Raw genomic sequence first — 46,237 nt, 5'->3', positions numbered from 1 at the left:
CCCGATGAGCCGGGTGCCGCCGGCGGCCCCGCAGCCACCCGCCGGCGGCACCCTTCCCCCGTTCCCACCGTGGATGAAGGATCGCGATGCCCGACACGACTGACCCGGAGGTGCCGCTCTCGGACGATCCCGGCGACGAGGTACGCCGCATCTTCGAGGAGCAGTACACCCAGCACATCAACGACGTCCTCGGCGAGGTGCCGCGGCCGATCAACTGGCGGAACTTGCCACCCGAGGACCTGGAGCACGAGTTGCTCGAGCTCAACGCCTGGGTCGACTGGCTCCGACACGAGTACGGACTGCCCGCCCAGATCATCCCGCCGATGTGGCACCGCCACCCCGAGCTGCTCTGGGAGCTGTCCGCGCTCCGCCAGCACTGGCTGTTCAGCTACGACCCGCAAGCCAAGGGCAACCAGGCCCTCGCCTGGCACCACGATTTCAGCCTCGCCCGCGAACGGCTCCGCGATTGGGTCACTATCTCCGGCACCCGCCTGGACCGCGACCGGCCCACCCGTATCACCCCTTGGCCCGGTGGTGAAGCCGAGAGCTGGGCGGAGCCCGACACCACCGACCGGCCCGTGACCGAGCGCACCGAGGACTTCCTCGCATTCGTGGAGGAACAGATCCGCGCCCGGCAGCAGGAGCAGGACGCGACGATCCAGGAGATCGTGAACACCGACTGGAGCGACCGACCATGAGCGAGACGATCACCGAGACGCCACTAGTGTCGCCGCTGCTCGACAGCCGGGAGGTCGCCGCCTACCTGAAGGTCTCGGAGGCGACGTTGTCGCGGTGGCGCACCGACAAGAAGGGACCGCCGTTCCTGCGGATGGGCGGGATCACCCGGTACCGCCTCGACGCTGTCGAGACGTGGCTCGCGTCGCTCTCCGCCGATGAGCACAGCTGAAAGCGCCCCAGCCGTCCCTCCCTTCGGGGTGAAGGTCACCACCGACCTCGAGTACCGCGCCTCCGGCATCCGGGCACGGGCGCGCTGGATCGACCCGCAGACCCGACGGCGCATCGTACGCGCACTCGTCGTACCCGACGAGGAAGCCGCCGAGGCGTTCTTCAGCGATCTGCTGAAGTCCTCGGAGATAGGCATCGACCGCCGCATCACCTTCGCGGACTACCTGGCGACCATCGGAGACCGGTGGACGCGAGGCCTGGACCCGACCTCGACCGCCGACGGCTACAAGGTCGGCCTGCGTCTGCGCGTGCTCCCCGCACTCGGTCACTTGCCGCTCTCGCAGATCACGGCCGGGATGATCGATCGCACCATCGACGACTGGGAGAAGGTGCACTCCGCCTCGACAATCAAAAACAGCATCGCACCACTCGTACGCGTGCTCGACGAGGCCGTACGCGACGACGTGCTCGCCAGCAACCCAGCCCGCAACAGATCCCGACGCAGCCTCGGCAAATCCGCCCTCATCATCCCCGCCGAACACACCTCACCGCGCGCCCACGCCCTGCCCGACCTCGCCACGCTGAACCGGCTCGCCGAAGCATGCGCACAGGTGCACCAGAGCTACTCGGACTTCGTCATGCTCTGCGCACTCCTCGCCTCCCGAGGTTCCGAGATCGCCGGGCTCCGCGTGGGCGACGTCAACTCGGAGACGAACATCGTGACCATCGAACGGCAGACCTACCCCGGATCCGGTGGCCTGGTCACTAAGCAGACCAAGGGACGGGCGGCGCGTCCGGTCCCGATCCTGAACGCGCTTAAGCCAGTCTTGGAGCGCCTGACGGCAGAGCGCGAGCCCGACGAGCGACTGCTGCGCGGCCCCAGAGGCGGCGTCCTCACCACAGCGAGCGTGCGCGACGCGACCAAATGGGACGACCTCGTCACCGAGCTCGGACTGCCCTCACTCACCAGACACGGACTCCGCCACACCGGCGCGACCTGGATGGCCGACGCGGGCATCCCCCTGCACGTGCTGCAACGCATCCTCGGACACAAATCCATCGAGACCACCCGCGGCTACCTGCACCCCGACACCCGCCACCTCGCCTCCGCCGCAGAGCAGGCGAACGCATTCCTCGACGCCCAAGAACAGCGGACAACGCCCTCCCGGACCTCGGCCGCGACGCGGACCTCACCGCACCGGTGATCCGCCGCACGAGCCGCAAATGGGGCGCCAGTGTCCCGGCTGTGTCCCGGCGCGTGGCAACGCACCCACTCGTGGACATCGCGACGCAACGGAACCCAGTCCACGAAGGTCCCCATAAACCCTCGAACGCGAACGACGAAGCCCAGGCGAGAAACATGCTCTCACCTGGGCTTTTGTGTCGGGATGACAGGATTTGAACCTGCGACCCCCTGACCCCCAGTCAGGTGCGCTACCAAGCTGCGCCACATCCCGTTGTTCATTTTTCAGGCTGAACCAGCCGCTACCGCACTTGACCCCCAGTCAAGTGCGCTACCAAGCTGCGCCACAGCCCGTTGTTCAGTTTTCTTGCCTCCTCGGAGGCAACTCCACCATCCTACCCGCTCGGGAGGGCAGTCGCGAACCGAGGCGGTCGCGCGTGTCGGAGGGTCGGCGTAGGGTGCAGAACATGGCGAACATCACCATCGAACCGGCGAGCGCGGAGCGATTCGCAGACGTCCAACATGCCATCACGGGAGGCGGCGACGGACCCAGTTGCCAGTGCCAGTGGTGGACGATGCCGAACGCGGAGTTCCGCTCCCTCACACGCGCTGACAAGGAGGTCCGCTTCGAAGAGGAGCTCGGCGCGCCCGTCTCCCCCGGGCTCATCGCCTACGTCGACAACGTTCCCGCAGGGTGGGTGCGCGTCGGTCCGCGGACACTGCAGGCCCGCATTGCACGGACACGCTTGGTTACCTCTGGCAGCCCAGAACCGCTCGACGATCCGACGGTGTGGGCCGTCACCTGTTTCGTGATCCGGCGCGATCACCGCGGGATCGGACTCGCGCACCTGTTACTGGACGCCGCGATCGAATATGCGCAAGACCACGGCGCCCGCGTGATCGAGGGGTATCCGGTGGACACCACGGAGGTGAAGCGCTCCGCCAGCGAACTCTTCCACGGCACGCTCGCGATGTTCGAGGAGAGCGGATTCTCCGTCGCCAGTCGGCCCTCAAACGGACGCGCAGTGATGACCCTGTCGCTCCCGGTGGCCGCCACATGACGACCCTACGATGAAGGGACATCCACCAGAGGAGGCCGCCGTTGGACAGCCGTTCCCCCGACGCTGAGCAGACTGACAAGCAGCAGGACCAGCACCGCGCCGAGAACGACTCAGCTCACAAAGGGACCGAGACTGCTGTGAACCAGGACCAGCCCGACGCCGAAGATCGCGAAGCACCAGCAGATGACGCGAGCGATGTCGCGGAAAGTCGCCCGCAAGACGGCAGCCCGATCGAAACCACGAGCGCGGCCACCGTGACTCCCGCAAAGAGCTCACGACGGGCACGCAGCCGCACAGCCGCTCGCCGTGTCCCTCGCTGGGCCTTCCTTCCCTTCATCGCGCTCTCCACGGTTCACGTCATCGCCCTCGCCTTCCACAACGACGCCCTCGCCACCCCGACGAAGCTCGGCCTCATGCCGCTCCTCGCTTTTGCGGTGCTCGTGGGTGCCCGTGGACTCCGCGCCACGGCGCCGATCGCGCTGCTGCTCGCCGCAATCCTCTTCTCGTGGCTCGGCGACGGAGCAGGCGTCTTCGTCCCGTTCCTCCCCACGCTGCCGATGATGCTGGCGTTCTTCGGCATCGCGCACCTCGCCTACATCGCTCTCTTCTGGCGCCACCTCCGCGTGCGGAAGTTCTCGCTCGCAGCAGCGCTGCTGATTGTGTGGTGGGCGGCGATGGTCATCGTGATCGCACCGGCCGCGAAGGAACTCGCCGTTGCTGTCGCGGCCTACGGCATCGTGCTGGGGCTCACCGCGGCATTCGCCACCCGGTGCTCGCCGATGGTGCTCGTCGGTGCGCTGTTCTTCCTCGCCTCCGACACGATCCTTGCGTTCATGCTGTTCCTGCCCGAACTCACTCCACCGATCACGGACGCCGCCATCATGTTCACCTACACCCTCGGACAGGGCCTCATCGCCGCCGGAGCGCTCGCCGCCCTCCGCCGCCGGCAGAACGCGGCAGCTGCATGAGCGACAGCGCACGCGTCGACAGCTGGCTCTGGGCGGTCCGCGTCTACAAGACCCGCTCTGCCGCCACCGCAGGATGCCGAGCCGGCCACGTCCGACTCAACGGCGAACGCGCGAAGGCAGCCCAACAAGTACGTATCGGCGACGAAGTTCGCATCCGCATCGAAGGGTTCGACCGTATCCTCGTGGTCCGCCAGCTCATCAGGAAACGCGTCGGCGCACCCCTCGCGGCACTCGCCATCGAAGACCGTACGCCACCGCGCCCCAGTGCCAGCGAGATTGGGGTCTTCGCGAAACGCGACCGCGGCGCGGGACGACCCACGAAACGGGAACGTCGGGATATCGACCGGCTGCGCGGGCGAGACCTCGACGAGCTCGACGACGAATAGGACGACGAGTAGGACGGCGACAGCTTCGCGACCAACTGTCGACGGAGTGTCACGGGTCCCGCGACCAAGCACAGTGCTGCCCGCGCAACGCTGTGATCATCGCGGGTGGTGACGACCGCACCCTCCGTCTTCGAACGCGCCACACGTCGAGGAACGTGGAACGACGATCGTGATGCTGCCGTCGCGGCGGATCGGTTCGGTTTGACCGAGACCCTCTGGTCTCTGCGGGACCTCGCCGTCCAGAATTCTTTGCCAGTCCGGGGTTGCCGGCTGAACGGGGACGCCGCAAGGTGGCATCGGGCTGTTCGCCGCAACTGTCGAACCTCCGCGCGACGGTCGTCTCGAAACGAGGATATTTCGTCGAGGCGAGGACGTATCCCGCCATTTCGCCATCGCTTGGCGCGATTATCCTCATCTCAGAGCACCGCGCACGGCTCGGGGGCGGCCGGGACGCCTCGTCAGGGCAGATCAGAGGACCAGACGGTCGAGCGCTACTCCCCCAGCAGCTCCGTGATCCATTGCGCACCACGCGGGGTCGCGCCCAACGCCGACACCCGATCCTGCAGCTCACGATCACTCGTCACCACTGTCACGCGCGGCGGCAGATCCTCCTCATGACCTGCGAGCGCAACGGCGGCCACAATGGCCTCATCGCCCAAGCCATCAGCGCGCATCACGGTGATGCCATCAACATCCTGCGCGGCGCGCGCCTCACCCTCGAGGACCGCGACGATCCACGGGAACCACCGCACATCAGGCTCGCCGAAGCGATCGCCCGCGATTCCCTCGGACGCGAGCCGCGCGAGCCGCTCCAGGACTCGCGCCGATGCTCCAGCACGATCCTTCCACCAGCCGTTCGGCACGGAACCGACGACGTTCGCGACATCGACGACGATCACGGGACGGAGGTCCAACAGCCGACGAAGCTCGGGCCAGGCGGCTCCGAAGCCAGGATGCAGCGGGAGATTCTCGACCTGATCGAGCGGAACCCAGCGCAGTTCCAAGCTCTCGGGATCGGCGATCTCGGGAACGAACGGCTCTTCGACCGTCGCGACGAGGGTTGTGTACTGCCAGATCTCGAGATCAAGAACACGGGTCAGCAGCGGACGGACGGCACCGGGCGGTACCGCTGCCTCCTCCTGTGATTCCCGCAACGCGCCGGTGACAGCGTCCTCACCCAGGTGCAGCGCCCCACCCGGGATTCCCCACGTGCCGCCGAAATGACTCCACTCGACGCGCTTCTGGAGCAGCACGCCGCGCACCTCATCGACGGCCAGCAGACCCGCAGCGCCGAAGGCGCCCCAGTACTTCGTGCCGTCTTCCGCGACAACCCACGCATCGCCCGGATCACGCGGCCCCTGCGGTCGACGCGGTTCACCGGGGGTTGGGGGCACGATCGTCACCCCTCCAGACTCGCACACCCGGCGCGCGGCGGGCCCGTGAAGGCGCCCCGCGTTGCGTCCGATGACGCACGGCGTGGCGGAATAGTGCTGAGCCAGCCCGCGCATCCGCCTCGTCTGGCCACGCTTGGTCTCCCCTCCGCTCGCTCAGCGGCCGGAGGCGAAGGACCACGGAGCGCTCAAGTCGCATGGCTCATCTCGCTGCCTTGCCAGACACTGGATCGAGCGGATCCCGGAAAGCTAACGAAGCTACTTCGTCTTGCTGCGCTCGCTCAGCGGCCGGAGGCGGACGGACCCCGGAGCGCTCAAGTCAGGTGACTCGTCTCGCGGCGCTCTCCAGAAACCCGGGCGAGCCGATCCAGCACAACCCACGAAGCCACTCGTCTCGCTGCGCTCGCTCAGCGGCCGGAGGTGGACAGCCACCTCGTCTCACTGCCCGCGGTCAGCACGGAGGTGCGCAGCCGCGAACCGTCCTCCCGGCAGAAACACCAAACCGCCCCGGATTCCCCGGGGCGGTTCTGCACCAACTCAGCGCTGGCGGCGTTCGCGCACGCGCATGTTGACGACGATGGGCGAACCCTCGAAGCCGTAAAGCTCGCGGAGGCGGCGCTGGATGTAGCGGCGGTAGCCGGGGTCCAGGAAGCCCGTCGTGAACAGCACGAATGTCGGCGGACGCGTCGCTACCTGCGTGCCGAACAGGATGCGCGGCTGCTTGCCGCCGCGCAGCGGGTGCGGGTGCTCGGCCACGAGCTCCGACAGGAACGCGTTGAACTTTCCGGTCGGGATGCGGGTGTCCCACGAGTCCAGAGCCAGCTCGAGAGCGGGCACCAGCTTCTCCAGGTGACGACCGGTGCGCGCGGAGATGTTCACCCGCGGAGCCCAGGCGACATGCGCCAGATCCTGCTCGATCTCGCGCTCCAGGTAGCGGCGACGCTCGTCGTCCAGGAGGTCCCACTTGTTGTACGCGAGCACCAGGGCACGGCCCGACTCCAGCACCAAATCGATGATGCGGACGTCCTGCTCGCTGATCGGCTCGGAGACGTCGAGGACGACGACCGCGACTTCGGCCTTCTCCAGCGCGGCGGACGTGCGCAGCGACGCGTAGAAATCGGCCCCCTGCGACAGGTGCACGCGACGGCGAATACCGGCGGTGTCGACGAAGCGCCACAGCTTGCCGCCGAGCTCGACGATCTCATCCACCGGGTCACGCGTGGTGCCGGCGAGGTCGTTGACGACCACGCGCTCTTCGCCGGCCGCCTTGTTCAGCAGCGACGACTTTCCCACGTTCGGACGACCCAGGATGGCGACGCGACGCGGGCCGCCGATCTCCTGCTTGGCGACCGCGGACACCTCCGGCAGCTTCTTCATGACGTTATCCAGCAGGTCGGCCACACCTCGACCGTGGATAGCCGACACCGGATACGGCTCACCGAGACCGAGGTTCCAGAGGGCGGCGGCCTCGGGCTCCTGACGGGCGTCGTCGATCTTGTTGGCGACAACGAACACCGGCTTGCCCGACTTGCGTAGCAGCTTCACGACGTGCTCGTCGGTGGACGTGGCGCCCACCATCGCGTCGACGACGAACAGCACGAGGTCCGCGAGGTCGATCGCGATCTCGGCCTGCGCCGCCACAGAAGCGTCGATGCCGCGAGCGTCGGGCTCCCACCCACCGGTGTCCACCAGCGAGAAGCGACGACCCAGCCATTCGGCCTTGTAGGTAACACGGTCACGCGTGACACCCGGGGTGTCCTCCACAACAGCCTCGCGACGACCGAGGATGCGGTTCACCAGCGCCGACTTGCCGACGTTCGGACGACCGACGATGGCGACCACCGGCAGCGCGGGCGAGTACTCCATCCCGTTCTCGTCAACGAAGACGGTCTGCAGCAGAGCCGCATCCTCCTCGTCGAGGTCGTACTCCTCGAGGCTGGAGCGCAGGGTCGCCGCGCGCGCCTCGATGAGCTCCTCGTCCATGCTCGCGAGCTTCTCCTCGAGCTGGTCAGGCCCGCCTTCATATTCTTCAGTCGACATCTGTCTCTCCGCTCCTGCGGTCCACCACGGATAGCACCGCAGCGATGGTCTGTTCGAAGTCGAGGTCGCTGGAATCGACCACCTCGACACCGGGAGCCGCCTCGAAGAAGTCCACGACGGCAGCATCCGACGCGTCCCGCTTGTGCAGGGCGGCGGCCACCGAAGCAGCATCCTCGCCCACCAGCTCCTTGCTCCGGCGCGCGGCGCGCACCTCGGGCGACGCCGTGAGGAGAATCCTCACCGGCGCATCGGGCGCGACCACCGTGGTGATGTCGCGCCCCTCGATCGTCACGGCCGTGCGGCCCGACGATGCCACGATGTCGTGGAACATCGCGTTAAGATAGGTCCGGATCTCGGGGATCCGCGCCACACCGCTGACCGCGGCGGACACGCGCGGGTCACGGATCGCCGCGGTGACGTCGGTGCCCTCCACGGACACCTGTCGCTCGTCCGGGTCGAGGCCGATCACCGGCGCGAAGCCGTCAGCCGCCGCACGCACGGCCGCGGCATCGTCCGTGTCGCCCCCGCGCTCCAGCACGAGCCACGCCAGCGCACGATACGCGGCGCCGGTGTCGAGGTAGCCGTAGCCGCGCCGACGAGCGATCTCCTTCGAGACGCTCGACTTCCCGGATCCGGCGGGTCCGTCGATCGCGATGATGAACGGTCCGCGGGTGTCTGCCATGTGCTCAGTCATTCATGCTCGCAATCCGCCAGCCCCGCTCTTCGAGCCCGGCCGTCGCCCGCAGCACGATCGACGGGTCCACGCTGATCTCCGCAAGACCGAACTGCGCCCCCGGCGAATGCTCAAGGCGCAGGTCTTCGACGTTGATGTCGAGTTCACCGAGATCACCGAACAGGCGCCCCAGCTGGCCGGCCGTGTCGTCGACCATGACCACCAGCTTCTCGAACTGGCGGAACTGCCCGTGCTTGCCGGGGAGGCGCTCGACGCCCTCGTTGCCGCGACGAATGGTCTCGGCGATCTCGCGCCGAGCACCGGGAACGTCAGGAGAACGCAGCGCGTCAGCCACCGCGGTGAGATCGCCTGCGAGCTGATCGAGAACGTCGACCACCTCACCCGCGTTCGCACTCAGAATCTGCACCCACAGTTCCGGCGCGGAGGCGGCGATGCGCGTGGTGTCGCGCACGCCCTGGCCGGCGAGCTGAAGAAGCCCCTCATCGACGCTGCGGAATCGACCGGCAAGCAGAGAGGCGACCAGCTGCGGAACGTGCGACGTCAGCGCGATGGCGCGGTCGTGTTCCTCGGGCGTCATCTCGAGCGGCGTCGCTCCGAGCTCCAGCGCCAGAGACTCGACGAGCACCAGGTCATCGCGCGAGGTCTCGCTGTCGCGGCAGACCACCCACGGACGTCCGGTGAAGATGTCGGCGCGAGCGGAGATCGCTCCCCCGCGCTCTCGTCCGGCCAACGGGTGGGAGCCGATGTAGCGCGACAGGTCGACACCGCGAGCGCGAAGCTCGAGGTACGGCTGCAGCTTGACGCTGGCGACGTCGGTGACGACCGCCTGCGGGTAGGCGGCGAGCTCTGCCTCGATCACGTCGGCCACCACATCTGGCGGCACCGCGACCACGACGAGCGCGGGCTGGTCATCCGCCGCGGCGGCTCGTCCGGCCCCGTAGTCCACCGCGAGGCGCAGCTGCGCCGGCGACGTGTCGGTCAGCGCGACATCGACGCCGGTGAGACGAAGCGCATGACCGATGCTCGCACCGAGCAGCCCCGCACCGACGATGCGGACGGTGCCCGACAGGCGCGATGCGACGCGGGTCGCGGGATCGGTCACGATAACTCCAGTTCAGGGGCGGGGACGGCGCGGGGCACACCGACGAACCAGTCTACCGGGCGCGGGCGTCGCCGCCTGGGAACTTCAGTCCCCGGAACCTGCGGTGAATCCATGAACATGGGTCGAATCCATGAGCGGATCGACGAATGCGTCATGGATCCACCGCATGCTCCTGCGTTCAGGACACCCGGATGACTGTCGTGCCTCCGAGAGTCAGCTCTTCGCCTCACGCGCGATGGTGAGCAGCGCGCCGCGCTCGGCGGCGGTGAGCTCGCGCGCCTTGCCGATGGGCAGCGGCCCGAGGTGCAGCGGACCGAACTGCCGACGCACGAGCTCGGTGACGGGGTGTTCCACGGCCGCCATCATCCGGCGCACGATGCGGTTCTTCCCGGAGTGCAGGGTCAGCTCCACCAGGCTGGAACCGCGGGACGAGTCGAGCAGTCGCGCCTTGTCGGCCTGGATGAACCCGTCCTCCAGCTCGATCCCCTTCGTCAGCTGTGCGATCGTGCGCGGGAGCACTTCACCGCGCACTTTGGCGATGTACACCTTGGTCACGCCGAACGACGGGTGCGCCAGCACGTGCGCGAGGTCGCCGTCGTTCGTGAGCACGAGGAGGCCACTGGTCTCGGCGTCCAGCCGACCAACGTTGTAGAGGCGCTCCTCCCAGTCGGTCGTGAACGCGCGCAGGTCCGTGCGGCCCTGCTCGTCTTTCATCGAGCTGACCACGCCGGTCGGCTTGTTCAGCATGACGTACCGCTTGGTGGTGTCGAGCTGGATGGCCGTACCGTCAACGTCGATGAGGTCGGTCTCGGGATTGACGCGCGAGCCGAGCTCGGTGATGACCTCACCGTTCACGCGAATGCGACCCGCGACGATCATGTCCTCCACCACGCGGCGCGACGCCACTCCGGCGTTGCCCAGCGCCTTCTGCAGTCGCACCCGGTTGTCGTCACTCGTGTCGTCGGTCGTGTTCATTCGTCAGTCATCTCATTCACGTCAGCAAGCCATCCCCGCGTGAGGATCGCATGTCCATTCTCGACCTATGCGATCACGCCGTCGAATCCGTCAGCGCCGTCGTCCAACAGCGGAGAGATCGGCGGCAGCTCATCCAGCGAGTTGATTCCGAGATAGGTGAGCAACGCGTCGGTCGTGCCGTAGTTGATCGCGCCGGTCTCGGAATCGGTGAACAACTCGGTGATCAGGCCTCGTGCGACCAACGTGCGCACCACACCATCGACGTTGACGGCACGGATCGACGCCACCTGGCTGCGCGTCACGGGCTGCTTGTAGGCGATCACGGCGAGGGTCTCCAGCGCTGCCTGCGACAGTCGCGACGGCGCCTGCGCGTTGACGTAGTCGGAGACCATGTCGTCGTGCTCGGCTCGCACGTAGAAGCGCCAGCCGCCTCCCACTTCGCGCAGTTCGAAGCCCCGGCGCGTCCCACCGCTCTCTCCGTCGTAGTCGGCCGCCAGAGCACGGATCACGCGGCGGACCGCGGCGGTGGGCGCCTGGACTGCGGCCGCGAGACTCACCATCGACTGTGGCTCCTCCACAATCAGCAGGATCGCCTCGATGCGCTGCGCGATCTCCGCATCGGTCAGCGGACGATCCTCCGGCTCTGCGACGGCAGCCGGAACATCGGTGAGGTCATCGGTCATAGTCGGCTCCCAGTGCGGCAAGGGTCTCATCGGACCAGGTCTCAGCCACCCACCGCAGGGTGAGCTCTCCGAGCGGTTCGAGCTGTTCGAAGGTGATCGCCGCGTGCCGGTACAGCTCGAGAATCGAGATGAATCGGGCGACGACGACGCCGGGGCCGTCGGCATCCGCAACCAGCTCGCGGAACGACATCTGCTCCCGACTGCGCAGCTGCATCACTACGATCGCGGCCTGCTCGCGGATCGAGATGAGCGGCGCGTGCAGGTGGTCGAGACCGATCGTGGGGATCGCTCGCGGCGCGAAGGCGATCAACGCCGTCGCGACGAAGTCGTCCAGCGTCGCGGTCCAGATCAACTCGGGGACGCGGGCGCGGTACTTCTCGTCCAGTCGGACGGCGCGCGCGTGGCGACGAGACTCACGATCCAGATGCGCAGCGAACCACTGCGACGCCTCCTTGAACGCGCGGTACTGCAGCAGCCGCGCGAACAGCAGATCCCGAGCCTCCAGCAGGGCGACCGACTCCGCATCCACCAGCTCGCCCTGCGGCAGCAGGCCCGCGACCTTCATGTCGAGCAGTGTCGCCGCGACCACGAGAAACTCGCTTGCCTGATCCAGCTCGGAGGGATCATCGAGATCGCGCAGATAGGCGATGAACTCGTCGGTGACGGTGCTCAGCGACACCTCGGTGATATCGACCTCGTGAGCCGAGATCAGGTTCAACAGCAGGTCGAACGGCCCGTCGAAGTTCGACAGGGAGACGCGGAATCCGCTCGGCGCATCTGCTTCGCTCGTTCCAACAGCCGGGTCCGCATCCGACGTGTCACCCAGCCCCGAGTCCGCAACGATCGCAGAAGCGACGACCACAGAGGAATCGCCCTCCGCATCCGTCATCTCGGACGCCTGCACAGCCCGAACGGCCGCAGCCACCTCAGCCGAGGTGGCAAGCTCACCAGGCTCAGGCGACGGCGCCACGCTCGACCAGCTCACGCGCCAGTCGGAGATAGGCCTGTGCCGCGGGGTGCTCCGGCGCGAACTCGGTGATGGGCATGCCCGCCACCGATGCGTCCGGGAACTTCACGGTGCGACCGATGACCGTCTCCAGCACGTCGTGTCCGAATGCCTCGACCACGCGCTCGAGAACCTCACGCGAGTGCAGCGTGCGCGGGTCGTACATGGTCGCCAGCACACCGTCGAGCCTGATGTCGGGGTTGAGGCGGTCGCGCACCTTGTCGATGGTCTCGATGAGCAGAGCCACACCGCGCAGCGCGAAGAACTCGCACTCCAGCGGGATCAGCACACCGTGGCTCGCGGTCAGCGCGTTCACGGTGAGCAGGCCCAGCGACGGCTGGCAGTCCACCAGGATCACGTCGTACTCGCGTGACACCTGCCGCAGCACGCGCGACAGGATGGTCTCGCGCGCCACCTCGTTGACGAGGTGCACCTCGGCTGCTGACAGGTCGATGTTCGCCGGCATGATCTCGAGGTTCTCGACCTGTGTGGCCGTGATCACATCGTGCGCGTCGCGCTTCGGGTCCAGCAGCAGGTCATAGATCGTGGGGATGTCGTGCGTCGGAACACCGAGACCGGCCGACAGCGCGCCCTGCGGGTCGAAGTCCACGACCAGCACCTTGCGGCCGTAGCCGGCGAGCGCGGCAGCCAAGCTGATGGTAGTGGTCGTCTTGCCGACGCCACCCTTCTGGTTGCACAGCGCGATGATGCGTGCCGGACCGTGCTGGTCCAGCTTCGGAGGTGTCGGGAAGCCGTGATAGGGACGCCCCGTGGGCCCCATCAGCACATCGCCGTCCTGCTGGCTTTTGCCCGTCATCGCCTTGTTCGCCACCGAATCTCCCGTGCTCGCGCATGAATCGCGCTCAGAAAAGTCTAGCGGCGCTGTGCCCGCCCTCTTCGCCCCGCGCCGAGCGGCGAGGCATCCGGGAGGACGGTGTGCGCCGGTCCGCGGGGACCGGCGCACACCGTCAGGATCCGCGCAGCGCGGCGACAGGTTCGATGCGTGCGGCGCGACCGGCAGGATATGCGCCTGCGAGCCACCCCACGACGGCACCGAGCAGCGCGCCGCCGATGGCCACCCAGGGCTGCACCACCGGAGTCCAGCCCTGCGTGAGCGAGACGATCACGATGGCGAACACGCCGACGCTCGCGCCGATCAATCCGCCGAGCAGACCGATGATCACCGACTCCACCATGAACTGCGTGGCGATCTGGCGCCTCGTCGCCCCTACGGCGCGGCGCAGGCCGATCTCCCCGACCCGCTCCATCACGTTCAGCAGTGTGACGTTCGCGATGCCGAGGGCACCGGCCAGCAGCACGATGCCACCGAGGATCAGGAAGACGAAGTTCACGTCAGCCTGCACATTGCCCGCCAGCGACGATCGCGCGGGCGGCGCGGCTGCTTCCAGCGTCTCGGGCGCGTTCGGCGCGAGCACCAGCGGAGCCTGCTTCGCCACCTGTGGTCCGGCACCCACGTCGATCTGAATCTGCAACTCGCTCGGCGCGCCCAGGCGGAAATCAGCCGATGCGGCCTGCGACGGAATGATCACCGCGTCCCGCAGGTCCGAGCGCCGCTGGAAATCGTCCACGATGCCGATCACGGCATACGGAATCCCGGAGATGAAGATAGCGGGCTGACGGTCGACGCGCAGCACACCGAGGCTCTCCGCGGCACCTGCCCCGAGCACCGCGACCCGATCCGCTCGCTGATCATGACCGGCGTCGAACATGCGCCCGCTGGTGACTTTCGCGTGCAGTGTCGCGAGGAGATCCCCCGATGCGGCAACGAGGCTCGGCGGCGCTTTCTGCGCGGCGGAGGGATCCACGATGGGCACGGCCGTGATCGTCTCGGAGCCGAGGCTCACCTCGCTGATGAGCGCGGCACCCTCGACACCGACCAGCGTCATCACACGCTCCGGAGCATCCCACGGGAGCCGGCCGGCGGGAGCGGTCTTGTCGCCACCGGTGCGTGCTTTCGCGGGCGTCACCTGAACTGTGGTCTGTGCCACCGCGTCGAACTGGCTCGCGATCTGACCGGCGGTGGTCTCGGCGAAGCCGATCGTGGCCACCAGGGCACCGATGCCGAGCACGGTTCCCAGAGTGGTCATGATCAGTCGGCCCGGGCGCGCACCGATGTCGGCCGTCGCCTCGGCGATGAGATCCTGCATCGTGAATCGGTCCGCGTGCGGGACCGGTCGAAGGAGCGCGGCAACGCCACTCGGCGCTGTCTCTTCGCTCGCGCTGCTGCCCTCAGCCGCGTCTGGTGCGGCCTTCCGACGAAACGGGTTGCGCCACCGCGGGCGTGCACGCCCCTCGCGCTTGCCGGAGCGCGCCATCACGCCACCTCGCTCAGGTGGCCGTCGGCGATGCGAACGCGACGATGGGCGCGATGCGCCACGTTGTCGTCGTGGGTGATGAGCACGAGAGTGAGACCGTCCGCATTCAGCTCTTCGAACAGGCCCATCACCTCTCCCGTGGTCTTGTGGTCCAGGTTTCCGGTGGGCTCGTCAGCCAGCAGCATCCGAGGATTTCCGGCGACCGCACGAGCGACCGCGACGCGCTGACGCTCACCACCAGACAGCGACGGGGGCAGGAAGTCGAGTCGGTGTCCCAGCCCCACCCGCTCCAGCGCATCGCGGGCGCGCTGTTCGCGTTCGGCGCGGGGAATGCCGTTGTACTGCATCGGCATCAGCACGTTATCCAGCACCGACCGCCGTGGCATCAGGTGGAACGCCTGGAACACGAACCCGATCAGGCGTGCGCGCACGGCGGCGCGCTGGTCGTCATCCAGCGTGGAGGTGCTGGTGCCCGCGAGGAGGTAGTCCCCCACCGTCGGACGATCCAGCAGACCCAGCAGGTTCAGCATCGTGGATTTGCCGGAGCCGGATGGTCCGATGATCGAGACGTACTCACCCTCGCCCACGGTGAAGTTCACACCCTTCAGGGCCTGCACTTCCGGGGGACCGGGGAATGACCGAGTGACGTCACGCAGTTGCACGAGCGGGACGGTCACGAGACCCCCGCCGACAGCGCCGGCGAGCCGGCGGGCACGGCGACGAAGGCGCATGCAGGATGCAGAGCGCTCACTCGCCGATCACCACCAGGTCGCCCTCGTCGAGCTTGCCCTCGGTCGGGGTGACTTCCACGAACCCGCCGGCGGACAGACCCAGCTTCACCTCGACCAGGTGCGTCTTGGCGGACGTCCCCTCGCGCGGATCGCCATCGACGACCTCGACACGGGACTCGCCACCGGCCCCGGCGGTGAGTGCAGCCAGCGGAACAGAGAGGACTTCGCCCTCGGTCGCCCCGACCGGAATGGTCACGCGGACGTTCGTGCCCTGCACACTGGCCAGCTGCTCGGGGGTCAATCCCTCCGGCTCCAGCTGGATGGTCCAGCGCTGCGCATCCGCCTTGCCCTGATCGATGGCGCTGATCTTGGCGTTGACCTGCGTGCCATCCGGCAGCGCGAACGTGCCCGCCGTTCCGACGGCGAGCAGCTTGGCATCCGCCACGGCGGCGGAGCCGTTGAGACGAACCGTGGCACCCGAGACGCTGAGGGCTGCCCCCTCGAGCTTGCTGCCGCGCTTCACCTTCACGTCGTCGACGCGTCGCGGCAGGTCGGTGAGGAACAGCACCTCACTCGACGGCAGCGACGCCTGAACGCCCTGACGGGCGGTCTCCAGATCCGCGTAGGCGCGGGTGAGCTGTTCCTGCGCCGCGTCCACGGCGCCCTGCTCGCCTTCGGTGCTCACGCCAGCCCACAGCGCATCACGCTGCGCGATGGCCAAGTCCAAGGCGTCTTTCAGTGCCGGGATGTCCGGCTTCGGCTCGGAGTTCTGGCCGTTACGACCGGCCTCCAGCGCGCGCTCCGCCGCCGCGACCGCCTGGTTCGCCTGCAGGACGTCCACGTTCGACGGCCCCTGGCCCGCCTTGTCCAGCGATGCCTGAGCCTGCGCAAGCCCCTGCTCCGCGGCGGTCACGCTCTCCTGAGCGGACTTGTACGCCGAGTTCGCCGCATCGTCGCCGGTCGGCGCGGTGTATCCCGCCGCGGTGTAGAGCGCAGCGACACCGTCGGCGGTCTGCTGAGTGAAGGTGCCATCGGCGGGGTCGCCGCCATCGATGCCCACAGCCTGCAGAGCCTGCTTGAGCTGAACCACATCCGGACCGTTCACGCCGATGCGCAGGGTGCGGTAGGAGGGAAGGTCACCCGGCAGCACGATGACGGGCCGACCGGCAACCTCCATCGCCACGGACAGCTTGTCCAGGGTGTCACCCACCGCGGGAACGCGGCCGGTGACGATGGCGGCACCGCTGACGTCGGAGGCGTCGATGCTCACATCGACGGCATCCGCATACGCCACGTCGGCACGGATCGTGACGTCGTTGCTCAGCTCGCCGAACTCCACGGGAGCCGTCACGAGGCCGGGAGCATCGGGCTCCTTGTCGGCAGCGGCCTCCGCCGGAGAGATGATGAAGCGCTGCACGGCGAGGCCCGCCACGAGCGCCAGGATCGCGATCACGACCGTAATCCAGAGCATGCGGTTGCCGCGGAAGACGCGCTTCCAGCCCTTCACCCGCGAGGTGTCGGGCTTGTCCTCGGCCTCGGCCAATGGCGCGCCGAGAATGGTCTCGAATCCGTCCGAGGGTGCCGTGTCGCCCGAATCGGCGTCCGGTACCGCCGTGCGCGCGGCGACATCGGGATCAGCCGTAGACCCAGCGACGTAGCCGAAGGTCTCGGTCTCTGCGGCCTCCGACGAACCGGTCGGCTCATCGACAGCCGAGGTCACCGTGTCATCGGGCGCGACGCTGTGATCGGGCGTCGTCTCCGGCTGCTCCGCGCTCCCCTCGGATCCCTCGTTCTTGTTTCGTCCGCGTCGTCCGATCACTTGGCCTTCTCCGCGGCCTGCTCCATGGCGGCCTTGTAGGCCTCGAGCTCCGCCTTGTGCTCGTCGACGAACTTCTGCTCTGCCGCGAACATCGAGTCCTGCTGCTTCTTGGTGTAGTCGGTCTTCTGGCGGCATTCGAGGTCTGCCAGCGCGGTCTCGATCTCCTCTTCCGCGGCCTGCTTCCACTCCGGGGTGGTCGAAGGATCGACGAACTCTTCCTCGCTCATCTCCTCACCCTCCGCTGCCGGGGTGGCATAGGCCGAGGGATTGGCGTCCTCATAGAACTTGTTGCTGCGGTCGTAGAAGCTCTGAATAGCCTCGCCCTGGCGCTCGAACCCGCTGTATCCGGCCTCCGCGAAGCAGTCGGCCCAGGCCTTGTCGGCCTCGGAGACCTTGGCACCCTCACCGTAGAACTGCTCGTAGAACTTGTTCACCGCGTCCATCAGCGGCTTGAACTCGTCCGCCTGGGCGACGTTCATCTCACCCCAGACCTCCTGCTGGGCGGCACCCTGACAACCCATGTTCTCGGGCTTCCACTCGAATTCAGGATCGTTCATCTCCTCTTCGGTGGGCTGGGGGCCGCTGAGGGTCTCGTAATACACCGTGCGCTCGCTTTCGGTCAGCGACTCGACGTACTCCTGGTTCGGATCCACCCACGTGTTCTCTTCGGTGGGCGGCTCCTCCGACTGCATGCTCTGGTACGGGTTGTTGAAGACGCCGTAGCCGTACTGCGCGACCCACTCCTTCTTGTCCGGTTCCCACTCCACGTCCTCGCCGGCCATCACCATGCCGCCTTGCGTGGAGTAGTCGACGGGCTTGTACTCGAAGCCCTCCTTCGACATGCACTCGGCGACGAGCTCTTCTACCTGCATCTGCTTCTTGTTCGACTCGGCCTGCTGCTCCTCCGGGCTGGCGTCGAAGTCATACCCGGCGTTCATGTACTGAGCCAGGGGCGAGTTCTTCCAGGCGTCCTCCGGAGAGAGCGCCTCGCCAGAGCCTCCGCTGGTGCAACCGGTGATTCCGGCGAGCAGTGCGCCCGCCGCCGTCACAACCAACAGCGTCTTCGCTACGTTCATGTTCTTCTCCCCTTTTCGGGCCCAAGGCCGCCTGGTCCGCACAGGCTATCCAAAGCTGTGTGGGCGCGGCATCCATCGCGGGATGGATATGCAGATGCTGTACAGGTATGTCCGCTCGGAGGGATAAAGTCTCAAACTCGCGCTGAAGACATCCGTCCGGGTGTTTCCAGCCTAGGAAGAACACGAAAGAGGGCGAGTCAGGGACTCCCCTGACTCGCCCCTGATTCTGAGTGAGATGGCGTGTGTCAGCGTGCGCGCGCCCGCGCCGCGGCGACCAGAGCCGCGAACAGCTCACGGTCGGCTCCCTCTTCGGGATGCCACTGCACACCCACGACGAACCGGTCGCCGGGGCGCTCCATCGCGTGCGCAATGCCATCCGCGCCGCGTGCCGTGACGACGTATCCCGGGTGCTCGCCGACGCCCTGATGGTGATGGCATTCCACCTCGGCGCGCTCGCCGAGAATCTGTGCGATCCGCGTGCCGTGCGCGACGTTCACCGCGACGTGACCGTAGACACCATCGCCGCCGGAGTGCACCTCGTCTCCACCCGCGTCGGGAAGATGCTGGATGAGCGTCCCGCCTGCCGCCACCGCCATCAGCTGCATGCCACGGCAGATGCCGAGCACGGGGAGTTCATCGGCGTCCGCCGCGGCAAGGTAGGCGAGCTCGGATGCATCGCGATCGTCGTACCAGACCGTGACGGCGGGATCCGGCTCCTGCCCATAGCGGGAGGGCGACACATCCGCACCGCCGGCGACGATGATCCCGTCCAGCCGGTCCGCCACCGCCGCCGCCATCGCGGCGTCGGCCACGGGCGGCAGCAGCACGGGAGCGCCGCCGGCCTCCTCCACGGCGCGCGCGTACGCGGCCGGGAGGAGATCGGCGTCCACTCCGGGCCAGGTTCCCCACGTCGCGCTCTGGCGGTACGTGGTGATCCCGATCACCGGAATGCGCTCACTCAAAGTCGCTCTCCAGCGGGGTCACGTAGGCGTGCGACAAGCCACCGTCCACGAGGAACTCGGTCGCGGTGATGAAGCTGGACTCGTCGCTGCCGAGGAAGGCCACCGCGTTGGCGATCTCCTCCGGCTCCGCGAAACGCCCCATCGGAATGTGGATGAGACGGCGCGCTGCGCGTTCGGGATCCTTCGCGAAGAGCTCCTGAAGCAGCGGCGTGTTCACCGGGCCCGGGCACAGCGCGTTCACGCGGATTCCCTTCCCCGCGAACTGCACACCGAGCTCACGCGTCATCGCGAGCACACCGCCCTTGGATGCCGTGTAGGAGATCTGCGACGTGGCTGCCCCCATCAGCGCGACGAACGACGCCGTGTTGATGATCGATCCGCCACCCTGCTCCAGCATGTACGGGATCACCGCCTTGCAGCAGAGGTAGACACTGGTGAGGTTGACATTCTGCACGAGGTCCCAGGCCTCGATCCCGGTCTTCAGAATCGAGTCATCCGAGGCCGGCGAGATGCCGGCGTTGTTGAACGCCACATCGATGCGACCGTACTTCTCCTTGGCGAGGGCGAACATCGCCTCAACCTGTTCGGCGTTCGTCACATCGACCGCGGCAAACGCGCCGCCGAGCTCCTCCGCCACCGCGACGCCATTGCTAGTGGGCAGGTCTCCGATGACGACGGTCGCCCCTTCGGCGGCGAACTTCCGCGCCGTCGCAAGGCCGATTCCGCTGGCGCCGCCGGTGATCACGGCAACCTTTCCGTCGAGCTGTCCCATGTGATGCCTTTCGTGTTGCGGGAGTGTGAGATCTGTTTGTCGAGACGTCAGGAGTCCGTGGAGATGAACACGTTCTTCACCTCGCTGAATGAGTTCGGCGCGTCGGGTCCGAGTTCGCGCCCGAGTCCCGACTGCTTGAACCCGCCGAACGGCGTCCAGTACCGCACCGACGAGTGCGAGTTGATCGAGAGGTTTCCGGAGTCCACCGCGCGGGCCATCCGCAGCCCCCGACCGAGGTCACGGGTGAAGATCGAGCCGCTGAGTCCGTACTCGGTGTCGTTCGCCTTGGCGATCGCGTCGGCCTCATCGCGAAACGGCATGACCGCCACCACGGGACCGAAGATCTCCTGCGTCCACACCGGATCGCTCAGCGTCCGCGGCAGCACCACGCTCGGCGCCACCCAGAAGCCGTCACCGCTGGTGCCTGCTTGGCCGGAGAACGCGATATCGGCGTCGGCCAGGTACGCCTCGACGCTCGCCTTCTGGTGCGCCGAGATGAGGGGCCCCATCTGCGCGGCGTCGTCGTTCGGATCCGTGACCCGGAAGTCGGCGACGGCCGGACGCAGCAGCTCCAGGAAGCGTTCGTACACGCTCTCCTGCACGAGGATCCGCGAGCGGGCGCAGCAGTCCTGGCCGGCATTGTCGAATGCGCTGCCGGGAGCGGTGGCGGCCGCCAGCTCCAGATCGGCGTCCTCGAAGACGATGTTCGCGCTCTTTCCGCCGAGCTCCAGCGTCACCCGCTTCACCTGGTCGGCGCAGCCGCGCATGATGCCCTTGCCCACGTCCGTCGACCCGGTGAAACAGACCTTGCGCACCAGCGGGTTGGTCACGAACCGCTCGCCCACTACGCGCCCCTTTCCGGGGATCACCGTGAACACGCCGTCGGGAAGGCCCGCATCGCGCGCCAGTTCACCGATGCGCATCGCCGTCAACGGAGTGAGCTCCGCTGGCTTCAGCACCACCGTATTGCCGGCCGCGAGCGCAGGAGCGAAACCCCAGCCGGCGATCGGCATCGGGAAGTTCCATGGAACGATCACGCCGACCACGCCGAGCGGTTCGTGGAAGGTCACGTCGACGCCTCCCGGCACCGGGATCTGCAGCCCGAAGTGACGCTCGGGCGCTGCGGAGTAGTAGGTCAGCACGTTGCGGACGTTCTCGGCCTCCCACACCGCGTTGCCGATGGTGTGGCCGGAGTTGGCGACTTCGAGAGCCGCGAGTTCGTCCACATGAGCATCGATGGCTGCGGCGAACTCGCGCAGCAGGCGTGCTCTCTCGCCCGGCGCGACCGCCCGCCACGCGGTGGATGCGGCATGCGCGCGTTCGATGGCGGCATCGGTCTCGGCGAGATCTGCCAGGCCGACCGAGCCGATCGACTGTCCGGTCGCGGGATTGATCACGACGGACTCGCCGCCGCCATGGAAGGGGGATGCGGGGATGCGCATGTTCAGAGCCTTTCGAAACCGCGACGGAGTTCCCAGTCGGTGACCGCCGCATCGAAGGCGGCGATCTCCACGTCAGCGTAATTCGTGTAATGGCGAACGACCTCCTCGCCGAACGCCTCCGCGGCCAGTGGCGATCCGGTCCACTCCTGCCGGGCCTCGGCGAGCGTCTTCGGCACCACCGGCGCATCGGAGGAGTACGCGTTGCCCACGAGCTCCGGCTCCAGCTCCAGCTCGTGCTCGATGCCGTGCAGACCGCCGGCGAGCATCGCGGCGAGGGCGAGGTAGGGGTTCACGTCGCCGCCTGGCAGGCGGTTCTCCATGCGAGCGCTCACGCCCTCACCGACAAGCCGAACCGCGCACGTGCGGTTGTCCATGCCCCAGGCGATGGCCGTCGGTGCGAAGGAGCCGAGAGCGAAGCGCTTGTAGGAGTTGATGTTGGGTGCGTACAGCAGAGTGAACTCCCGCATGGTCGCCAGAACACCGGCGATGAAGTGGTCGTACAGCTTCGTGCGCCTGTGATTCTCGGCATCCCAGAACACCAGAGCGCCGTCATCCGCGCCCCTCAGCGACATGTGGATGTGGCACGAGTTTCCCTCGCGCTGGTTGGGCTTGGCCATGAAGGTGATCGACCCGCCCGCGGAACGCACGACATCCTTCGCGATGGTCTTGTACACCGAGTGATTGTCGGCGGTGGTCATGACCTCGGCGTACTTGAAGGCGATCTCGTGTTGACCGAGGTTGCACTCCCCCTTAGCCGACTCCACCGTCATCCCCGCGGCGTAGCTGACCCGACGGATCTCACGCAGCAGCGGCTCGACGAGCAGCGAGCCCAGCACCGAGTAGTCCACGTTGTACTGGTTCATCGGCACCAGATCGCGATAGCCGTTGTTCCAGCCCTCCTCAAAGGAGGTCCGGAACATCACGAACTCCAGCTCCGTGCCGGCGAATGCCGTGAAGCCCAGCTTCGCGGCGCGTTCGATCTGACGACGCAGGATCTGACGCGGCGACACCTCGACGGGGCTGCCGTCGGCCAGCGTGAGGTCGCACTGGATCATCGCGGTGCCCTCGCGGTTGGGCAGCAGCCGGATGGTGTCCAGGTCCAGCACGAACATCATGTCGCCGTACCCCTTCTCCCAGCTGGTGAGCTCGTAGCCGTCGACCGTGTTCATCTCCACGTCCACCGTGAGCAGGTAGTTGCAGCCCTCCGTCCCGTGCCCGAGCACACTCTCGACGAAGAAATCGCCATGGATGAACTTGCCCTGCAGGCGGCCCTGCATGTCAGTAAAGGCGAGCAGGACCGTATCGATCGCGCCGTCGGCGATGGCGGAGCGGAGCTGCTCGGCGGTGAGCATTCGGTCGTTGCGGGTTGCGCTTGTCATGAAGAGAACCTCGGATCTAGCGTGATGTGAGGGATGTTCTGGGGACGAGGGATCAGGTGACGAGACCGCGCAGCAGCGCGGCGGTGGCATCGCAGTGTTCGCGCATCACGGCACTCGCCGTGTCGGGATCGCGGTCCAGAATCGCGTGAACCACGGCGCGATGCTGCTCGTCGGAGTGGTGGATGTTCGGCTGCAGGAACGGGATCCGCGCGAGCAGCCGATGCACCCGGATCAGGGTCTCGCCGCAGGAGGCGGCGAGGGTGGGAGAGCCGGAGGCCGCGGCGATCGCGAGGTGCAGCCGGGCGTCCGCCTGCCGGTAGCCGGCGGGTTCGTGGGTCTGCTCGACGTCGGCCAGGCTGCGCAGCAGCAACTCGCGTTCCGGAGCCGACAGATCCCGCGAGGCCCCCGCGGCAGCAGCGCCCGGCTCCACGACGCAGCGCAGCACGATCACGTCGGTGAGCTCGGCCTCCAGTTCCGCTCGGCTGAGCGCATCCGGCGCCGCGGGCTTGGGGCGACTCTCCACCACGGTGCCGCCGCCGCGTCCCCGGCTCGTGGAGACGAGTCCGGCGGCCCGCAGGGCGCTGATCGCCTCGCGCAGGGTGGCGCGAGACACATCGAGCCGCGCTGCCAGGTCGCGTTCGGACGGCAGGCGATCACCGGGACGGAGGATCCCCAACTGGATCGCGGATCCGAGCTGTTCGACGCACGACTCGAAGGTCATCTGCGAGCGCACCGGGCGCAGCACGAGATCGATGAGGGGCGAGGAATCCTCCGTCCTGGTGTTCACGTTCTCACTCCTCCAGCAGGAGGTCGGACTTCTTCGTGAGGTGCTCGGCCTCCTCATGCGACATGAAGGTGCGCTTGCCGTAGGCGATCCACAGGACGACCGCGAGAATCGCGACCACCGCGACGGCGATCGGCGCGTAGTTGAACGTGTCGATCGTGATCTCGGCCACCGGCGGGAGGACGAACAGGATGACGATGAAGACCACCCACACCACCGCGATCCAGCCGATCACGGCGCTCCACCGGCCCAGGTTCCACGGCCCCGGCTTCCACGACGTGTCGAGGCGACGCAGCAGCACGGGCGTGACGTACGCGATGTACAGACCGATGACCGCCACCGAGGTGACCGCCGCGTATGCCGTGTAGCTGAACAGTGCCGGGATCGTGAGGATCACGGACAGCACGACGCACAGCCAGATCGAGTTCGTCGGGGTTCCGGTGCGCTTGTTGACCTGCGCCCAGATCCGTGAGCCCGGGATCGCGTTGTCGCGTGAGAACGCGTAGCTCATGCGGGAGTTGGCCGTGACGGATGCCATACCGCAGAAGAACTGGGCACCGCACACGATGAACAGCAGGAACTTCGCGACGTCCGGGTTGTTGAGCGCGTCGATGAAGATCTGCGCGGGCCCGGAGCCCAGCGACGTGCCCACGATCGCCGCGAGGCCCTCTTCGCTGCCGTCCGGGATCGCCGCGACGATCGTGTAGAGCAGGATCCAGCCGCCGATGATCGAGATCAGCACGCTCATCACGATGCCGCGGGGAGCGGCGATGGAAGCGTTCTTGGTCTCCTCGGCCACGTGCGCCGAGGCGTCGTATCCGGTGTAGGTGTACTGCGCCATCAGCAGACCCATGAGGAAGACATACGGTCCGAAGGTCCAGCCTGTCTCGTTGTGCCAGGTGGTGAACGTCCACGCCACATCCTGATGCTGCGCGGGCATGATCCACAGCACCGCGACGATGATCACGACCCCCACGATGTGCCACCAGGCCGAAACCGTGGACAGCAGGCTGACCAGATTGACCCCGAAGGTGTTCAGCAGACCGTGGATAACGATGAGCACCACGAAGAGGCCGAACGTGTTGAACGTGGTCACCTCGACACCCCACATGAGGTTGGCGAACGCCATCATCGTGGCTGCCGCGCCGTAGTCGATGGCTGCGGTGACGGCGACTTCGCCGAGGAAATTGAACCAGCCGACGAACCAGGCCCACTGGCGCTTGTTCTTCTTCGCGAGGCGGCCGGCCCAGAAGTAGAGGCCGCCGGCGGTCGGGTACTTCGAACAGACCTCTGCCATCGCGAGGGCGACACACAGCACGAAGATGCCGACGAGCGGCCATCCGATCGTGATGGCCGTCGGTCCGCCGGACTTCAACGCGATGTTGAACGAGGTGATGCACCCCGCGAGGATCGAGATGATCGAGAACGACACGGCAAAGTTGGAGAAGCCGGACATTCCTCGGTGGAGCTCTTGTTTGTAGCCGAGTTCGGCGAGGGCCGCCGCATCATCGTCCACGTGATTCACGGGCGTCTTTGACGATTTTTCACTCATCGCACTTCCCATCGGATTCACAGAAAGAAACAGTTGAGCGATTGTGGTGCCCGCGGGCGCTGAAAGTCAATGGCCTGACTTCAGACCGATAGAACTTTTCACACGCCCGAAACGTCGGGGCAGATGGTGATCGCACCGCTGACGCGCATCAACGGTGCGATTCTCATCCGCCACCAGCTCAGCGGGCGCGCGGGTGGGCCAGCGTGTAGACGTCTAGAAGCGCGTCCACCGACACGTGCGTGTAGATCTGCGTCGTCGTGACCGATGCGTGACCCAGCAGCTCCTGAACGACGCGGACATCGGCTCCGCCCTGCAGCAGGTGCGTGGCGAAGGAGTGGCGCAGGGTGTGCGGGGAGACATGGGCGCTGAGCTGCGCGCGTTCGGCCGCGGACTGGATCACCAACCACGCGCTCTGCCTCGACAGCGGCGCGCCCCGGGAGCCGAGGAACAGCTTGGGCGTCGCGCTCCCCCGCATCGCGAGTGCGGGACGCACGCGGGTGAGGTAGGCATCCACCGCGGCACGCGCGTACGATCCCATCGGCACAATGCGCTCCTTGGAACCCTTGCCGCGGAGGCGGATGACGTCGCCGTACGCGAGATCGTCGACATCCAGCCCGATCGCCTCGGACACGCGAGCGCCGGTGGCGTACATCAGCTCGAGCAATGCACGGTCCCGAAGCCCGATCGGATCATCCGACGGCGGGGCGTTCAGCAGGGCCTCGACCTGGGTGATCGTCAAGGCTTTCGGGAGCCGTCGCGGCGGTTTCGGCGGTCGGAGACGCCCGGTGGGATCGTCCGTGTCGATTCCCTCACGCACGAGGAAGCGATGCAGCCCCCGCACGGAGGACTGCAGGCGGGCGAGGCTCGTGGCGGCGGGCGGCGGATCAAGGCTGGCCCGCTGCGCGGCGAACTCCGCCACGATCACGGGTGTGATGGCCGAAGTGTCCGCCACCCCCGCACTGGTGAGCCACTGCGCGTATGCGCTGAGATCACGGCGATACGCGGCCACCGTATGTTCGGCGAGACCGCGTTCGATCGTGACGTGGCGGAGGTACTGGTCCACCGCGCGCTCGATGCGCATGGGCTCAGGCGCCGCCGCGTCGCAGAACCTCGGCGGCCGCGAGCGCGCCGAACGCGAGGATCCCGTTCTGGAAGCGTCCGGCCAGCACCCCGTCCACCACGTCGCTCAACGCCACCCACTCACGACGCATGTCTGCCTCCTCACCCTCGCGAACGAAGTCGGTCCGCACGCTGGAGAGCCCGCGAGCGAGGTAGATGTGGATGATCTCGTCGTTGCCACCCGGAGTCGTGTGGATGGATCCGAGCAGCTGCCAGCGGTCGGCCTGCAGGTCGGCCTCTTCGGCGAGTTCACGCGCGGCGGCCGCTTGCGTGTCCTCACCCGGCACGTCGAGCAGCCCCGCCGGGATCTCCCAGTCGCGCGAGCGGATCGGGTGACGGTACTGCTGGATGAGGACCATCCGATCCGCGTCGTCGAGCGCTACGACAGCGGCCGCTCCCGGGTGGTGCACGAAGTCACGCGTCAGCGTCTCATCGCCGTAGGCGAACCTCTCCGTGACCACGTCCCAGACGCGCCCGTGGAAAGCGGTGTGTCGTTCGATTCCATCGCCGCGAGCCACGGGCTCATCGCGCAACAGGTCGGTGGCGGGTCCGGGGGTCGAAGCGTCGATGTGAGTCATATGTTCCCTTTCCGCGGGTGACGAATTGCGGCCGGGCCGATCGGCCCGGCCGCAATCACGCGGTGATCGCCGTCACTCGCCATTCTCGACGGCGAACAGCTCCGAGCTGTGGTGGCGCTCCAGCGCCGCGCCGATCAGGCCGCGAAACAGCGGGTGGGCGTCGGTGGGACGCGAGCGCAGTTCCGGGTGTGCCTGGGTGGCGATGTAGTACGGATGCACCTCGCGGGGCAGCTCGACGAACTCGACCAGGTCAAGCTCCGGGTTGAGTCCGGAGAACACCAGGCCCGCCTCGGACAGCTGGTCGCGGTAGGAGTTGTTGACCTCGTAGCGGTGACGGTGGCGCTCCTGCGCCGTCGTGCTGCCGTAGACCTCCGCGGCGATGGACCCCTCGGTCAGAGCCGCGGGGTACAGGCCCAGTCGCATCGTGCCGCCGAGGTCGCCGGCGGCGATGATATCGATCTGCTCCTCCATCGTCGCGATCACCGGTGCCGTGGTGTCGGGGTCGAACTCGGTGGACGATGCGCCTTCGATTCCCGCCTGGTTGCGGGCGTATTCGATGACCATGCACTGCAGGCCCAGGCAGATGCCGAGCGTGGGAATCCCCTGCTCGCGCGTGAAGCGCAGCGCGCCGAGCTTGCCCTCGATGCCGCGGATGCCGAATCCACCCGGCACGATCACGCCGTCCAGGTGTGCGAGCGCTTTTGCTGCCCCCTCGGGAGTGGTGCAGGTGTCCGAGGCGATCCACTCGATCTTCACGTGGGTCTCCTGCGCGAAACCGCCGGCGCGGAGCGCTTCGGTGACGGACAGGTACGCGTCGGGCAGGTCGATGTACTTGCCGACCAGACCGATCGTCACCTCGTGCTTCGGGTTGTGCACCGCACCGAGAACCTTGTTCCAGCGAGTCCAGTCCACGTCGGTGGCGCGATCGTCGAGCCCGAAGGCGTCCACGATGTACTGATCCAGTCCCTGCTCGTTGAGCATGCTGGGGATGTCGTAGATGCTCGGCACGTCGGTGGCGTTGACGACAGCATCCTCGTCGACGTCACACATCAGCGCGATCTTGCGCTTGTTCGACTCGGTGACGGGGCGGTCCGAACGCAGCACCAGGGCGTCCGGCTGGATGCCGATGGAGCGCAGGGCTGCGACGGAGTGCTGCGTGGGCTTGGTCTTCTGCTCGCCCGAGGCCCCCATGAACGGCACCAGCGACACGTGCACGAAGAAGACGTTCTTGCGGCCCAGCTCGTGACGGATCTGGCGGGCCGACTCGATGAACGGCTGCGACTCGATATCGCCCACCGTGCCGCCGATCTCCGTGATGATGACGTCGGGCTGCGGGTCGTTCGAGGCCTGCAGACGCATACGGCGCTTGATCTCATCGGTGATGTGCGGGATCACCTGCACGGTGTCGCCGAGGTACTCGCCGCGCCGCTCCTTGGCGATCACCTGCGAGTAGATCTGACCGGTGGTGACGTTGGCAGCCTGGCTCAGCTCGATGTCCAGGAAGCGCTCGTAGTGGCCGATGTCCAGGTCGGTCTCGGCACCGTCATCCGTCACGAACACCTCGCCGTGCTGGAACGGGTTCATCGTTCCCGGGTCGACGTTCAGGTAGGGATCGAGCTTCTGCATCACGACGTGCAGTCCGCGCGCCGTGAGGAGGTTGCCGAGGCTGGCGGCTGTGAGGCCCTTGCCGAGACTGGAGACGACGCCCCCGGTCACGAAGATGTGTTTGGTGACCTTCTCAGAAGAGGTCGCCGGGGAGGAAGAGTTCGCCGCGTTGTTATCCGTCACGGACTTCCACCCTATCAGCGGTTTGGACCTTTCGGCTGAGAATCCGATTCGCGGCTCAGTTGCGCGCGTCGAGCGCGGCGGTGAGTTCTGCCGCGCTCGGCGGGTTCGCCCCGGTACGCGACACCGTGATCGCCGCCGAGGCGAGGGCGCAATCCAGCGCTGCGGCCACCGCGTCCGCCGTGATCGGCGCGCCGGTGACGAGGGCGCGATCGGTGCGATCACGCAACAGCCCGAACAGCAGTCCCGACATGAACGCATCACCGGCACCGATCGTGTCGGCCACGGTCGTCGCCCGCGCGGCACGATGATGCACCACGTCATCGACGCGCGCGATGCAGCCCCGCGCGCCGCGGGTGATCACGGCGAAGCGCACGCCCGCAGCGGCGAATTCGGCGAGCACGTCCTCCAGCGGCGCGTCGGGACGCAGCCACTGCGCGTCCTCGTCGCTGAGCTTCACCACCTGGCAGGAGGCGGCGAGGGCGAAGGTGCGCTCACGCGCCTGCTCCCCCATGACCGCCGCGCGGATGTTCGGATCGAAACTCAGCATCGTCTCGCCGTCGGCCCCGGCGAAAGCTGTGCGCACCCGGTCTGCCTCCCCGTCGCGCAGCGCTCCGATCGAGCCCGTGTGCACGAGCCGCAGTCCCTGCAGCTCGGGCACCGGGATGTGCCCGTCGAGGTCGAAGTCGTAGGTGGCGCTTCCCGCGTCGTCCAAGGTGGCCCACGCCGACCACGTGCGTGACCCACCCACCGATTCAGCCCCGAGCGCGACGCCCGCCGCCGTGAGGTGCGCGCGAATCAGCTCGCCGTGCTCGTCGGCACCGATCAGCGTATGCAGGATCGTAGGCTCCCCGAGCCGTGCAAGCCCGACGGCCACGTTCATCGGTGAGCCGCCGGGATGTGCGACGCCCGCCACGATGTCGACCAGTGCCTCGCCGATCACGGCGATCGTCGGCTGCGCATCGTGGCCGCCGGTGGCGGGGGTGTCCGCAGTCATGGGTGCTCCTCATCGGTGGGCAAAGTGTGAATCGGTGGGCACAGTGTGGATCGGTAGGCACAGTGTCGATCGGTAGGCACAGTGCGGATCGGTAGGGCGTGGAAGCGCACGGTGTCCGTGAGCGGGAGTCCGGCCGTCACGCGCCCCTCATCGACGCTACCCCCGCATCATGCCATGCGGTGTAGCGCGTGTCGTCGACCCGCACCGCATCGACGCTCAGCCGTCGGATGAGGACTTCGTCGCCCCTGGCCGAGACGACGAGCGTCCGTCCACGTTCGGCGAGCAGATCCGTGATCACGCGGGTTCCGTCGTCCGCGAAGATCTCCGCGGAATCGTGATCGAGCCAGATCTCCAGACGGACGATCCCGGTCGTCGTGATCCCGACGGACTCCACACTCGCGAACCCGTCGGGCATCGCACCCGCTCTCGGGCGTCGGTCCAGCCGCAGTTCACCGGCCGCGGCGTCCACCTCGACCAGGGCGGAACCCCCCAGGTCCAGACGAAGGTGGCCATCGGGCGGGAGCTCTGCCAGCACCTCCACGCGGCAGCGCGCGGGCAGCTCCGTCTGCAACGGTGCGTCCGACGTGAGGGAGGTGTCCGAGAGCGCCGAACCAGGGTCGGTCGCGGGCGCGACCGGCTGCTGCCGAACGAGGACGCGCCCCTGACGACGCACCAGGGACAGACGGCGCGCGAGCGTCATCGCACCGCGGCGCGGTGCTTCGTCGTCGACGGCGAGCCCGCCCGCATACTCCCAGTTGCTCATCCAGGCGATGAGGGTGCGCTCGTCGTCGGGCAGCCCGGAGAAGGTGACGCCCGCGTAGCAGTCCCTGCCGTGATCCAGCCAGTCCAGTTCGGCGAGCTCAGCGCGGGTGGCCACCGCTCCGGCTGGGCGCCGCGGAGGCGCATCGTCGGGAACGAAGCGCACGCCATCGAAGTGACCGATGACGTACTGGGTCCCCGATCCGCCCGCGATCCCTCCGGGGTTGATGCTGATCAGCAGCACCCAGCGCACGTCATCAGGATCACCGTCGACAGCGAGCGGGAACAGGTCGGGACACTCCCAGACGCCCTCGGTGGCGCCGCGCGGACCGTAATCTGACAGGTAGTCCCACGTGATCAGATCGTCCGACCGGTACAGCACCACGCGGCGCTCCACGGCCTCAACGGCGACCATCACCCAGTACGCGTCATCGGCGCCCTGATAGCGGAACACCTTCGGGTCTCGGAAGTGCGCAGACCCCCGATCCAGCACCGGGTTACCGGGGTAGGGCGCCCAGGTGTGGCCGCCGTCCGTGCTGGAGGCGATGCCCTGGGTCTGCCGCTCCCCCGTCCGCGCGGCGAGCGTGTACACGGCCACCAACGGCGCCGCACCCGCGACTCCCAGGCCGCTCGTGTTCTGCGCGTCGAGCACCGCTGACCCGGAGAAGATCTCGTCCGTCGGCGTGTACTCGATCGCGACCGGGTGCTCCGTCCAGCTCACCAGATCGACGCTGGACGCATGCCCCCAGCTCAGATAGCCATGCGTGGGACCGTGCGGGTTGTACTGGTAGAACAGGTGATATCGGTCGTCGTGTCGGATCAGCCCGTTGGGGTCGTTCATCCAGTTGCGGGCCGGGCGGAAATGCATCGAGCAGGTTTCGGGAGTCATCATCTCTCGTCTGGGGAGGTCGGGTGGTGCGGCAAGCTGGTCGCTTCCGGCGTCGGCGGGGTCACTTTCCGGCGCCGGCGGTGAGACCCTCGCGCAGTGGCTTCTGGCCGAACACGAACACGATCAGCGCGGGGATCATCGAGATCACGACGCCGGCGAGGACCGTGGACACGCTTCCGGTGCCGAGGTTGCCCTGCAGCGTCACCAAGCCGAGCGGGAGGGTGAAGTTCTGTTCGCTGATCGTCATGATCAGTGGTCGGAAGAACTCGTTCCAGTGGTAGTTGAAGGCGAGGATGCCGACGATCGCCAGCCCCGGTGTGGACAGCGGCAGATAGATCCGGAAGAACGTGCGCCAGGGGCCGGCGCCATCCAGTTCGGCGGCCTCTCCCAGCTCATCCGGCAGCCCGAGGAAGTACTGCCGCATCAGGAAGGTGCCGAAGGCGGTGGGAAGGGCCGGGATGACGAGCGCCAGCAGTGTGTCGGCCAGGCCCATGCCGCGTACCAGCATGAAGACCGGGACGATGATCACCTGGAGGGGCACCATCATGGTCGCGAGGATCATGCCGAACAGCACCTTCTTGCCGCGGAACTCGTAGCGGGCGAAGACGTAGCCGGCCATCGCGGCGCTGATCATCTGCCCTGCGGCGATCAATCCGGTGACCAGCGCACTGTTCCAGACATAGAGCCAGACGGGGATCTTCGTGAAGACGTCGCCGAAGGCGGCAAATCCGACGGAGGTGGTGTGCATGACGGCGTCGGTCGGGGTGAGCGCTGTGATCAGCGTCCACACGACGGGGGCGAGGGTGAGCGCCGCCGCCACGATCAGCACGACGAAGGTGCCGACGCGACCGAGCGCGGGGATGCTCACCCGGGAGCGGAGTGCGGGAGTGGACATGGTCGACCTCATCCGTAGAAGACGAAACGCTTGCTGAGCTGGAACTGGATGCCCGTGACGAGCATGATCAGCAGCGTCAGAGCGATGCCGATCGCGGAGGCACCACCGAAGTCGAGCTGCCGGAACGCCGATTCGTAGATCACCATGACTGCGGTCCTGGTCTCGTCGCCGGGGCCGCCGCGCACGAGCACGTAGGGCTGATCGAAGATCTGCAGGGCGTTGATGATCGCCATCACGGTGGCCACGAGCATCGTCGGGCTGATCAGCGGAAGCGTGATGTGGCGGAACTGGGACCAGCCGCGCGCGCCGTCGATCGAGGATGCCTCGTACACTTCGCGGGGCACCGCGGCGAGGCCGCCGAGGAAGAGCAGGAAGGTGAACCCGAAGTTCTGCCACACGTACACGAGCAGCACCACCGTCTTGGCGCCGATGCCGGTGGTGAGCCACCCGACCTTGCCGACGCCGAGCAGCCCGAGGACCTGGTTGACGAGGCCGAACTCCTGGTTGAACAGGTACGACATCACCAGCGAGACGGACGCGGCAGAGAGGATCAGCGGGAAGAACAGGGTGGACCGGAAGAACGTGCTCAGCCATCGCGGCATCCGTGCCTGTACGAGCACGGCGAGCAGCAGGGCCACACCGAGCTGCAGGACGACGGCCACGATCACGAATCCGATCGTGTTGAGGAAGGACACCCGGATGGTCGGGTTCGTCGCAGCGTTGACGAAGTTGTCGATGCCGACGAACTCCGGTGCCGTGATGATGTCCCAGCGGAAGAAGGCGAGCACCACGGAGGCGAGGATCGGCAGGAAGCTGAACAGCCCCAGCCCGATCACGGTCGGAGCCAGGAACAGAGCGATCAGCGACCGCGTGCCACGCCGATGCGTGCCCGCGGGGCGCACGGCACCGGCGGCGATGGCGGAGGTGGCGGTGGAGACTGTGGTGGACATCAGCGTCCCTTCAGGGCGAGTTCGAGGTCACGCTGCATGGTCGACAGCCCGCGGCGGACACCGGAGGTGCCGTTGGTGATGGTGGCCACGACGTTCTTGATGAGCGCCTGCTCGACGGCGGCCTGCTGTGGCGGCGCCGGGATCGGTCCTGTCGTCGGGAAGCGGTCGAGAGTGTCGTAGAAGACCTTCCAGTGCGCGGGACCGGTGCCCGCACCGTAGAGCGCATCGTTCAGCGAACGGCGCGTCAGGGACGAGTCGGGTTGGGGGTGCGCGATGGTCATCCCCTCCACGGAGACGCAGTACTTGAGCCATTCCCAGGCCTCGTCCTTGCGACGGGAGGTCTCCATGATCGCGTAGCCTGCGGCGCCGAACTGATGGCGCTGGCCGCGCATGCGAGGGAAGAACGACACGTCGTAGTCGTCGTTGGCGAACCCGGCCTCCTTGAGGCCCTTCACCCAGAACCCGCCCGCGGGAGTCATGCCCACGGCACCGGTGGAGAACAGCGAGACGAGCTCATTGCCGCCGCCCTGGGCCGGGTTGGCCGCGATCCCCTCCGACACCATGCGCTGCAGCACCTCGAAGCTCTCCACAGTGCGCTCGTTCAGGGCATCGGCGTTCTCCCAGAGGTAGCCGCCGCCGCGCGGAGTCTCCTTCGGGTAGAACTGCTTCCAGAACCACTCGCCGCCGGGGGCCTTCTCCTCGCTGACGATGCTCGTCTCGTTGATGTAGAGCCACGGCACCACGCCTCCCCAGAGGCGGTTGTTCCAGAAGTACGGCAGGAAGGATCCCTGTCCCGATTGGCGCATCGCGCGCGCCACGGTGAAGAAGTCGTCCACGCTCCAGTTGTCCGCCGGGCGCTCGAGTCCCGCGCGCTGGAGTGCCTTGGTGCTGTAGTACACGTTGGCGGCGTTGAAGTTGTCGGGCAGCTGGAAGAGGCTGCCGCGGTACAGGAACGCCTCGATCAACGACGGATGAACGTCATCGAAGTACTCCTGCATCTCGCTCGCATCGCGACGCACGTAGTCGTCGAGCGGGTGCGCCATGCGCGAGGCGAACAGCTGCGCGCCTTCGGTGGCCACCGTAACGACGTCCGGCGACGTGCCCGCCGCGACCATCGTGAGGATCTTCGCGAAGTAGTCGCCCCAATCCGTTCCCTGGATCGCGACGATGCGCACCGGGATGTCGGGGTGCTTGCGCTGGAAGCCCTCGACCAGACTCTGCCGTGCGGCCGCGTCCTGGGCGGTGCCCAGCAGCGCCACGGTCAGTGCATCATCGCCTCGGCCCGGGATGTCCAGACCCGTCAGGCGCGGCCAGGAGATCGCCGTGCCCACCAGCCCCAGTCCCAGAACGCCGAGCATCGCCCTGCGTGAGATGTCAACCACGTCGTCGTGTCTCCTCGTGCTGAAGTGAGAATGACCGCCGGAATCGGCGGTGCTGAATTGATTCAGCACGTGATGCTAACAACATCGACGTCCGTAGCGCAACCGGATCGCTGAATTAATTCAGCACCGTGTCGCCCGTGCTGCCCGACGAGGGTCGCTATCGTGGGACAAGACCGCGCCTGACGAACCGAGGGGAACGCCGTGACCGCACTTCCGCCCGCGCGTCGTCCCACGCTCGCTGATGTGGCAGCGCGCTCCGGGATGTCGAAGGCCGCCGTGAGCATGATCCTCAACGATCGGCCTGGCACGCGGCTCTCCGCGGAGACCGCCGAGAAGGTGCGCGCCGCCGCGGCGGAACTCGGCTACCGACCCAACCCCGCAGCGCAGAGCCTGCGACTGGGCAAGACCCGCACGCTCGGGTTCATCTCAGACCAGGTGACCATCACCCGATACGCGTCGGGGATGATCCGCGGCGTCCTGGCCGCCGCGAAGGAACGGGACCAGACCGTCCTCATCGCCGAGACGGGAGGCACGGAGGAGCTCGCGCAGGTCATCCAGGAGATGACCGATCGGCGGGTCGACGGCCTCCTCATCGGACTGATGGCAGCGCGGCAGATCGATGTCCCGAAGGTGCCGCACGAGGTTCCCGTCGTGGTGGTCAACGGCCGCTCCAGCACCGATCATCCGAACATCCTGCCCGATGAGCGCGCCGCCGGTGTGCAGGTCGCCGAACACGTGATCGCTCGCGGTCATCGAAGAATCGGCGTCATCGGCCCGCTCCCCCATATCGCCGGCGACCTTCGGCTCTCCGCCACCATCGGCGAACGTTTCGAGGGGTTGGACAGCGTTCTGGACGCGTCGTCGGCGCAGATCATCCGCCTCGACGTGGACGGGTGGCGACCCGACGTCGGCTACGACAAGACCCACGAGCTCCTCGATGCCCACCCAGACGTCACGGCGATCATCGCGGGAAACGACAACGTCACGTTCGGCGTCTATCAGGCGATGAGCGAGCGCAGGCTCCTCGTCGGCTCGGACATCTCGGTGATCTCCTTCGATGACGAGGAGCTGGCCGAGTTCCAGCGCCCGGGGCTCACGACAGCGCGCCTGCCGTACGAGGAGATGGCTCGGCGCGGTGTGGAGATGCTGCTGGGCGAGCGCGAGCTCTCGCACGAGCGCATCGCGATGCCGCTGATCGTGCGTGATTCGGTGCGTGCCCCGCGGGAGTGATCCCCCGGGGCACGCCCGTGTCAGCGGCGGACGATTCGCCCGGCCAGCCAGTTGCCGAACAGCTGTCCGACCTGCACGATCACGACGATGATCGCCACGGTGACCCAGGTGGCTGCCGGGTCGAACTGCTGGTAGCCGTAGATGATGGCGAAGTTGCCGAGGCCGCCGCCACCGATGTACCCCGCCATCGCCGACATGTCGACGACCGCGACGAACATGAACACGTAGCCGAGCACCAGCTGCGCGAGTGCCTCCGGGATGACGACGCCGAAGAGCACCGCGAGCCGTCGTGCACCGGACGCCCGTGCCGCCTCGACGATGCCGGGGTCGACGCTCACGAGGTTCTGCTCCACCACCCGCGCGATCACCACCGTGGCCATGATCGTCATCGGCACGATCGCCGCGGTGGTGCCGAGCGTGGTGCCCGCGACGACCTTCGTGAGCGGGCCGACGGCGGTGAGGAAGATGATGAACGGGATCGGTCGGATGATGTTCACGAGCACGTTCAGCACGCCGAACACGATCGCGTTCTCGAACAGGTTGCCCCGGCGGGTCGCGTACAGCGCCGCGCCCAGCACCAGGCCGGCCACACCACCGATGAGCAGGGTGACGGCCGTCATCCAGACGGTCTCGACGACCGACTGTCCGAGCACGGGACCGATGACGTCCCAGTCCGCGGCGGGAGCGATCATGATGCGGCCTCCTCTGCGGTATCGGCGCCCGTCCAGGCGTCGCGCTGCCGATCAGGACGCGCCACGCGCGTCTGCGCGGCAAGGTCCGCCACGACGGCCGTCACGGCGTCCTCGGCTGCGATCACACGGTAGGTGAGAGTTCCGAGCTGCCGGCCGCGGACATCGGTCACGCCGCCGAACACGACGACACCACGCACGCCGTGCCGCGCGAACACCGTCTCCACGTCCTCGCTGGTGAACTCGTTGACGTCCACGCTGAGCAGCGCGCCACCGCCACGGCTGAGCGCCTCGAGCACATCTCCGCGCGGAACGCCCTGGGTGGCGTCGGACACGAATCGAGAGGTGAGAGACGCCGTCGGGTGCGCGAACACACGATACGTGTCCCCTTCGTCGACGATGCGCCCCTGCTCCATCACGATGACCTCGTCGCAGAGTTCGTGCACCACGCTGATCTGGTGGGTGATCACGACGATCGTGATCCCCAGCTCACGGTTGGCGCGGGCCAGAAGGTCGAGGATGTCGCGCGTGGTCTGCGGATCCAGCGCGCTGGTGGCCTCGTCGGCCAGCAGGATGTCGGGGTTCGTCGCGAGCGCCCGGGCGATGCCCACGCGCTGCTTCTGCCCGCCCGACAGCCGGCGGGGGAACTGGTCCGCCTTGTCGGCGAGGCCGACGAAGTCGAGAAGCTCGTCGACCCGCGCGGCGACCCGATCCTTCGACCACCCAGCCACCTTCAGCGGGTACGCGATGTTGCCGCGCACCGTGCGGGAGGAGAACAGGTTGAACTGCTGGAACACCATGCCGATCCGGCCGCGCAGCGCCCGCAGCGCCGCCTCATCGGCCGCGCCCACGTTGACGCCGAGCGTCGACACCGTTCCGGACGTGGGCTTCTCCAGTCCGTTGATCATGCGAACGAGCGTGGACTTCCCCGCACCCGAGTAGCCGATCACGCCCACGATGCGCCCGGTGGGCACCCGCAGGGACACACCGTCCACGGCACTGATCGCGCCACGGCTGCGTCGCGCGGGGAACTCTTTGCCGACACTGTCGAAAACGACCGCGAAGTCCGCGGTGGAGGAATCCTCCACCGCGGACGCGGTCTTGCTGCGAGCCACCGGCCGCCCTACTTCGCCGCGGAGATGTCCGACTCAAGTCCGGTCAGCACCTCCGTGAGCTTCGCCTGGGTCCAGTCAGCCTTGAAGACGAGGTTGCCGTCGTTGAGCTTGGATACGGCCTCCTCCACCTCGGGGCTGTGGTACGCCTCGATCAGCTTGGCCCAGCGCGGGTCGTCAGCCAGCTCGGCGCGGGTGACGAATGCGTTGATGTAGGGCGCGAGCTGCGGGTCGTTGATATCTTCCTTGAAGATGATGTCGCCGTCGGTCAGGCCACCGCGTTGCGCCTGCACGTTGTTGACGACGGCGGCGACGGCGCTGCCGTCCTTGAGAGCCGTCACCGTCTGGTTGGCGTCCACCGGGGTGACCTTCACCTTGGAATCGATGATGTCCGCCGGCGTGGACAGCGCGTTGCCGCCGTCCTTGAGCGTGAGCAGCCCGGCCTTCTGCAGATTGAGGAGGGCGCGCGCGAGATTGGTCGGGTTGTTCGGAACAGCGACGACCGCATCCGCTGGCAGCTTGTCAACGGCGTCGAACTCGGTCGAGTAGAGGCCGAGTGGGTAGACCGCCGTGGCACCGACGGGTACCAGGTCGGCGTCGTTGTCGACGTTGAACTGGGCGAGGAAGATGAGGTGCTGGAACAGGTTGATGTCGAGCGAGCCGTCCTTGACGCCCTGGTTGAGCTGCACGCCGTCGGTGATCGTCTTCACCTCGAGGTCGATGCCCTCATCGGCCAGCCTGTCCTTCAGGATCTGCCAGTGCGGCTCGTTGCCGTCGTCAGCGCCCAGCACGATGGTGTCCTGCTTGGCCGCGGTGGTGGAGCCATCGGTCGTGGCACCGGCATCGCTCGAGCAGCCGACGAGCCCGCTCACCATGAGAGCGGCCGTCGCGAGTCCGAGGATGGAGGTGACTCGTTTGGCGAGGGAGATCTTGGTCATGGGTCCATGAAACAGCCCCGGCTTTGCCACGTCATCTGCGCCCGCAACACCTCGCCACGGAAGTTCTCATGACGTCACGCAACTACACGAAACGTCACGAGATTTTGACAGCGCCGGTTCCGGGAGGGGTCGCGAGCACCTCGGACGTTCCGTTGTCAGCCGCGCGGCTCTGCGAGCGACAGCAGCTCGCGCGCGTGTGTCAGTGCGGCGTCCGAGTCGGCGAGGCCGGACAGCAGTCGCGCCATCTCCGCCTCGCGATCCTCACCGCTGAGCTGGCGCACGCTCGACGCTGTCACGGACCCATCGTTGCTCTTGACCACGCTGAGGTGGTTGTTGGCGAACGCGGCGACCTGCGCAAGGTGGGTGACGGCAATCACCTGACTGGTGCGTGCCAGGGTCGCCAGCCGCCGCCCGACTTCGATGGCCGCGGCACCGCCGATGCCGGCGTCGACCTCGTCGAACACGAACGTCGGCACCGGATCGGTTCCGGCGATGACCACCTCGATCGCGAGCATCACGCGGCTGAGCTCACCTCCGGACGCGCTCTTCGCCACCGATCGCGGCGATGCGCCCGGGTGTGGGGCGAGCAGAAGCGCCACATCATCTCGACCGAAGTGTGACGCGTTGCCGACGCCCACGCTGACGGTGAGCGTGGCATCGGGCATCGCGAGAGCGTGAAGCTCCTCGGTGACCGCCGCGCCCAGCCGTCCCGCGGCTTGCGTACGACGCGCGGTGAGCTCTGCCGCGGCCGCGTCCAGCTGAGCACGCAGCTCCTCGATACGCGCGCCCAGTCGTTCCACGCGGTCGCCGTCGTCGTCCAGCTCCATCAGCCGCGCGGAGCCGGTTTCCAGCAGTGTCACCGCGGCGGCCAACGATCCATGCTGGCGCACGAGGCCGGCGAGCAACGCACGGCGCTCTTCCACCGCTTCGAGTTCGTGCGGGCCGGTCTCGTCGAGGTCGGCCAGGTAACCGGAGAGCTGGGCGGCGATGTCGACGGCTCGGTAGCCGATATCCGACAGTTGTTCGGTCAGCGCGGTCAGCACCGGATCGGTGACCCGCTCCAGAGCACGCCGCGCGTCGGCGATGAGTCCGGACACGTCCGCCGTGTCTTCCTCGCTGGAGAGAGACTCGCGAGCCGAACTCGCCGCAACGCGCAGCTCCTCGGCGTTACTCAGCCGCTCCGACTTCGCCGCCAGCTCGGCGTCTTCGCCCGGCTCGGGGGCGATGCTCTCAACCGCAGCGATCGCCTCCCGCAGTTGGGCGGCTTCGGCCTGACGCTCGTCACGCCGCGTTGTCAGCTCGGTGAGCTCAGCGTCGGCCGCGAGGAACTCGTCGTACACCCGCCGATACTCGGCAAGTGCTGTCGCCACGGGTTCCCCTGCGAACCGATCCAGCGCGTCTCGCTGCGCAGCCGCGGAGCGCAGCCGAAGCTGCTCGGACTGACCGTGCACCACCACCAGCTCGTCGGCAAGGTCCGCGAGCACGCCCGCCGGGGCGCTGCGCCCTCCGACGCTCGCTCGACTTCGTCCTTCGGCCGTCAGCGTGCGAGAGACATAGAGCTCAGCGGTTCCGTCGCCGATCGGTTCGACCTCTCCTCCGGCGTCAGCCACGCGATCCGCGACCGCACCCGATTCGGGCACCACCCAGACCCCGGCGACGACCGCCGAGTCTGCACCCGCGCGTACGGCACCGGAATCGGCACGGGCGCCGAGCAGCAGCCCGAGGCCGGTGACCACCATCGTCTTGCCGGCACCGGTCTCGCCGGTGATCGCCGTGAAACCCGGGCCGATCGGCAGGGTCGCCTCGGAGATGACTCCGAGGTCTCGCATGCGCATCTCCTCGATCATGCGGATCCTCCCTGGATCGGCAGCACGTCGGTCGTCGGGTCCGGCCCGCGCCAGCCGTCAACCGGCAGGCGGAACTTGCGCACCAGCCGGTCCGTGAACTTGGCCTCGTGCAGGCGGGCGAGACGAACGGGAACCGCCGAGCGTCGGACGACGACGCGAGCACCGGGCGGCAGCTCGTGAGAGCGACGTCCGTCGGCCCAGAGCACGCCGCTGCCGTTGGTGCGACTCATCACCTCGATGGCCACGGACGACGACGGATCCACCACGATCGGACGGGCGAAGAGAGCGTGAGCCGACAGCGGCACCACGCTGATCGCCTGGACTGTCGGCCAGATCACCGGCCCTCCGGCCGAGAAGTTGTAGGCGGTCGAGCCGGTGGGGGTCGATACCACCATGCCGTCGCACCCGAAGCTGGTGAGCGGACGCCCGTCGACCTCCAGCACCACCTCGAGCATGCGCTCTCGACTGCCCTTCTCGATGGAGGCGTCGTTGAGAGCGAAGGTGGAGTACACGACGTCGCCCTGGGCGTTCTTGACGCGGATATCCACCGCCATGCGCTCTTCGACGGTGTAGTCCCGAGCGATCACCCGTCGGACGGCCTCGTCCATATCGTCTCGCTCGCTCTCCGCGAGGAAGCCGACGTGGCCCATGTTGATACCCAGTACCGGTGCCGCACTGCCACGGACCAGCTCCGCGGCCCGGAGGATCGTGCCGTCACCGCCGAGGACGATGGCGAGTTCCAGGTCCGCGGTGCTCAGCTCTTCGCCGAGCATGCGTACTCGATCGAGCACGCTCGGATCGGGCATGGCGTCGGCGAGGTCGTTGCGGTCGTCCGGAGACATCACCGGAATCGCCCCGGCCGCCGTGAGCGAATCGATCACTCGCATCGCTGCGGCAACCGTGTCGTCACGTCGTGCGTGGGCAACGACGAGGATGAAGCGTTCGTCGGTCATGCGCCGGTCACCTCCAGGACTCGATCACGGAAATCTGTAGGGTTGGCACCCTCACGCCGCAGATGTATCAGGAACTCCGCGTTACCGTGGGTGCCGAGGATGGGGCTGGGGAGAATGCCGAGGGTGCCGAGCCCGGCATCCCAGGCGCTCCATAGCACTGATGAGATGGCCTCAGCCCGCAATCCCGGGCTCGTCACCAGACCACCCTTCACCGCGGTGCGTCCGACCTCGAACTGCGGCTTGACCAGCAGCACGACATCGGCGTCCGACGCCGCAACAGCGGCGGCCGCCGGAATCACATGCTCGAGAGAGATGAACGAAAGGTCTCCCGTGACCACCTGGGGAGGAACGGTGACGCCCGTGGCACCGGCCAAGTTCTCCGCTGTCATGTGGCGGACGTTGAATCCCTCGACGCTGCGGACCCCGGCGTCGGCGGCGATCTCGGCAGCCAGCTGGTCGTGGCCGACGTCAACGGCGAGCACCGGCTCCGCACCGCGTTCGCGCAGCACCTGCGTGAAGCCTCCGGTGGAGGCTCCCATGTCCAGCGCAACACGACCGCGGGGATCGATCCCGAAGCCGTCCAGCGCTGCGATCAGCTTGTGCGCGGCCCGACTGACGTAGTGGTCGGCTCCCGCCACCGCGAGCACCGCGTCATCGGCGACAGCGGCAGCGGACTTCACGATCGTGATGCCGTCGACGGTGACCAGACCGTCGGCGATGAGGCGCGCCGCGTGGGACCGCGAACGGGCAAGCCCACGGGTGGTGAGTGCGGCATCGAGACGCGCCATCAGGCGGACTCTGCCCGCGGAACGCCGGAGTCCAAGCGCCGTGTCAGCTCGTCGTGCACCCCGACATACGCCTCCGCCCGTGCGGCCAAGGGCTGCGCTTCGATGACGCGCAGGCGGCTCACGAGTCCCGGATCAGAGGTGAAGTCGGTCACGACTCCACAATACGCGCCACCCCCGATACGGGCACGAAGATCCCCCTCGTGTCAGCTCCTCGCCCGGCCCCAGGCGAGTGTTCGCGAGATCGCGGAGGCCCGCGCCTCGGGCCCTGGGCAACCGCCTCCGAGAAGACGCAGAGTCCAGCCCCGCCGCTGAACAACGACCGTCGCGACGACCTGAGTGCAATCCCCCGGGTCGCTGAGCGGGCCCGCGCCCCAACCGGAGGATGCTGTCAGAAGGCCCGCTCGCCGCGAGTCAGGACCGACGGCTCACGAACGGGTCGGCGTACATCCGCTCCGGGACGCGGAATCCGAAGATCGCACGCCCGCTGCGCCAGATCGCCTGCGCGCCCGCGCGCAGCAGGTTGAGCTGCTCGCCCGCACGCTCGATGACGATATCCGGGCCGTCGATACGGACGGTCGCGTCTCCGACGCTCACGCGCTCGCCGTCCACGACGGTCTCGGGGTACGGCTCGAAGAGTCCACGCAGGTCGGCCACGATGAAGTCCGGGCGCGAATCCGGCGGCGCGGCCAGCACGTGCTTGGGGCGGTCGATGCCGGTCAGCACATGCAGCGACGCGATCCCGGCTCGGTTCGCCCCCAGGATGTCTGTATCAAGGCGATCTCCGAGAAACAGCGCCTTCTTCGCCGAGAATCGCGCGAGCGCCTCCTCGAAGATCGGCGTCTCCGGCTTCCCCGCGACCGTGGACAGACGTCCGACGGCGGTATGCACCGCGGAAACGAGCGTGCCGTTGCCGGGCGCGATCCCTCGCTCCTTGGGGATGGTCCAGTCGGTATTGGTCGCGATCCACGGAATCCCGCCCTCGTCTTCGGGCGTCTGCAGAGCATAGGCGGCTTCCGCGAGCTGGTTCCAGTCGACCTCGGGTGCGAATCCCTGCACCACGGCGGCAGGATTGTCATCCGCGCTACGAGTCACTGTGAACCCGGCCTTGTGCAGCTCATCCACCAGCCCGTCACCACCCACCACGAGGATCGTCGACCCCGGCGCGACACGCGCTGCCAGCAGGCGCATCGCCGCCTGGGGACTCGTGACAATCTCGTCCGGCCGCGTGGGCAGGCCGAGATCGCTCAGGTGCTCCGCAACGGCTCGGTCCGTGCGCGACGCGTTGTTGGTGATGTAGCCGACGCGCGCGGATTCACGAGCGCGATTGATGCTCTCGACCGCATGGGGAATCGCTCCCGCGCCGGCGTAGACGACACCATCGAGGTCGGCCAAGATCGTGTCGACGCCGTCAAGCGGTGTCGGAGACGAAGCTACTGACGGACGGGAACCACGCGAGAACAGACCCACGATCACTCCCCGGCGTCGGTGGATTCGTCCGTCGGCTTCGCCGTCCGCTTGCGTGCCGGCTTGTCCTCGACGACCTTCACCCGCGTCTTCGGCGCGGCCGCGTCCGAAGCCTCGTCATCGCCCTTACGCGGCTTCTTCTGCTTCTCGACGCCTTCGACCGGGTCAACATCCGCAGCCTTCTTGGTCTTCTTCGCCTTTCCGGCCGGCGCTTCAGTGACGTCGTCAGACAGAGGAGCCTTGCTCTTCTTGTCTGCCTTGTCCTTCTTGTCTGCCTTGTCCTTCTTCGGCTTTTCTTTCTTGGGCTTGTCTCTCTTCGGCTTCTCAGCCGGCAGAACAGCGATGGCATCCGCGTCATCAGAGTCAGCCGGCGCCGCTTCAGCGTCAGTCGGTGCCGCTTCAGAATCGGTCTCGCCGAGCAGGTCGGCGACCTCGTCCTCGACCGAGTAGTCGTGTGCGCTCGGAAGCTCGTCAGCGTCGTCAGGAATCACAGCGTCATCAGCGTCATCAGCGTCATCAGCGTCATCAGCCGACGGCGTCGACACGTCGCGAGCAGGGTCCACTTCTGCCGTGTCCTCGTCAGTTGACGTGTCGGTGTCGGCTTCGGACGCCTCACCCTCAGAGTCCGCGACGTCACCCGCGGACGCCTCATCCTCAACGTGCGCGACGTCACTCTCGGACGCCTCACCCTCAGGGCCTGCGACGTCACCCGCGGACGCCTCATCCTCATCCTCGTCGAACGCGTCCTCGTCGAACGTGTCCTCGACGATGAGGAACTCGTCGCTCATCCCGTCAGAGAGCGCCACCTCGGCGACAGCGGCGCGCTGATGCCACTGTGCGGCTTCATCTTCGAGGCCGAGTTCCTCCAGCACGACGGCGCGTGCTTCGAAGAGCGCGGGGCTCCACTCGAAGGCGCGGTCAGGATCCAGCTCGGGGATATCAAGCTCACCGAGAGCGGCAGCAGTCTGACCGAGATCAAGTCGGGCACCCGACATCGCGATGGCCAGCTGCACGCGGACGTCGGTCGGCAGCGACGCACGATCCACGGCGCGGCCCTCCTCCAGTCCCTTCTCCGGGCGGCCGAGTCCACGCTCGCTGTCAACGATCAGAGCGATCTGGTCCTCTTTGCCGGAAATGCGGCGGTAGGTACGCAGCTCGCGCAGGGCCAGAGCGAAGTCGCCCATGCCGTACGCGGTGATGGCCAGAGTCTCGCGAACGAGGGCGATTCGACCGGCCCGGCGCGATGCGGCCAGCGCGTGCTCGTGAGCGAGAGCGGGGTCTTCCTCGATGAGGCGCGCCGCCATCACCAGGTGACGCGCGACGCCCTCCGCGTTCTCCTTGCTCAGGGTCTTAAGCTCATTGCGTGCCGCGGCTGGAAGGTCGCGCGCGTCAATCGACTCGGGGATCTCCGGATCACGCGGCCGATCGGCGCGGTCGTCCTGCGTCGGGCGGCTCGACCGGCGCTCATCCTCGTTGCGGTGGTAGGAGCGACGCTCACCATCGCGGTCGAACGACCGACGTTCGCCGTCACGCTGGGGGCGATCGAACGACCGACGTTCGCCGTCACGCTGGGGACGATCAAAGGAGCGACGCTCACCATCACGCTGCGGACGATCAAAGGAGCGACGCTCACCATCACGCTGCGGACGATCAAAGGAGCGACGCTCACCATCACGCTGCGGACGATCAAAGGAGCGACGCTCACCATCACGCTGCGGACGATCAAAGGACCGGCGCTCACCATCACGCTGCGGGCGATCGAAGGACCGGCGTTCGCCGTCACGGTTGGGACGATCGAACGACCGGCGCTCACCATCACGCTGCGGACGGTCGAAGGACCGGCGTTCGCCGTCACGCTGCGGGCGATCGAAGGACCGGCGTTCGCCGTCACGCTGCGGGCGATCGAAGGACCGGCGTTCGCCGTCCCGCTGCGGGCGATCGAAAGACCGACGCTCACCATCCCGCTGCGGACGATCGAACGAACGTCGCTCGCCGTCACGGTTGGGACGATCGAACGAACGTCGCTCACCGTCACGCTGCGGACGGTCAAAGGAGCGACGCTCACCGTCACGCTGCGGACGATCGAAAGACCGACGCTCACCGTCACGCTGCGGACGATCGAAAGACCGACGCTCACCGTCACGCTGCGGACGATCCTGGGACCGGCGCTCACCGTCACGCTGCGGACGATCGAAGGACCGGCGTTCGCCGTCACGGTTGGGACGGTCAAACGACCGACGCTCACCATCCCGCTGCGGACGATCAAACGACCGACGCTCACCATCCCGCTGCGGACGATCCTGGGACCGACCATCACCATCACGTCGCGGGGGTCGGGAATCGGAGCGGCGACCCTCGTCGCGCCTGTCGTCGTTTCGGCCGTCGTTGTCTGCCATCGTCGCTCCTCTGTTGACCTTCCTCGGGTACATTCTCCCCCGAAACCACGAAAGGCCCACCCAGCGTTGGGTGGGCCTTTCGATCGAAAGAAGTCCGGCGGTGTCCTACTCTCCCACAGGGTCCCCCCTGCAGTACCATCGGCGCTGAGAGGCTTAGCTTCTGGGTTCGGAATGTAACCAGGCGTTTCCCTCTCGCTATGGCCGCCGAAACACTATTG

42 protein-coding genes, 1 tRNA gene and 1 rRNA gene are annotated in these 46,237 nt (G+C 67.4%); 7 read left to right on the top strand and 37 right to left on the bottom strand.

Features of this window, described 5'->3' with window-relative positions; genetic code table 11:
* Positions 1-86 precede the first annotated feature (86 nt).
* Genes ACI3KU_RS15025 through ACI3KU_RS15015 form a run of 3 tightly spaced genes read left to right on the top strand, consistent with a single transcriptional unit; the run spans position 87 to position 2,111 of the window.
* Positions 87-698 carry a hypothetical protein gene (locus tag ACI3KU_RS15025; RefSeq protein ID WP_404923116.1) on the top strand — a complete coding sequence of 204 codons (612 nt, stop codon included), beginning with the start codon at positions 87-89 and terminating at the stop codon, positions 696-698.
* The gene (locus ACI3KU_RS15020) at positions 695-907 is read left to right on the top strand and encodes a helix-turn-helix transcriptional regulator (protein ID WP_404923115.1); all 213 of its coding nucleotides are present in this window, start codon (positions 695-697) and stop codon (positions 905-907) included. The genes ACI3KU_RS15025 and ACI3KU_RS15020 overlap by 4 nt, the downstream gene beginning before the upstream one ends.
* The gene (locus ACI3KU_RS15015) at positions 894-2,111 is read left to right on the top strand and encodes a tyrosine-type recombinase/integrase (protein WP_404923114.1); all 1,218 of its coding nucleotides are present in this window, start codon (positions 894-896) and stop codon (positions 2,109-2,111) included. The genes ACI3KU_RS15020 and ACI3KU_RS15015 overlap by 14 nt, the downstream gene beginning before the upstream one ends.
* 178 nt (positions 2,112-2,289) lie before the next feature.
* Here the strand turns inward: ACI3KU_RS15015 and ACI3KU_RS15010 are convergent.
* Positions 2,290-2,363, bottom strand: a tRNA-Pro gene (locus ACI3KU_RS15010).
* Positions 2,364-2,556: 193 nt separating this feature from the next.
* Between ACI3KU_RS15010 and ACI3KU_RS15005 the strand changes: the two genes are divergently transcribed.
* From ACI3KU_RS15005 to ACI3KU_RS14995, 3 genes are read left to right on the top strand one after another with little or no spacing between them, the layout of a single operon-like run.
* A complete protein-coding gene (locus ACI3KU_RS15005) occupies positions 2,557-3,150 on the top strand; it encodes a GNAT family N-acetyltransferase (RefSeq protein ID WP_404923113.1) in 594 nt (197 codons plus the stop codon).
* Positions 3,151-3,191: 41 nt separating this feature from the next.
* A complete protein-coding gene (locus tag ACI3KU_RS15000; RefSeq protein ID WP_404923112.1) occupies positions 3,192-4,118 on the top strand; it encodes a lysoplasmalogenase in 927 nt (308 codons plus the stop codon).
* Positions 4,115-4,504: an RNA-binding S4 domain-containing protein gene (locus tag ACI3KU_RS14995; RefSeq protein ID WP_404923111.1), complete on the top strand. Its 390-nt coding sequence runs from the start codon at positions 4,115-4,117 to the stop codon at positions 4,502-4,504. Before ACI3KU_RS15000 ends, ACI3KU_RS14995 begins: the two co-directional genes overlap by 4 nt.
* 491 nt (positions 4,505-4,995) lie before the next feature.
* Here the strand turns inward: ACI3KU_RS14995 and ACI3KU_RS14990 are convergent, their stop codons facing one another.
* The 26 genes from ACI3KU_RS14990 to ACI3KU_RS14865 form a co-directional block, all read right to left on the bottom strand.
* Positions 4,996-5,907 carry an NUDIX domain-containing protein gene (locus tag ACI3KU_RS14990; RefSeq protein WP_404923110.1) on the bottom strand — a complete coding sequence of 304 codons (912 nt, stop codon included), beginning with the start codon at positions 5,905-5,907 and terminating at the stop codon, positions 4,996-4,998.
* 525 nt (positions 5,908-6,432) lie between these two features.
* On the bottom strand, positions 6,433-7,935 hold the full coding sequence (der, locus tag ACI3KU_RS14985) for a ribosome biogenesis GTPase Der (RefSeq protein ID WP_404923109.1): 1,503 nt from the start codon (positions 7,933-7,935) through the stop codon (positions 6,433-6,435).
* The gene (cmk, locus tag ACI3KU_RS14980; protein WP_404923108.1) at positions 7,925-8,617 is read right to left on the bottom strand and encodes a (d)CMP kinase; all 693 of its coding nucleotides are present in this window, start codon (positions 8,615-8,617) and stop codon (positions 7,925-7,927) included. The genes der and cmk overlap by 11 nt, the downstream gene beginning before the upstream one ends.
* A 4-nt stretch (positions 8,618-8,621) precedes the next feature.
* Positions 8,622-9,731, bottom strand: coding sequence for a prephenate dehydrogenase (locus ACI3KU_RS14975; protein WP_404923107.1), 1,110 nt, complete (start codon positions 9,729-9,731; stop codon positions 8,622-8,624).
* A 213-nt stretch (positions 9,732-9,944) separates the two neighbouring features.
* The gene (locus ACI3KU_RS14970; RefSeq protein WP_404923106.1) at positions 9,945-10,706 is read right to left on the bottom strand and encodes a pseudouridine synthase; all 762 of its coding nucleotides are present in this window, start codon (positions 10,704-10,706) and stop codon (positions 9,945-9,947) included.
* Between the two features lie 65 nt (positions 10,707-10,771).
* Positions 10,772-11,389, bottom strand: coding sequence for an SMC-Scp complex subunit ScpB (gene scpB, locus ACI3KU_RS14965; protein ID WP_404923105.1), 618 nt, complete (start codon positions 11,387-11,389; stop codon positions 10,772-10,774).
* On the bottom strand, positions 11,379-12,278 hold the full coding sequence (locus tag ACI3KU_RS14960) for a segregation and condensation protein A (RefSeq protein WP_404923104.1): 900 nt from the start codon (positions 12,276-12,278) through the stop codon (positions 11,379-11,381). Before ACI3KU_RS14960 ends, scpB begins: the two co-directional genes overlap by 11 nt.
* 64 nt (positions 12,279-12,342) lie before the next feature.
* The gene (locus tag ACI3KU_RS14955; protein ID WP_404923117.1) at positions 12,343-13,212 is read right to left on the bottom strand and encodes a ParA family protein; all 870 of its coding nucleotides are present in this window, start codon (positions 13,210-13,212) and stop codon (positions 12,343-12,345) included.
* Positions 13,213-13,363: 151 nt separating this feature from the next.
* The gene (locus ACI3KU_RS14950) at positions 13,364-14,731 is read right to left on the bottom strand and encodes an ABC transporter permease (protein ID WP_404923103.1); all 1,368 of its coding nucleotides are present in this window, start codon (positions 14,729-14,731) and stop codon (positions 13,364-13,366) included.
* Positions 14,731-15,462: an ABC transporter ATP-binding protein gene (locus ACI3KU_RS14945; RefSeq protein WP_404923102.1), complete on the bottom strand. Its 732-nt coding sequence runs from the start codon at positions 15,460-15,462 to the stop codon at positions 14,731-14,733. Before ACI3KU_RS14945 ends, ACI3KU_RS14950 begins: the two co-directional genes overlap by 1 nt.
* Positions 15,463-15,478: 16 nt before the next feature.
* Complete coding sequence (locus ACI3KU_RS14940; RefSeq protein ID WP_404923101.1) at positions 15,479-17,281, bottom strand: hypothetical protein; 1,803 nt, start codon at positions 17,279-17,281, stop codon at positions 15,479-15,481.
* Positions 17,278-18,357, bottom strand: coding sequence for a hypothetical protein (locus ACI3KU_RS14935; protein ID WP_404923100.1), 1,080 nt, complete (start codon positions 18,355-18,357; stop codon positions 17,278-17,280). The genes ACI3KU_RS14940 and ACI3KU_RS14935 overlap by 4 nt, the downstream gene beginning before the upstream one ends.
* 245 nt (positions 18,358-18,602) lie before the next feature.
* A complete protein-coding gene (locus ACI3KU_RS14930) occupies positions 18,603-19,319 on the bottom strand; it encodes a gamma-glutamyl-gamma-aminobutyrate hydrolase family protein (protein ID WP_404923099.1) in 717 nt (238 codons plus the stop codon).
* Entirely contained in the window at positions 19,312-20,091 is a 780-nt protein-coding gene (locus tag ACI3KU_RS14925; RefSeq protein WP_404923098.1) for a 3-oxoacyl-ACP reductase, read from the bottom strand. Before ACI3KU_RS14925 ends, ACI3KU_RS14930 begins: the two co-directional genes overlap by 8 nt.
* Positions 20,092-20,138: 47 nt before the next feature.
* The gene (locus ACI3KU_RS14920; protein WP_404923097.1) at positions 20,139-21,533 is read right to left on the bottom strand and encodes an aldehyde dehydrogenase family protein; all 1,395 of its coding nucleotides are present in this window, start codon (positions 21,531-21,533) and stop codon (positions 20,139-20,141) included.
* 2 nt (positions 21,534-21,535) lie between these two features.
* Entirely contained in the window at positions 21,536-22,912 is a 1,377-nt protein-coding gene (locus tag ACI3KU_RS14915; protein WP_404923096.1) for a glutamine synthetase family protein, read from the bottom strand.
* A 52-nt stretch (positions 22,913-22,964) separates the two neighbouring features.
* Positions 22,965-23,699 carry a FadR/GntR family transcriptional regulator gene (locus tag ACI3KU_RS14910; protein ID WP_404923095.1) on the bottom strand — a complete coding sequence of 245 codons (735 nt, stop codon included), beginning with the start codon at positions 23,697-23,699 and terminating at the stop codon, positions 22,965-22,967.
* Between the two features lie 4 nt (positions 23,700-23,703).
* Positions 23,704-25,221: an amino acid permease gene (locus tag ACI3KU_RS14905; RefSeq protein ID WP_404923094.1), complete on the bottom strand. Its 1,518-nt coding sequence runs from the start codon at positions 25,219-25,221 to the stop codon at positions 23,704-23,706.
* Between the two features lie 205 nt (positions 25,222-25,426).
* A complete protein-coding gene (xerD, locus tag ACI3KU_RS14900; RefSeq protein ID WP_404923093.1) occupies positions 25,427-26,329 on the bottom strand; it encodes a site-specific tyrosine recombinase XerD in 903 nt (300 codons plus the stop codon).
* A gap of 4 nt (positions 26,330-26,333) precedes the next feature.
* Positions 26,334-26,945 (bottom strand): NUDIX domain-containing protein, encoded by a 612-nt coding sequence (locus tag ACI3KU_RS14895; protein ID WP_404923092.1) that lies wholly within the window; start codon positions 26,943-26,945, stop codon positions 26,334-26,336.
* A gap of 72 nt (positions 26,946-27,017) precedes the next feature.
* A complete protein-coding gene (locus ACI3KU_RS14890) occupies positions 27,018-28,733 on the bottom strand; it encodes a CTP synthase (protein WP_404923091.1) in 1,716 nt (571 codons plus the stop codon).
* 55 nt (positions 28,734-28,788) lie between these two features.
* Positions 28,789-29,727: a PfkB family carbohydrate kinase gene (locus ACI3KU_RS14885; RefSeq protein WP_404923090.1), complete on the bottom strand. Its 939-nt coding sequence runs from the start codon at positions 29,725-29,727 to the stop codon at positions 28,789-28,791.
* Between the two features lie 136 nt (positions 29,728-29,863).
* A complete protein-coding gene (locus tag ACI3KU_RS14880; RefSeq protein ID WP_404923089.1) occupies positions 29,864-31,375 on the bottom strand; it encodes a GH32 C-terminal domain-containing protein in 1,512 nt (503 codons plus the stop codon).
* Between the two features lie 61 nt (positions 31,376-31,436).
* A complete protein-coding gene (locus tag ACI3KU_RS14875) occupies positions 31,437-32,270 on the bottom strand; it encodes a carbohydrate ABC transporter permease (RefSeq protein WP_404923088.1) in 834 nt (277 codons plus the stop codon).
* A gap of 8 nt (positions 32,271-32,278) precedes the next feature.
* Positions 32,279-33,220 carry a carbohydrate ABC transporter permease gene (locus tag ACI3KU_RS14870; RefSeq protein ID WP_404923087.1) on the bottom strand — a complete coding sequence of 314 codons (942 nt, stop codon included), beginning with the start codon at positions 33,218-33,220 and terminating at the stop codon, positions 32,279-32,281.
* A complete protein-coding gene (locus ACI3KU_RS14865) occupies positions 33,220-34,602 on the bottom strand; it encodes an extracellular solute-binding protein (protein ID WP_404923086.1) in 1,383 nt (460 codons plus the stop codon). Before ACI3KU_RS14865 ends, ACI3KU_RS14870 begins: the two co-directional genes overlap by 1 nt.
* Positions 34,603-34,803: 201 nt before the next feature.
* Between ACI3KU_RS14865 and ACI3KU_RS14860 the strand changes: the two genes are divergently transcribed.
* Positions 34,804-35,832, top strand: coding sequence for a LacI family DNA-binding transcriptional regulator (locus ACI3KU_RS14860; RefSeq protein ID WP_404923085.1), 1,029 nt, complete (start codon positions 34,804-34,806; stop codon positions 35,830-35,832).
* A 20-nt stretch (positions 35,833-35,852) separates the two neighbouring features.
* Here ACI3KU_RS14860 and ACI3KU_RS14855 read toward each other — a convergent pair whose 3' ends face one another.
* The 10 genes from ACI3KU_RS14855 to rrf form a co-directional block, all read right to left on the bottom strand.
* Positions 35,853-36,524, bottom strand: a complete 672-nt coding sequence (locus ACI3KU_RS14855) for a methionine ABC transporter permease (protein ID WP_404923084.1) — start codon at positions 36,522-36,524, stop codon at positions 35,853-35,855.
* Complete coding sequence (locus ACI3KU_RS14850) at positions 36,521-37,636, bottom strand: methionine ABC transporter ATP-binding protein (protein WP_404923083.1); 1,116 nt, start codon at positions 37,634-37,636, stop codon at positions 36,521-36,523. The genes ACI3KU_RS14855 and ACI3KU_RS14850 overlap by 4 nt, the downstream gene beginning before the upstream one ends.
* 8 nt (positions 37,637-37,644) lie before the next feature.
* A complete protein-coding gene (locus ACI3KU_RS14845; protein WP_404923082.1) occupies positions 37,645-38,571 on the bottom strand; it encodes a MetQ/NlpA family ABC transporter substrate-binding protein in 927 nt (308 codons plus the stop codon).
* Between the two features lie 155 nt (positions 38,572-38,726).
* The gene (gene recN / locus ACI3KU_RS14840; protein ID WP_404923081.1) at positions 38,727-40,418 is read right to left on the bottom strand and encodes a DNA repair protein RecN; all 1,692 of its coding nucleotides are present in this window, start codon (positions 40,416-40,418) and stop codon (positions 38,727-38,729) included.
* Positions 40,415-41,371, bottom strand: coding sequence for an NAD kinase (locus ACI3KU_RS14835; protein WP_404923080.1), 957 nt, complete (start codon positions 41,369-41,371; stop codon positions 40,415-40,417). Before ACI3KU_RS14835 ends, recN begins: the two co-directional genes overlap by 4 nt.
* On the bottom strand, positions 41,368-42,159 hold the full coding sequence (locus tag ACI3KU_RS14830; RefSeq protein ID WP_404923079.1) for a TlyA family RNA methyltransferase: 792 nt from the start codon (positions 42,157-42,159) through the stop codon (positions 41,368-41,370). The genes ACI3KU_RS14835 and ACI3KU_RS14830 overlap by 4 nt, the downstream gene beginning before the upstream one ends.
* Complete coding sequence (locus ACI3KU_RS14825) at positions 42,159-42,311, bottom strand: hypothetical protein (RefSeq protein ID WP_404923078.1); 153 nt, start codon at positions 42,309-42,311, stop codon at positions 42,159-42,161. The genes ACI3KU_RS14830 and ACI3KU_RS14825 overlap by 1 nt, the downstream gene beginning before the upstream one ends.
* A 259-nt stretch (positions 42,312-42,570) precedes the next feature.
* Positions 42,571-43,626: an HAD-IIA family hydrolase gene (locus ACI3KU_RS14820; RefSeq protein WP_404923077.1), complete on the bottom strand. Its 1,056-nt coding sequence runs from the start codon at positions 43,624-43,626 to the stop codon at positions 42,571-42,573.
* A gap of 2 nt (positions 43,627-43,628) precedes the next feature.
* Positions 43,629-46,019 (bottom strand): primosomal protein, encoded by a 2,391-nt coding sequence (locus ACI3KU_RS14815; RefSeq protein ID WP_404923076.1) that lies wholly within the window; start codon positions 46,017-46,019, stop codon positions 43,629-43,631.
* 92 nt (positions 46,020-46,111) lie between these two features.
* A 5S ribosomal RNA gene (gene rrf, locus ACI3KU_RS14810) occupies positions 46,112-46,228 on the bottom strand.
* Between the last annotated feature and the right edge of the window lie 9 nt (positions 46,229-46,237).

This window comes from Microbacterium sp. ZW T5_56 (genome assembly GCF_044987425.1).
Classification (GTDB): domain Bacteria; phylum Actinomycetota; class Actinomycetes; order Actinomycetales; family Microbacteriaceae; genus Microbacterium.
The sequence above is the reverse complement of the archived record's forward strand: the minus strand, read 5'-3'. Positions and strand labels throughout refer to the sequence as shown.

Excerpts from the sequence above, each read along its gene's own strand:
- ACI3KU_RS15025 (WP_404923116.1), top strand. The coding sequence starts at position 87 with ATGCCCGACACGACTGACCCGGAGGTGCCGCTCTCGGACGATCCCGGC.
- ACI3KU_RS15020 (WP_404923115.1), top strand. The coding sequence starts at position 695 with ATGAGCGAGACGATCACCGAGACGCCACTAGTGTCGCCGCTGCTCGAC.
- ACI3KU_RS15015 (WP_404923114.1), top strand. The coding sequence starts at position 894 with ATGAGCACAGCTGAAAGCGCCCCAGCCGTCCCTCCCTTCGGGGTGAAG.
- ACI3KU_RS15005 (WP_404923113.1), top strand. The coding sequence starts at position 2,557 with ATGGCGAACATCACCATCGAACCGGCGAGCGCGGAGCGATTCGCAGAC.
- ACI3KU_RS14995 (WP_404923111.1), top strand. The coding sequence starts at position 4,115 with ATGAGCGACAGCGCACGCGTCGACAGCTGGCTCTGGGCGGTCCGCGTC.
- der (WP_404923109.1), bottom strand. The coding sequence starts at position 7,935 with ATGTCGACTGAAGAATATGAAGGCGGGCCTGACCAGCTCGAGGAGAAG.
- cmk (WP_404923108.1), bottom strand. The coding sequence starts at position 8,617 with ATGGCAGACACCCGCGGACCGTTCATCATCGCGATCGACGGACCCGCC.
- ACI3KU_RS14970 (WP_404923106.1), bottom strand. The coding sequence starts at position 10,706 with ATGAACACGACCGACGACACGAGTGACGACAACCGGGTGCGACTGCAG.
- scpB (WP_404923105.1), bottom strand. The coding sequence starts at position 11,389 with ATGACCGATGACCTCACCGATGTTCCGGCTGCCGTCGCAGAGCCGGAG.
- ACI3KU_RS14960 (WP_404923104.1), bottom strand. The coding sequence starts at position 12,278 with ATGACGGATGCGGAGGGCGATTCCTCTGTGGTCGTCGCTTCTGCGATC.
- ACI3KU_RS14955 (WP_404923117.1), bottom strand. The coding sequence starts at position 13,212 with ATGACGGGCAAAAGCCAGCAGGACGGCGATGTGCTGATGGGGCCCACG.
- ACI3KU_RS14950 (WP_404923103.1), bottom strand. The coding sequence starts at position 14,731 with ATGGCGCGCTCCGGCAAGCGCGAGGGGCGTGCACGCCCGCGGTGGCGC.
- ACI3KU_RS14945 (WP_404923102.1), bottom strand. The coding sequence starts at position 15,462 with ATGCGCCTTCGTCGCCGTGCCCGCCGGCTCGCCGGCGCTGTCGGCGGG.
- ACI3KU_RS14935 (WP_404923100.1), bottom strand. The coding sequence starts at position 18,357 with ATGAACGTAGCGAAGACGCTGTTGGTTGTGACGGCGGCGGGCGCACTG.
- ACI3KU_RS14925 (WP_404923098.1), bottom strand. The coding sequence starts at position 20,091 with ATGGGACAGCTCGACGGAAAGGTTGCCGTGATCACCGGCGGCGCCAGC.
- ACI3KU_RS14920 (WP_404923097.1), bottom strand. The coding sequence starts at position 21,533 with ATGCGCATCCCCGCATCCCCCTTCCATGGCGGCGGCGAGTCCGTCGTG.
- ACI3KU_RS14915 (WP_404923096.1), bottom strand. The coding sequence starts at position 22,912 with ATGACAAGCGCAACCCGCAACGACCGAATGCTCACCGCCGAGCAGCTC.
- xerD (WP_404923093.1), bottom strand. The coding sequence starts at position 26,329 with ATGCGCATCGAGCGCGCGGTGGACCAGTACCTCCGCCACGTCACGATC.
- ACI3KU_RS14895 (WP_404923092.1), bottom strand. The coding sequence starts at position 26,945 with ATGACTCACATCGACGCTTCGACCCCCGGACCCGCCACCGACCTGTTG.
- ACI3KU_RS14885 (WP_404923090.1), bottom strand. The coding sequence starts at position 29,727 with ATGACTGCGGACACCCCCGCCACCGGCGGCCACGATGCGCAGCCGACG.
- ACI3KU_RS14880 (WP_404923089.1), bottom strand. The coding sequence starts at position 31,375 with ATGACTCCCGAAACCTGCTCGATGCATTTCCGCCCGGCCCGCAACTGG.
- ACI3KU_RS14875 (WP_404923088.1), bottom strand. The coding sequence starts at position 32,270 with ATGTCCACTCCCGCACTCCGCTCCCGGGTGAGCATCCCCGCGCTCGGT.
- ACI3KU_RS14870 (WP_404923087.1), bottom strand. The coding sequence starts at position 33,220 with ATGTCCACCACAGTCTCCACCGCCACCTCCGCCATCGCCGCCGGTGCC.
- ACI3KU_RS14855 (WP_404923084.1), bottom strand. The coding sequence starts at position 36,524 with ATGATCGCTCCCGCCGCGGACTGGGACGTCATCGGTCCCGTGCTCGGA.
- ACI3KU_RS14845 (WP_404923082.1), bottom strand. The coding sequence starts at position 38,571 with ATGACCAAGATCTCCCTCGCCAAACGAGTCACCTCCATCCTCGGACTC.
- recN (WP_404923081.1), bottom strand. The coding sequence starts at position 40,418 with ATGATCGAGGAGATGCGCATGCGAGACCTCGGAGTCATCTCCGAGGCG.
- ACI3KU_RS14835 (WP_404923080.1), bottom strand. The coding sequence starts at position 41,371 with ATGACCGACGAACGCTTCATCCTCGTCGTTGCCCACGCACGACGTGAC.
- ACI3KU_RS14830 (WP_404923079.1), bottom strand. The coding sequence starts at position 42,159 with ATGGCGCGTCTCGATGCCGCACTCACCACCCGTGGGCTTGCCCGTTCG.
- ACI3KU_RS14815 (WP_404923076.1), bottom strand. The coding sequence starts at position 46,019 with ATGGCAGACAACGACGGCCGAAACGACGACAGGCGCGACGAGGGTCGC.